Here is a 57373-nt window from a genome sequence, read left to right as displayed (position 1 = left end):
CTCCTTCAGCTCCGGCACCAACGGACCGTTAGGGCCTTGCTCGAAACTGGTGGTGAGGATGGTCGGCAGGTTGAAGAACTTGGCCAAGTCAGCCAGGGCCAGCACGTTGTTCTTGAACTCGTTGGGGGAGAAGTCCTGCACCAGCGAGATCAGGCCGGTTTGGTGGTCGACCAGCAGAACTACGGCGTCGTCTTTGTTCAAGCGGTTGTAGGTTGGAGTGCTCATGGTTGAATCCTTTTTTTGTTTAGGTGGGTTGGGTGTTGCGTTCAACATGGGCACAGATTAATGGGTGGGTGGCGGGGGATAAATTGGGTGGGATGGGTAATACCGTCAACTCAGAGGGGACAATGGTTGGAGGGCCAGCAGTACCCGTCCCTTTCATTTGCAGGACGTTTCCTAGAGAATCCCAGCGGCTTGCGCCAGCAAAATCTCGCGACTAGGCTGCGGATCGTCACTGCCTATTCAGTGATCGGGTTTAGTCGCCCGGACTTCGCTAGGCGCACGCGCCATCCCAAAGCCAGGTGTCTCCTCACCTGCACTTTATGGTGGCTGTGCGCAGGGCACCTTCGGGTGCGCCGGTGCCTAGCGGCCGGTCGACTAACCTGCGTACAGCCGCCACCTCTGCTCGTTTAGTCGCGAAAGGACGGTGGTTTTCACTTTCCGCTAGAGGTTTTCTATGGATAACATTGTTTCGGATTTACCCTCATCGGCTGCGACTAAGCCATTTACTGTTAATGAAGAACTGAGCTTTGAAGATGCTTGGGTGAGGGTGGCCGAGTTGCTGCAGTGTGCGGTGGCTACATCGCAGGCGCTTGGTGAACCGCTGGGTGCGCCGCATCGGGCGGTGATGCATTTGGTGGAGATGGCGAAGATGGTGGCGGATCGGGCTGTGGGGTGTTTGCAGCCGAGGTGATACACCTTTGCTTATTTCAATTGTCCAACAGCTGTTTGGACAATTGATTTGTAATTCTCACGGACATTAAAAAGCCGGCTTGTGGCCGGCTTCTCGGGGACTGCCTCAGCTTGTTTTTGACAAGCCTCACCAGCCTTCAAATCGCTCAGCCAACATCACGTCTGGCTGAATAGTAGGGGCATCCGCGGGAACTCCTCCGCATCGCCCAGCAGGTTAGATAGCGCAAAGCCACCCCCTGCCAAATGTGCCGCGCATTCTACCCACATTCACCTCAAATGCCTACCTCCGGGTCCGATTTAGAGCCTTCCCAGCCCAGCAGGTGTTCGTCAAGCGGCACCGGTCGGCGGTTGTTCAGGGTCGACCACCAGAACACCCAGCCCACGATCTCGAAGTTCTGCTCAAAGCGTTGCTCGTGGGTGAGGTATTCGTCGGGGTGTTCGCTGGCGTTGTGGCTGCGCATGCGCAGGCCGCCGCCGGGGCGGTTGTAGAGGTATTTGATGCGCAGCATGCCGTCGTGTTCGACGGCGTAGATTTCGCCGTCGGTGATTTGGCTGCGGCCGCGGTCGATGGCGAGGGTGGCGCCTTGTTGGATGATGTCGATCATGCTGTTGTCGACCATGTAGGCGCCTACGGCGCGGTCGGGGTTTACGTTGAGGGCTTTGAGGGTGTGCAGGGAGACGCGGATGCGCTCGGTGGAGGTGAAGGTGGGGTGGAGGGCGATCTCCACGTCGAGTTTTTCCGGGAGGCAGGCGGGGCCTGTGAGGTATTTGCCGCTTTCTTCGCGGGTGCGCAGTCCTTTGCTTGTGGCGGGCCCTTCGAGTAGAAAGTTGGCCGGTGGGTGTTTGGGGCCTTCGCCGGTGCGTAGCCAACGGCTGGAGACGCAGAGCAGTTCTGCGATCTCGTTGAGTCGGCCCATGGGCACGCCGCGTTTGAACCAGTTGTTCACGTGTTGAGGCGTGACGCCGCGGTTCTTGGCGAAGTCGGAGGCGGAAAGATGAACTTCCCGCAGTAGTGCTTTTAGTCGATCACCTGATGTATTCATAAACAACGAGTTTACTGGCGGGGAAAACACATCAAATAAACCATGCGTTGAATTGCGTACGTAGGGATTTACTTAGTTGTAGGGCGATATTTCAATGTTTTTACTTTATTAAATATTGCGCGTTAAACATTGAACTTCGGGTTTAATTTTTTCCACAAAAAAAGCCCCGAGTAGTCGGGGCTTTTTTGATTGCCGGGGCAATGAGGAGCGGGTATCAGCCTTTGTAGGCAGCGACCGACTTCATGATCTCGGCGCGGGCGGCGTCTGCGTTGCCCCAACCGTCGATCTTCACCCATTTGCCTTTTTCGAGGTCTTTGTAGTTCTCGAAGAAGTGCTTGATCTGTTCCAGCAGCAGTGGCGGCAGGTCGGTGTATTCCTTCACGTCCACGTACAGCTGGGACAGCTTGTCGTGTGGCACGGCGATAACTTTGGCATCGCCGCCGCCGTCGTCGGTCATGTTCAGGATGCCGACTGGGCGCGCGCGGATGACCGAGCCTGGGGTAACCGGGTAAGGGGTTACGACCAGCACGTCGAGGGGGTCACCGTCGTCAGCCAGGGTGTTGGGGATGAAACCGTAGTTGGCCGGGTAGAACATCGGGGTGGCCATGAAACGGTCAACGAACAGGCAGTCGCTGTCTTTGTCGATTTCGTATTTGATCGGCGCGTGGTTGGCCGGAATTTCGATGGCGACGTAGATGTCGTTCGGCAGGTCTTTGCCAGCCGGAATCTTGCTGTAGCTCATTGGGCGATGCCCCCGTAGTTGGCCATGGAACATGGCCGGATTGGCCTAAAAGTGGCGGCGATTATAGGCATATTCTGACGCCGATGCCATGCGTCAGACGTCGTACGGCGCTTGGCGTTCCGTCTGATAGCGCGCATCGCTGGCTTGCAGTTGGTGCAAGCGGGCCAGGGGATCCTGGCGATAAAAGCGGCTCAGCTGCGCGTACACCTGTGGATAACTGTTGGCCAGTAAATCCGGGGCGCTGAAAAAATATTCGCTGGTGACGGCAAAGAACTCCGCCGGGTTTTCGGCGGCGTAAGGGTCGATTTCGGTGTCCACGTCGGGGTTGGCGTCCAGCTGGCGGTTGAGGTCGTCAAACGCGCTTTGCATCACGCTGGCCCATTCCTGCACGCGCATGTCGTGGTGCAGCGGCGGCAGGCCGTTGGCGTCACCGTTGAGCATGTCCAGCTTGTGTGCCAGTTCGTGGATGACCAGGTTGTAGCCTTCCCATTGGCCGCTGGCCAAGACGCCGGGCCAGGCGAGGATCACCGGGCCTTGTTGCCAGGCTTCGCCGCTGTGTTCGCCGTCCCACTCGTGCTCCACGCCGCTGGCATCGCGATGGCGCTGGGGGCTGATGAAGTCGTCGGGGTACAGCACGATTTCGTGGAAGCCCTGGTACCAGTCGAGGTCGCCAAGGTTCATCAGCGGCAGTTGCGCCTGGGCGGCGAGCAGCAGGCGTTGTTCCTGGTGCAGGTCGACGCCGGGCAGGGCGGTGAGGTGTTTTTCGGCGAGGAATACCACGCAGGCTTCGCGCAGCCACTGGTCTTGCTCGGCGCTGATGCCGTCGAGGAAGGTCAGGTGGTGGCGCACCCGTTGCCAGGTGTCATCGGCAATCGGGTGCTTGGCCAGCAGGCGCCGGCGACGCCAGGCGCTGAGGGACCACATCGCAGGTTACTGCGGTTTGGCTTCGGAGGAGTTGTTGCCAAAACGGCTGCGGACCACGCCGATGATCATCGGCACCAGCGACAGCAGGATGATAAACACCACCAGCAGCGACAGGTTTTTCTTGATAAACGGCACGTTGCCGAAGAAGTAGCCCAAGGTCACCAGGCCGCCGACCCAGATAATGGTGCCGAACACACTGAAACCGAAGAAACGCGGATACGGCATTTTGGCGATGCCGGCGACGAACGGTGCGAAGGTACGCAGGATTGGCAGGAAGCGCGCCAGTGTCACGGTTTTGCCGCCGTGTTTGTCGTAGAAGTCGTGGGTTTTTTGCAGGTAGTCGCGGCGGAAGATTTTCGAGTTCGGGTTGCTGAACAAGCGTTCTCCGGCTGTTCGCCCGATCACGTAGTTGGTGCTGTCGCCGAGGATCGCCGCCAGCATCAGCAGGCCGCCCAGTAACACCGGGTCCATGCCGCCGCCAGCAGCCACGGCGCCGGCGATAAACAGCAACGAATCACCCGGCAGGAAAGGCATGACCACCAGGCCGGTTTCGCAAAAAATCACTAGAAACAGAATGGCGTAGATCCACGGACCGTAATTGGTTACCAGCAGGTCGAGGTAGACGTCGAGATGCAGGATAAGGTCGAGCGGGTTGAAATCCATGGGTGGCACCTGTGTGAATGGCCCGACTCAGCAGGCCTGTGCGGAAGCTCGGGTAAGTAAGGCTACATAGGTATGCCGTATTTCTTACAACCCTGAAAGGTGCGCATTATACGTACTGAAAGGTGAAAAGCGTGTGGGTTTTGTAGCGGGGCGTGTCGTGATATTTCGATCTTCTGGTCATTGCTGATCTAAGTGTGGGAGCTGGCTTATTGTGGCAAGCCAGCTCGCCACAGGAGGCCTGCTGGCCACGGGAAGCTCACTTGCCACACTAGTAAGCAAAAGCGATTTGGCCTTATCAGTCCTCACTGATCGGCAACACGTAGTTCTTGAACTCCGTGTCTTCACGAAACCCAATCGACTCATAGGTCTTCTGCGCCACGTCGTTGTCACTGCTGGTCGACACTCGCAGGCGCACCGCGTGGGTCTCTTTGGCCATTTTCTTCGCCGTGCGCATCAGGTTGTCGGCCACCAGTTGTCGGCGGGCGTCTTCGGCCACGTAGATGTCATTGAGGATCCACACGCGTTTAAGCGACAGCGACGAATAGCTAGGGTACAGCTGGCAAAACCCCAGCAGTCGCTTGTCGTCATCATCGGCCAGGGCCAGGTAGATCACCGACTCCTTGCGGCGCAGGCGCTTTTCCAGGAAGGCTCGCGACGAGTCCGGAAACGGCAGCGCTCCGTAAAACTCGCGGTATTTGACGAACAGCGGGGTTAACAGGTCCAGGTGTTCCAGGGTCGCTTGAGTAATCCGCATGCCAGGCCTCAACTTCCAAATGGGTGATGACCACACAAGCGGCCGTGTCCGGATGCTGCCTAATGGCGCGAAAAAGCGCAATCGTGCGGCTAATAGGTTATTCCGGCGGGCTGAGCAGGAAATTGCCTTTCATCAGGTCAGGATCATCCGATTCGATGGTCTGCACCTGCGCCTCGTCCTTGAGATTGACCCCCGACAGCTGGCGACGACACGCCTCTTTCATCAAGTAAAGCAGGCGATGCGCGGCCATGCCGTAGCTCAGGCCTTCCAGGCGCACATTAGAAATGCAGTTGCGGTAGGCATCGGTAAGGCCGACCTTGGGGTTGTAGGTGAAATACAGCCCCAGGCTGTCCGGCGAGCTGAGCCCCGGCCGTTCGCCGATCAAAATCACCACCATCTTGGCGCCCAGCAACTGGCCGACTTCATCCGCCACCGCCACACGGCCCTGTTCCACCAGAATTACGGGCGACAACGACCACCCTTCGGCGTGAGTCTGTTCCTCCATGCGTGTAAGAAACGGCAACGTGTGTTTATGCACGGCCAGCGCCGACAGCCCATCGGCCACCACCACGGCCAGGTCCACACCGCCAGGGTTGGCGACAGCATAGTCGCGCAGGCTTTGCGCCGACTCATCACTCAAGCGCCGCCCCAGGTCTGGGCGTTGCAAATACATGTGCCGGTCCACGGCGGCGCTGTGCAACAACAAGCTGTCACGGCCGCGCTCGGCCATCTGGCTACTGAGGGCTGCGTGGTCGAAGGGCAGGTGCACGGCGTCGCGCGCCTGGGCGTGGGCGAATTGAAAGTCCAGCTGCGCGCTGGTGGGGATGCTGGTGCCGGTGCGGCCCAGGGCAATACGCGCCGGAGTCAAGCGGCGCAGTTCCAACCACGGGTTATCAGGCAGTTCTACTTGCACAGGCGGCTCCTTCATCCCAATTGCTTCAAGGCGTGGCGAAACGCCGGTGGCAGGCTGTTGCCGAAGTGCACCTTGCCGTCGGCTTGCGTGAAGATGCCCATTTTCGCCAGCCACTGTTCAAACTCCGGCGCCGGTTTTAAACCCAATGTTTGCCGGGCGTATAACGCGTCGTGGAACGAGGTGGTCTGGTAGTTGAGCATGATGTCGTCGGAGCCGGGGATGCCCATGATGAAGTTGATCCCGGCCACGCCCAGCAGGGTCAGCAGGGTGTCCATGTCGTCCTGGTCGGCTTCGGCGTGGTTGGTGTAGCAGATGTCGCACCCCATCGGCACGCCGAGCAGCTTGCCGCAGAAGTGGTCTTCGAGGCCGGCGCGGATAATCTGCTTGCCGTTGTACAGGTACTCGGGGCCGATAAAGCCTACGACGGTATTGACCAAAAACGGCTTGAAATGCCGCGCTACGGCGTAGGCGCGGGTTTCGCAGGTTTGCTGGTCGACGCCAAAGTGCGCGTTGGCCGACAAGGCGCTGCCCTGGCCGGTTTCGAAGTACATCAGGTTCTGGCCCAAGGTGCCGCGGTTCAGGCTCAAGCCCGCGTCATAACCTTCCTGCAGCACGCTCAGGCTGATGCCGAAACTGGCGTTGGCCGCCTCAGTGCCGGCAATCGACTGAAACACCAAGTCCAGCGGCACGCCACGGTTGATGGCCTCGATGGAGGTGGTGACGTGGGTCAGCACGCAGGCTTGGGTGGGGATTTCGTAGCGCTGGATGATTGCGTCGAGCATCTCCAGCATGGCGCAGATCGAAGCGATACTGTCGGTGGCCGGGTTGATGCCGATCATGGCGTCGCCGTTGCCGTAGAGCAGCCCGTCGAGGATGCTCGCGGCGATGCCCGCCGGTTCGTCTGTAGGGTGGTTGGGTTGCAGGCGGGTCGACAGGCGCCCGCGCAGGCCCAGGGTGCCGCGAAACTGGGTGACCACGCGGATCTTTTGCGCGACCAAGACCAAGTCCTGCACGCGCATGATTTTGGAGACGGCGGCGGCCATTTCCGGTGTCAGCCCGGGCGCCAGGGCGCGCAGGGAATGTTCGTCGGCCGCGTCGCTGAGCAGCCAGTCGCGCAGGCCGCCAACGGTGAGGTGGCTGACCACGCTAAACGCCTGTTTATCGTGGGTGTCGATGATCAGCCGTGTGACTTCGTCGCTTTCGTAGGGGATCAGCACTTCTTCGAGGAAGTGTTTCAACGGGATGTTCGCCAACGCCATCTGCGCTGCAACCCGTTCGCCGTCGTTCTGCGCGGCCACGCCGGCCAGGAAGTCCCCGGAACGCGCCGGGCTGGCCTTGGCCATCACGTCCTTGAGGCTGTCGAAGCGGTAGGTTTGTGCACCCACCGCGTGGGAAAAGCTTGCCATACAGTGTCTCCTTGGCGACGCGGGCAGGCTGTGAGTAAAGCGCCCGCGTCGAGGTTTACGGCAGTTAGTGCAAGGCGGCCTCTGCGGCCTGGATCGCCGCGAATTCTTCTTCGGGCGTGCCTGCTACCAAGTGATGCCGGCTGTAGAAAGCAAAGTAAGCAATTAATACTCCATAGATGATCGCGGCGCCAATCACTACCCGTGGATCCACCAGAAACCCCGCCACCACGGCCACGCAGGCCAGTACCAGGGCGACGCCGGAGGTGAAAATGCCGCCCGGCGTGCGGTATGGGCGGTCCATTTTGGGGCGGCGGATGCGCAGGGTGATGTGCGCGGCCATCATTAGCACGTAGGAAATGGTCGCGCCAAACACCGCCACCAAGATCAGCAAGTCGCCCTGGCCGGTCAGCGACAGGCCAAACCCGATAATGCCGGGGATCACCAGTGCCAGCACCGGCGCCTTGCTTTTGTTGGTCTGCGACAGTTTGCGTGGCAGGTAGCCGGCGCGGGATAAGGCGAAGATCTGCCGCGAATAGGCATAGATAATCGAGAAAAAGCTCGCGATCAGCCCCGCCAGGCCAACGAGGTTGACGAAGCTGCCCATCCAGGTCGAACCGCCGTAGGACAATGCCAATGCTTCAACCAGCGGGTTGCCCGACTTGATCAGCGCATAAGTGCCGGCGCCGCCCGGTGCGATCACCAGAATCAGCAGGGCAAAACTGGTCAGCACCACAATGGCGCCGATCAGGCCTCGAGGCAGGTCACGTTTGGGGTTCTTGGTTTCTTCGGCGGCCAACGGCACGCCTTCGACGGCGAGGAAAAACCAGATGGCATAAGGAATCGCCGCCCACACGCCGACGTAGCCGAACGGCAGGAAGGTGCTGGCGCCTTTGGCCTCGGTCACCGGGACATCCAGCAGGTTGGCGACGTTGAAGTGCGGCACCATCGATACCAGGAACACACCCAATGCAATCGCCGCGACAGCGGTGATCACAAACATCAGTTTCAAGGCTTCGCCCACACCAAAGATGTGGATGCCGATAAAGATGATGTAGAACGCCAGGTAAATCATCCAGCCGCCAATGCCGAACAGCGACTCGCAGTAGGCGCCGATAAACACCGCGATGGCGGCAGGGGCGATGGCGTATTCGATCAGGATGGCGGTGCCCGTGAGGAACCCACCCCAAGGGCCAAAGGCGCTGCGGGCAAAGCCGTAGCCGCCGCCAGCGGTGGGGATCATCGAGGACAGTTCGGCCAGGGAGAAACACATGCACAGGTACATGGTGGCCATGAGTAAGGTGGCGAGGAACATGCCGCCCCAGCCACCCTGGGCCAGGCCGAAGTTCCAGCCGGCGTAGTCGCCGGAGATCACATAGGCAACGCCAAGGCCAACCAAAAGCACCCAGCCGGCGGCGCCTTTTTTCAGTTCGCGTTGTTGGAAGTAGTCGGTGCCGACTTTTTCGAAGTCGACGGAAGAGCCGGTGGGTTCGCTAGGCATGGGGAAGTACCTTCCATTCTTATTGTTTTAGCTCGGCCTCTGTGTGCCGAATGCGCGTTGCAAGAACGTGCGACGATCTAATGGGGGAGCTGGCTTGCCTGCGATGCGGGCAACTCGGTGTATCTGGCTGACCGAGGTGATGCTTATCGCAGGCAAGCCTGCTCCCATACTTGATTGCATTTCAAGTTGAGAGCGGGTCGCCCGTTACAGGGTTAAGTTAGAAAAAGCCCAACGGATTAATGTCGTAGCTCACCAGCAAGTTCTTGGTCTGCTGGTAGTGATCCAACATCATCTTGTGCGTCTCACGGCCCACACCCGACTTCTTGTAACCGCCAAACGCGGCATGCGCCGGGTACAGGTGGTAGCAGTTGGTCCACACACGGCCCGCCTTGATCGCGCGGCCCATGCGGTAGGCGCGGTTGATGTCGCGGGTCCACACACCGGCGCCCAGGCCGAACTCGGTGTCGTTGGCAATTGCCAGGGCTTCGGCTTCGTCCTTGAAGGTGGTGATGCTCACGACCGGGCCGAAGATTTCTTCCTGGAACACGCGCATTTCGTTGGTGCCCTTGAGCAGGGTCGGCTGGATGTAATAACCGCCGGCCATGTCGCCGGTGAGCTTCTCGACTTTGCCGCCGGTCAGCAGTTGCGCGCCTTCGCCCTTGGCGATTTCCAGGTAGGACAGGATCTTGTCGAACTGTTGCTCGGAGGCTTGGGCGCCGACCATGGTGTCGGTGTCCAGCGGGTCGCCGCGTTTGATCTGCTCGACCTTTTTCATCACCACTTTCATGAAGTCGTCGTAGATCGACTCTTCCACCAGCGCACGCGATGGGCAGGTGCACACCTCGCCTTGGTTGAAGAACGCCAGCACCAGGCCTTCGGCGGCTTTCTCGATAAACGACGGTTCGGCTTTCATGATGTCGGCGAAGAAGATGTTCGGCGACTTGCCGCCCAGCTCAACCGTGGACGGAATAATGTTCTCGGCCGCCGCGTGCATGATGTGCGAGCCCACCGGAGTGGAACCGGTAAAGGCGATCTTGGCGATGCGCTTGCTGGTGGCCAGGGCTTCGCCGGCTTCTTTGCCGAAACCGTGCACCACGTTCAGCACGCCCGGTGGCAGCAGGTCGCCGATCAGTTCCATCAGCACGCTGATGCCCAGCGGAGTTTGCTCGGCGGGTTTGAGCACCACGCAGTTACCGGCGGCCAGGGCCGGCGCGAGTTTCCAGGCGGCCATCAGCAGCGGGAAGTTCCACGGGATGATCTGGCCGACCACGCCCAGCGGCTCATGGAAGTGATACGACGCGGTGTGTTCGTTGATTTCGGCGCTGGTGCCTTCCTGGGCGCGAATGCAACCGGCGAAGTAGCGGAAGTGGTCGGCCGCCAGTGGGATGTCGGCGTTGAGGGTTTCACGCACGGCCTTGCCGTTGTCCCACGTTTCGGTGACGGCCAGCAGTTCGAGGTTCTGTTCGATGCGGTCGGCGATTTTCAGCAGCACCAGTGAGCGGTCCTGGGCCGAGGTCTTGCCCCAGGCATCTGCGGCGGCATGGGCGGCGTCGAGGGCTTTGTCGATGTCTTTGGCCGTGGAGCGCGGGAATTCGGCGATGGGCTTGCCGTTGACTGGCGAGGTGTTGGTGAAATAGTTGCCATCTACCGGCGCGACGAATTCGCCGCCGATGAAGTTGCCGTATTTGGCCTTGAACGAAACGATCGCGCCGTCAGTACCGGGGTGTGCGTAACGCATGGGGGGCATCTCCTGCTTTTATGTTTATTGGAGTACAGCGGTGTTGCGCTTGATAAAGCCTAGAGCAAAGGTCGGGCCACTGCTTTGCAGGCCAGGTAAATCAAGGGGTTGGGCTTTGTTGCAAGGCGTTGCTGTGGCAGGTGTGGTACAGCTGGGGTGACAGTTTGTGCCACAAACGGTACAGCCTGTGACCGGTGGGTCTGCCCGGGATTGCAATGGCCGGATGGCTGGGGGATGCTGGCTGTTCTCAAGCAGTACGCAGGGAGAATAATAAGAACATGCACAACGATCAGTTCAGCCGCCACGCCCAGCAAGTCCTCACCGTCACACGCGGGCAAGAGATTGCCCAAGGCCCCGGCAGCGACCCGTCCATCGCCCGTTCCTGGCTGCGTTGCCTGGAGGACTACCACCTCGACCCCGCATTGAGCATCGCCCCCACCGTGCTCGAACACGGGCGCCTGCTGGAAAGTCGCGAACGCCTGCAACAGGTGCTGCACATCGCCGGCAGCGAGATGAACAGCCTGCACCAACAGCTCTCCGGCGCCGGCCATGCGGTACTGCTCACCGATGCGCGCGGGGTGATCCTCAACTGCGTCACCGCGCCTTCCGAGCGCAAGATTTTCGAGCGCGCCGGGCTGTGGCTGGGCGCCGACTGGAGTGAAGCGTGCGAAGGCACCAACGGCATCGGCACCTGCTTGGTGGAGCGCCAGTCCCTGACCATTCACCGCGATGAGCATTTTCGCGGGCGCCACACCGGCCTGACCTGTTCGGCGAGCCCGGTGTTCGACCCCCAAGGCGAATTGCTGGCGGTGCTGGACGTGTCGTCGGCGCGCGAAGCCGTGTCGCGTCAAAGCCAGTTCCACACCATGGCGCTGGTGAACCTGTCGGCAAAGATGATCGAGAGTTGTTACTTCCTGCGTCATTTTGAAAACCAGTGGCTGCTGCGTTTTCACCTGCAGGCCGAATCCGTTGGGTTATTCAGCGAGGGGCTGCTGGCGTTCGATGGCGAAGGGCGGATCTGTGCGGTTAACCAGAGCGCGCTGAACCTGCTGGGGCAGCTTCGCGGCGGCCTGCTGGGGCAGCCGGTGGAGGCGTTTTTCGAGTGTTCGCTGGACCAGTTGCTCGGTCGCGCCAGGGTTAACGCCACGGCCAGTTGGCCGCTGCGTACGCGCGATGGCCGGCATTTATTCGCCGCGTTACGTGGCCAAGCGCGAAGCACTGCGGCGCAGATGGCGAAGCCTGAGGCTCCACGCCTGCCGGGGATCTGCCTGGGCGACCCGGCGTTGCAGAATGATTTTCGCAAGGCTGTTAAGGTTTTCGAACGCGACGTGCCGCTGCTGATCAACGGCGAAACCGGCAGCGGTAAAGAAGCGTTTGCCAAGGCCGTGCACCAGGCCAGTCAGCGTGCCGACAAGGCGTTTATCGCCCTCAACTGCGGCGCCATTCCGGAAAGCCTGATCGAAAGTGAATTGTTCGGCTATCGCGGCGGCAGCTTCACGGGGGCCCGTAAGGAAGGCATGCAAGGCAAGCTGCAACAGGCGGATGGCGGCACGCTGTTCCTCGATGAAATCGGCGATATGCCCCTTGCCCTGCAGACCCGTCTATTAAGAGTGCTGGAAGATCGAATGGTGGTGCCCATCGGTGGTGAGCCCCAGGCTGTGAACGTCAGAATTATCAGCGCCACCCATCGCAACCTGCAGGAGCGCGTGCAGCACGGTGATTTTCGCGAAGACTTGTATTACCGGCTCAACGGCCTGGAAGTCGCTCTGCCGCCCTTGCGTGAGCGCAGTGACAAGGAGCAATTACTGGATTTCCTGCTGATACAGGAAGCAGGTGAGCAACCGGTGGTACTCGATGGTGCTGCTCGGCAGGCATTGTTGACGTTCGCCTGGCCGGGCAACGTGCGGCAGTTACGCACCGTACTGCGCACACTGGCTGCCCTCTGTGAGGGCGGGAAGGTCTGCGTCGCGGATCTGCCGATGATCATCCGGCAGGCACAACCTGAGCGGGTGATTGAAGCGAGTACGACGTTTGCCTTGGGTGATGCAGAGCGTCTAACGCTGCTTAATGCACTGGAGCGCCAATGTTGGCACATGACTAACACGGCGGTCTATTTGGGCGTGAGCCGAAACACACTTTACAGAAAGTTGCGGAAGTATGGAATCGCTCGAAGGACTGTAACTTAACTTACAGTCTGTCGGTCTTTTTCCATTGGATGTTTAAGTATTAAAGAAAGTGGCGACACTTTCAGCAACTCGGCAGCACTTTGTTACGGTTGTAGGAGAGGCTTGAGGTCAGCGGCCTACAGATGAAAGGATGCTGCTGGCTGAGATTCTTTGGTACATGTTTGTGCGCGTGCGCCGTGTAATTTGTAGGCAATGCAACCACTCAGTGTACGAACGGTAAGTGACCGTTTTACAGTGAGATGGCCAAATGACTTTTATAAAAAGTGCTGTTGGGTTTGGGGATAATTTTTATAGAGCTGAATACGCTAAAGCCGCAGCGGTAAGTGCAGAGAAGAAAAAACCATCGTTGAGCGAAAATCCTTCCGGCCAAATGAGTGGAAAACCTACGTTGGTCGGGCAAGAAGTGGGCATCAGTAAAGCGTCAGTACGTTCAGGTTTTCGTTACAAGGATGGCGATGGCGGTCGCAAGAAGCGCAGTGCCGATCAGCCTGACACTCTAAGCTCCCGTGCAGTTGCAGACGCTGGTGTGGCGAAAGCCTATGCACATGCAGCGGCGCACTACGTCTTCCAAGTGTACCCACCTGACGTTCCAGTCGCTCCAGAGTCCACACTGGGGCGTTGGCGCACGCAACTGGATCATGCATTCAAAAGCCCCGGTTTCTTAGAGTGGGCAAAGGAACAGGGGCTTGATACAACTGGCCTGGCGTTAAACCCTTCAACCGGGGAGCTAACAGGCACTGTCGGCGATAAGAAACAGACCTTTTCTTTAATGGACACCTCGGGATGGTCCGATGTCTCCAATACACTGTTGTCTATCGCCAAGGTTATTGCCCCTGGGCGCGACCAAACGCTTAATTACCCCTGGCCTGAGGGCAAGGTGCCGATGTTCGAAGTGAGCCGGTTTTACAATCAGCCGGTCCTGCACACAGTACTGGAGGCCACTGCGCAACTTAAAAAGTTGGAAGAGCACGCGAGCTTCGCTTTCGAGCATATGACTTATGCCTCGCAACGATCTCCAGACGCATTGCAAGAGCAAAAAATAGCGTTAGGTGATGAGGCTAACACTCACGCACTCATTACGGCGCTGGAGCGACAGATTAACGATGTCGCTGGCAAGATCAATTTAAGCCGGGTCAACGTCCCAATCCACCCCGACTCAACGTATTTCAATGAGAGTGAAGAGCCGCTCGGCGAGGTGAGTGTGGCCGACCTGCTGGATGCGTATGGCTATCATGAGCCAAAGAACGAAGAGGCCGCACGTAACTTGGCAAAAACGCTGTCTTTTGATCTTGAGCACAGAGCGCCCACTGTGGACAAAGGTTATGCGCCGGTATTGGTCAGGTCATCGGGCGCTGCAGTGTTGGGCGCTGATTCGCAGACGCAGATTCGGCAAATAGTGGCGCAGTGGAAAGCTCAATCAACACCCGTGCCACCAACCTCTCAAGCTGGGCAAGGTGCGGACAGTTTGATGGGGCGGTTGGTGCGCAAACTTCCCGACAGCACAAGGCAGGCGATAAAAGATAGTCCGGCTGCGGCGTTGGATGCACTCATCCGGTTACCAGACGCGATGGCGTTGGGCAAAAAAATACAAGAGGAACTTGGCGGGATTGAAACGCCCACCAGCGCCATTGAGTATCTAAGTGCAGCGCTTGCACTGGATCTGGATCCGGCTGCCGGTAGATCACGCCATAATCTGGCGGGTTACAATGTGTATGGTCGAGACAGTATCGGTGCTACCCCTTCTGAGATTACGAAGCGCTTCGCTCGTCATCTTGAGGGGACGGTCGGCGTTGAGAGGGCGCCTCTTGCGGCGCGTATATTGTTATCCGTCTCAGCACCTGAGTTCTTGGCAAATCAGCTGCCGCCTAATATCGTTTATGGCTCGCATCTATGGCTCAACTATTCTGTTGAGGCCTTGCGCATTGAAAAACAAGTGCCGGGTGCCCTGGCCAATATGACGTACAGCCAGGTCATGCTTTTTGGGCAAACAAAACCGGTTTCAGCGCAGGGGTTTGATCAGCTCATAGAGGTGCGGAGTGCCCCGATGACTGATTGGGCTGTTGCGAATGATTTTATCAGCGCGAGGGCGGATAACGTTTATTCAGCGACAGACTATCAACTGGCGCTGAAGGCACTGCAGAAGCAGCAACAAGAGTTGGGGTGGGCGTCTGAAGTCTTGGCGGGATCGGCGCCTATCCGAAAAGAACTTGCGCTGTCGGCGTTTAAGAAGGTTTTTGAGAAGCAGTATGGTAAGCGTATAGATTTTGAGAAGAAGGTCATTCAGGACAGTCAAGAACTTTGGCCGTTTAACGTCGCTTACTCGCTGGCGGATATTTATATGTCGGGCGAGCTATTTACAAACGTGTGGGTATCGAATGACGAACAGGCGGTGCCGTACAGTGAGATACGTAAGCAGTTTCATGAGCTGAACCCGGATATCAACAGGGCATTTGACACAGCGTTTGCCAAATATAAAGCGCGAAAACAAGTTGCTTGGAATACGCTGTTCAGGTATCACACTTCCTTGCTGCCTGTCGCCGATCGGGAGATTCTGAATAATTCGGATATCAGCTTCTATGCCGTGCGTAAAACGTACGATGGCGAAAATTATGTCAAGACGGATAATCATGAGCGCTTCGTGCCTAATAGCGAGCCGAGCCCCCAAGAGGCTGCGGCGTTGACGGGGCGTCATGGTGTACTGATACAAGCGGATCGCGGTAATGGGGTGTTTGACTATTACAGCTATTTCCCACTCTTGGCAAAGATAGTCAAAGAGCCGCGGCTGTCGAAAGCGCTTGTAAGCACGCCGCAGAAACCCTGGGCGGGGCCTTTGCGCAATGACCGAGGCGAGGTGCTTCGCATTGACGATAATCCTTATCATGGCGCCCCGCCAAAGGAGCATGCCAGGTCAAGGGTTCTGGTTGAGCGGTTGGCGTCACCCAATACAGACCGTTCTGGATCGCAAGTGCCATCTCACCGAGCAGAGGGGCTAAAGGGTGGTTATTTTTCCAGAAGGTACCGTGACTTAGGCTCAACCGTCAGTCATCATTTTTTACCCGGTTTTGAGCACGAGAAGAGAGCGGCAAAGGGCGTAACCGATAGAGAGCAGGAAAGAAAAACTAATCGAAAGCTGGACGAATTTTTTCTTAGTTTGGCTCCCTTCCATGATGGGATTAAGGCGGTCATTAAAGGAAATGTCTCCGGCGCTGTCTTGGATCTGGGCTTCGATATCTTCGGCTTTCTTATTCCCGGTGCTGGTCAGGCGCGAAAAGCCCTCAAAGCCGGCCGGGGATTACTTAAGGCACTCGCCTCTGGGGCAGTAAAAGGCGTGGCCTCATCGTTCTCATTTGATGATTTGTTATCCGCGCCAAAAAATGCACGAACTGGAATAAAAGCCGCAGGGCGAGAATTAAATAATCTGGCCTCCACGTTACCCGGGGTGTTCTCTCGAACCGTCAGAGATTTTGATGCGCGAACCGTGTACAAACATAATGATGTCGTCAGGAACTTTTATCACAAAGTAACGGGCCATTCCGGTGATGTTAAGCCTATTACAGCGATTTTTCTCAACGGTGGTTGGTATGGTTATAACCTCATAACCAAAACTCCGTATGGCTTGCAGTTGGTGCAGGACAGTCTTGTTGATGCGGTGGGTGGGTGAGTGCTCTAAAACATCAATAATTAAGTAAGTTGGCAGTTGGTTTTTCTGGCTTTTGCTGGAACGCTTTGAGTGGACTTACCACTCATGTTGTGGAGGAAATGGATGGCTTCCTAATGTAAATCAATCATTAGGTGAATCATATGAACGTTGTAAACTCTACCGTGTGGCCGTTGTCTTTCGCTCAGCAGCAGTCGGCCCCTGAGCCTGCGAGTAAGCCAGCACCACAGAACGTATTACCTTCAGCGTTAGATGTTGCCCATGACAGCGCTGAAAAAAGTGTTGGCCGGGATATCGCTGCTATAGAGTATGAGATGTTTGCTGATGAAGGTGATCGTTTCAGTCGAGAGGGACGTGGGAGGCTAAGCAAGGTAAATTTTATTAAAAAGAAAAAACCGCTGGCCCCAGACGGTAATAAGAATCCGGATGTTGGAAAATTACCAGACGCTGACGCAAATAAGCCTGGAAGTTCCGGGGCGGGTGCATTTGATAAAGACATTGCCGCGGAGCAAGCTGGGTTTAAAGTCGAGAGCGACCAACTCGGAAAGTTTGAGTATGAGAAGATCACCATCGTCGAACCCGCCTCTGTACATTTGTCTGTGCCCAACGCAAACGTGAATGGCAAAGCCATCTCGCCGTTTTCCTCGGACACGTTGAAGAAAGCAAAAAAAGAGTTTGAAGAAGCCACCGCTACCCCTGACGCAAACAAGGCAGAAAAGACCGCGTCGGAAGACGTCAAAGCTGACGCCGATGAAAGTGTGACACCCGAAAAGAAGCTCTCGGATACTAAAAAGCTCATCATCGTGCTAGGCGTCCAGTCGGCAGTAACAACGGCGGTTGCCGCCATCACTAAGACGATCGAAAAGCATTTGGGTGACGATATCTCCGCTAAGTTTAAAACTACGCTTGCCGACACAAAAATTATCGATCAACTTCAGGTCGATGTTTTTGACGCCGTGAATATACTGGCTGGTCTTCAGAAGGGTGGTAAGGAGATGAAGCCAGACTTTCAGTGGGCGCTTAAATCCGACGCAGAGCGTATGACGTCGCTTGAGTCTATAACTATCCACCTTGAGCGTGGTTTTGTAGAGATGGCCAAAAAGGTTGGCGTTGACTTCTCGTGGGGCGATTCGCGTATCGAAGAACCCTCCGTCGAGGGGCGCGCAAAAAATATTGAAGGCAGGCTGGCGGTTATGGCCGATCTTACTGCTGAAGTCACCAGAAAGCTCAACGCTCTAGCGTAGTAAGGCATGCGCCTGAGCTTTTTTAACGCCTGACCTGCCTCTTTGCAGTCAGCGGCGTAAAGCTGTTCCCAAAATGCTGTTGTATTCGAAGAGGTCGTGTGCACGCGACGCCTTTGGATGCAATGGCATTTTTTTTTGGGCTACGAGTGGCGGTACTTAATTAAGAGGGCGTTTGAATATTGCTGTGGGCATTAGCACCGCTCAGTGATCAGGTGAATGATTTTCGGGGGTTAACATAGAAGTGTCACACACGGTGTGTTTGCGTGTTCGCGAGGAACTGCTTCATCGCAGGTGCCCACTTAAAAAGAGTGCATTATCTTATCTGCGAGGTGTTAAATGACGAGTGTTTCGGGTTTTAACTCAAGACCGATCTTTCCACTTCATGTTTCAGCGTCGGTTGAAACGGTCGCCCTACCTGCCGTGAAGACCGCCCCGGCGGACACCGATAGCAATGCAGTTCGAAGTGAGCGCAATGCAGGGCTGGCTGATAGCCCTGACCGTCGCGCACGTGCTGATGCTCAAGTGGCGAAGTCCTTCGCACGAGCATTGGCTACACGTTCCTATCAGACCTCAATAGCGCCGCCCAATGTTGAGGTTCCTCTACAGTCCACACTTGGGCGTTGGCGCACACAACTCGACAGCGCGTTCAAAGGCCCAGGGTTCTTGGCGTGGGCGAAAGAACAGGGGCTTGATACAAGGCACTTGAAACTGCATCCCGCCCGTGGGGAGCTCTCCGGTATTGTAGATGGCAAGGAACAAACCTTTTCCTTAAAGGACGATTCGGGCTGGTCAGATATTTCTCGAACACTGTTGTCAATTGCCAAAGCGATCGCACCCGAATACGGGCAAGCGTTTAGTTACCCCTGGCCGGACGGCGAGGTGCCCCTGTACACAGTGGGGCGATTTTACAATAAGCCTATAGACCTCTCGCCTGCGCAGGCCGTTGAGCACCGCAAGCGTTTAGCGGAAAAAGCGCTGTTTGAATTCGCGCCTGTGGCCCATGCGTCGCTGCGATCTGCAGAGGCGATAGCGCAGCAGCAGAAGTCGTTGGGAGAGGATGCTAATCGTCATGCACTGATTACTGCGCTGAAGTCTCAGGTAGACGATGCAAATGGGAAAATCGACCTGGATAAAGTCAACGTCCTCATTGACTCACGCTCTGGCCGGTTTGCCCGCGAGCAGCGCCGGGAAATGAGCGTCGCGCAAATCCTCAAGTTGGAGGGGAATAATGTCCCCATCAACAGCAAGCAGGCACAGGGCATGGCGCTGGCCCTATCCTTTGATCTTGCCCATCGGGCGCCACAGTTGGATTCTGGTGGGGTAAGGCCGGTGGTCGGATTGTTAGGCGCTACTTCACTGCGCAAGATGCGAGCAGTGGTCGATGAATGGAAGACGCGACAAGTGCCCCGGGTTTCAAATCCTCAATCAGAGGCAGCAACGGGCAGTTTATTGCGTATGTTGATTAGCGCGATCCCTGCGCCTACCCGGCAGGCGATGGCCCAAAACCCCGCGTTAGCACGGGAGCAGCTCATTCGGTCACCTGAGGCGCAGGCGCTGGGTCAAAATATACAAAAAAGGCTCAAGATACTGGAGACGCCAACCAGTGCGATTGAGAGTGTGAATGCCGCGCTTATACAAGAACTGGACCCGGATGTAGGCAAGTCGCGCTTCAACGTGGCCGGCTATAATCTGTATGACAAAAACAATGCGGGTGCCTCACCTGCCGAAATTGTTAAACGCTTTACAATTCATCTTGAAAGCAGGGTTGGCGTCGAAGCAGCACCTGTTGCCGCGCAGCTATTATTATCGGCTGCTGCCCCTGAGTTCCTAGTAAGAGACATCCCCGCTAATATTATTTATGGCTCTCATACGTGGGCAAATTTCTGCATCGAGGCTTTACGTATCGAGCAACAACTGCCTGGGGCGTCAGCCAACATGACGTTCAGCCAAATCATGGCTTATGGTGGGGCTCCACTCATCTCCTTGGAGAGCGAAGATCAGCTAAGTGCCGCATCGGGCAACCCTATTATTGCCTGGGGCCTGGCTAATGACGTGATCGACAGTAAGCCCAACCACGTATACGCGTACGCGGACATCAAACGTTCACAAGACGCGTTAAATAAGCAGCAAGAAGAGCTGGAGTGGGCGCGTGCAGCGTTATTGTTGCCGGCAACGACTCGAAAAGAGTTGGCGCTGGCTGAGTTGAAACGGGTTTTTCCAGACGTGGACCCGACAAAGAACGTGTTGCAGTCTCCCGGGGTAAAACACGACCCGGTCTCTCTGCTTGATATTTATATGAGTGGGCCGATTGAGCCGGATAAATGGATGTCGCTGAATAATAAGGACCTTCCTTGGAATGCGTTAAAGTCGCGCTTGTCTGAACTTATTCCCGATATCAATAAACCCTTTGATGAAAAGTTTCAGGAATACAAAAAAACCCATGAAAGTGCGTGGGCTATTCAGTTCAAGTACCAGCTTTCGCTGTTACCGTTGGCTGACAGAGAGCGCATAAGGCAGTCGAATATCAGTGTTATGGAAGTGTCTCGACCCTTTCTCGGTACACAGCTTGAACCGTCACATTCTCTGTTTCCCCGACGTATCCCTCGCCTCCCGACTGCGCCGGAGTTGGCGGCGTTAAAAGGGAAGCATGGTTTGCTCATGAAGGTGCAGAGCCAGGACGGATCGGTTGACTACTATAGTTACTTTCCAGCCCTAGGGAAACTCATCAAGGAACAAGGTTTTCCCGGCGATCAAAACAACGCTAACGACAGTGCCTATTTTGGCGGGAGCTCCAAAGGTCGGGTTGCCGGCACGTATAATGTATATAAGCAATATGGTGAAGTTGATAACGTACAGGATCAACCACGTGTAGACGGTAAAGTGCCAGGCGCTTATTTTTCCGGGCGAAATGGCTCGCTGGGGCTAGGGGTGGGTAAGTTTTTTACGAAAGATTATGAGGCGCTCAAGTCAGTGGCGGCCGAGGTCACCGCGCTTGAAAAAGGGCGCGCCTATGATGAAAAATTAAAGGGTTTTTTTCTTGGGCTTATTCCCTTTTATGATGGCATTCAAGATGCGATCAAGGGGAATGTCTCAGGGGCTGTCTTTAATATCGGTTTCGATATTTTGGGGTTCATCCTTCCTGGGCTCAATACTGCGCGTAAAGCGTACAGGGCGGGTAAGTCGGCGCCTCATGTCATCAAAAGTTTTGTTTTTGCCGGTGTCGGTGCCTCTGTGGGGTATACGGATGCGGTTGATATCGCGAAAAACTTGAACCGTGGGGCAAGTGCTGGTTATAAAGACATTAAATATCTGCTTAATCATGGCGACGAGGTGCTGTCTCGATTGAAAGGCCATTATCAGCGCTATGATGTGACAAGGGTTTACAAGGAAGGTGATATTGTTAAAGGGTTTTATCGGTCGGAGACTAATAATTTATTTATCCCCGTGGTGGCTGTTTTCAAAAAGAGCGCATGGTATTCGTACAGTATAATCACGAATGCACCCTTTGGGCCTCAGTTAGCACAATTTGGTGTAGTGAGCGCGCTGGAATCTCTGAAGGGAAAGTCTTAGGTCTCGTATAAAGCAGCCTAGCGTGCGATCCCCCTGTAACGGTTCGTATCGCAATAAGAAAGCGCTTGTTAACTGGCCGAGTATACACCCGCTTTGGGTGTGTTTTTGGTAGGTGTGACGCGTCTTTATTATTGCTTAATTATGTGTCTGGTCAGGGGGCTGTCGGTGAGAGTGAAATATATTGTTGTTGAGTGTTTTGGAACGGGTTGAGTCTTTTATATCACGTAGTCTATGAAGGAAATGGATGACTTTCTAATGTCAAACAACCATTAGGTAAATCATTATGATATTTTCAAATGCATCCGTAAGGGCCGTCGCATTCTCGAAAATTGGGGACTTTATGAGTGGGGGGTGGACCCGGCGCGTCGAGTCACCTCCCGCTGTTAAGTCCGTTGATACTGCGAAGATAGGAGATGCATCAGGACCTAAGCCGGGCACTAGCAATGAGCATTTTGATCAGAACTTCGTTGACTCAAAAGTTGGCAGCTTCGCAGGGCCTGGGCACGCAAGTGGCACCCGACAGCCTGGAGACGTTGTCGATGGCAATGCCCACGAATCCCCAGGTTTGGATCAATATAAAGAGGCGCAACAACAAAAGTGGCAAATTCAAAAAGATGCTGAAGCTCGAGATAAATTATTTGCTCAGCCGGCGCCAGGTCAAGTGAATGGCAGGGAGGTTGAACCTTTTTCTTCGCATGCCCTGGAAGAGAACGCAAAGACCTTATCGAAGGCCAGCGGTGCGAAAGCCGACCGGGCGCTTTCACTCCAGCGTAAGGATATTGCAAAGGTCGCTGGAATTACGGCATCGATCACAGTGCCCCTCACGATTGTCGGGACATTTGGCGCCAACATTGTTCTCGAAGTCCTCAAGCCGCTCATTAATCCGCCAGCGACGCCTGCCACAGAGCAACGTGTTATGGAAGGACGGGTGGTTGATCATAGTCAGAAGAGCGTTTTCCTATTACTACACTCTTTGGCTGTACTTCGTTCAGAAGAGTTTCATGGACCAAGCGTGGAATGGATATCAAAAACAAATGATGAACGTATGGACTACCTTGAGGAAATGCTTGACTACCTTGAGCCGGAGTTCGCTAAAGAAGCTCAGAAGCGGGATATTGCGTTTCAGGCAGCTTCAACGGGTGGGCAACAGGACGACATCAAAAGCCGAGCAGCGAGCTTGGAGCCCAGAATGGCAGCCCTCAACGCGACCATAGCCGCCATTAATAAGGCGAACGTGAAGAGTGAAACCGTATCGGTATAGGTCAATGTCGGTTTTTAATGCCTAAAGGGTGACTCAGGCAATAGGTATCCGTCCAAAAGCGCTGTTGTGTCGATGTGCGCACGCTCATATCGTACGCGGCAGCGCTTTCGATAAGGCTGACAAGGCTCGCAATTACGCCCTACGTATGAACGCCCCCACCTAAAGAGTGCGATTTCCTACTCCCTGCGCTAACCTGCCTCGATGTTTAAGAGGTCAACTATGCACATTCATATTCTCGGTATCTGTGGCACTTTCATGGGCTCGATGGCGGTTCTGGCCAAAGAGCTGGGCCACCACGTCACCGGCTCCGACGCCAACGTTTACCCGCCCATGAGCACGCAACTGCAGGCCCAGGGTATCGAGTTGACCCAAGGCTACGATCCTGCGCAATTCGACCCGGTCCCGGACCTGGTGGTGATCGGCAACGCCATGGTGCGTGGCAACCCAGCGGTCGAATACGTACTCAATAAAGGGTTGCCGTATGTCTCCGGCCCCCAGTGGCTGGCAGACCATGTGCTGCAAGGTCGCTGGGTGCTCGCGGTGGCCGGCACTCACGGCAAAACCACCACCAGCAGCATGCTGGCTTGGGTGCTGGAGCACGCGGGCATGAGCCCGGGCTTCCTGATCGGCGGCGTGCCGCAAAACTTCTCGGTGTCGGCGCGTTTGGGCGACACACCGTTCTTTGTGATCGAGGCGGACGAATACGACAGTGCGTTCTTCGACAAGCGCTCCAAGTTCGTCCATTACCGCCCGCGCACGGCGATCCTGAATAACCTTGAGTTCGATCACGCGGACATTTTTCCCGATCTGCCGGCCATCGAGCGCCAGTTCCATCACTTGGTGCGCACCATCCCAAGCGAAGGCCTGGTCATCCATCCGACCACCGAGCCTGCATTGCAGCGGGTGATCGAGATGGGCTGCTGGACCCCGGTACAAACCACCGGCGCGGGCGGGCAGTGGCAGGTCAAGTTGCTCAGCGAGGACGGCTCTAAATTTGAAGTGCTGTTTGAAGGGCAAGTCCAAGGCATCGTCGATTGGGGCATGACCGGCCAGCACAATGTCGCCAACGCCCTGGTCACCCTGGCGGCCGCGCGGCATGTGGGCGTGGTGCCGTCGATGGGTATCGCCGCGTTGAGCGCGTTTAAAAGCGTGAAGCGCCGTATGGAAAAGGTCGCTGACGTGAATGGGATTACCATCTACGACGACTTTGCCCACCACCCGACGGCGATTGCCACCACGCTGGATGGCCTGCGCAAGCAGGTCGGTGACGCGAATATCATTGCGATAGTCGAGCCGCGTTCCAACTCCATGAAGCTGGGTGCCCACCGCGATGGCCTGCCGGAAAGCGTCAACGATGCCGACCAGGTGGTCTGGTATGCACCGACCAATCTTGGCTGGGACTTGCCGGCCATCGCCGCGCTGTGCACGGTGCCATCAACCGTCTGCGACTCTATCGAGGGCATCATTGAACACGTCAAGCACCAGGCCAAGCCCGGCACCCATGTGGTGGTGATGAGCAACGGCGGCTTCGGCGGCCTGCACGGCAAACTGGCCGAGGCGTTGAAGTGAGCGGCCCGGAACGCATTACCCTGGCGATGACCGGTGCCTCCGGCGCGCCGTACGGCTTGCGCCTGCTCGATTGCCTGGTGCGCGAAGACCGCGAGGTGCATTTTTTGATCTCTAAGGCCGCGCAACTGGTGCTGGCCACCGAGACGGATGTCACGTTGCCGCCCAAGGTGCAGATGATGCAAGCTTTCCTCACCGAATACACCGGTGCGGCGGCGGGGCAGATCAAGGTGTACGGCAAAGAAGATTGGATGTCGCCCGTGGCCTCCGGCTCCGGAGCGCCGGCGGCGATGGTGGTGGTGCCGTGTTCCACCGGCACCTTGTCGGCGATTGCCACGGGCGCCTGCAACAACTTGATCGAGCGTGCGGCGGACGTGACGTTGAAGGAGCGTCGCCAGTTGATCCTGGTGCCGCGCGAGGCGCCGTATTCGAGCATTCACCTGGAGCACATGCTCAAGCTGTCGAACATGGGCGTGACCATCTTGCCGGCATCGCCCGGCTTCTATCACCAGCCGCAGACCATCGATGACCTGGTGGATTTTGTGGTGGCGCGGATTCTCAACCTGCTCAATATTCCTCAGGACATGCTGCCGCGTTGGGGCGAGCACCATTTGAGCAGCGATGAATAAGGCGCTGCTGGTGGTCTTGGTGCTGCAACTGACCGGCTGCGCCACGGCGCGCACGCTGGATGCCGCACAGCCCGGCGCGCCGGTGGTGTATGCCGGCACGCGGCTGGATTTGTATGCGATTAACGGCGGCTGCTGCGCCAAGGACCGGTTTGGCGCTGAGGCGCCGAGTTATCCACATGTAGACCTGCCGGCCAGTGCGCTGCTGGATACGCTGCTGTTGCCGCTGTCGTTGTTGACGGTGCTGGGTGTTGGGTTTAACGCCACGGGCGGCCTGTAGGTCAGCGGTGCCGCTGCCGGCCTCATCGCAGCGATGCGGCGACCCAATAAGCCAGCTTCCACATTTAGAATGCATTCCCCTGTGGGAGCAGGCTTGCCTGCGACTAGGCCCTTCCAATCAATGCAAAATCACTTCCCCAGCTTGCGTAGCTCATCCGACTCCACCACCCGCACCCCATCCTGCTCTTCCAGCGCCAGGCGCCACATGGCGCGGGCCAGTTCGCAGACTTCAATGCCGCGGTACTTGCCTGGAATCAGTCGCGACAACGGCCCGGCCAGTTGCTCGGCCAAGCGCGGCTCCAAGCGTTCCCCCAGCAGCAGCGAAGGCCGCACGATGGTCAGTTGCGGCCAGTCCTGGGCCTTCAGCGCCTGTTCCATTTCGCCTTTGACCCGGTTGTAGAAGATCGAGGATTTCGGGTCGGCGCCAATCGCGCTGATCACGATCAGATGCCGTGCGCCCATTTCCCGTGCGCGCTTGGCGAAGGCCACGACCATGTCTAAGTCGACGGCGCGGAAGGCTGCTTCGGAACCCGCTTGCTTGATGGTGGTGCCCAGGCAGCAAAAGGCGATATCGACCTGGCCGCTCAGTTGCGGCAGGAACACCGCCGGGTCGCCTACTGGGTTTTCCAGGTGCGGGTGTTTGGCCAGCGGCTTGCGGCTGGGCGCCAGTACGCGGGTCACGGTCGGTTCGTTGAGCAGGCGGTCGAGCAGGTGTTCGCCGGTCAGGCCGGAGGCGCCAGCGAGCAGGATATGTTGAGGTGTCAGGTACATGGTGTTTCCCCCTTGTTACACGTTACAGCTTAGTTGCCTTTGGCTTCCTTGCTATTCATTGAGACGCTTTCGAGCGCCTTTCGTGCCTGCTGTTTACGTAATAACTGCCAATGGGCGATCACGCCTTTGGGGGCCCAGATCTGCGGTTCGGACGCTTCGAAGTTATCCGCCTGTTCGCGTTCGGCGACATGCAGCTGGGCCAATTTGAAGGCTTGTTGCAAATCGTCAGTCTGGTTGAAGGCTTGTGCGAAAAGAGCGTCGCCGAAGTAGGTGAAGTCCGCTTCCTCGGAGCAGCCGAAGGACACGCGATCAGCGCGCGAGGCAGTCATGATCAGCGTGCGCTCATCTTTCAGCGCTGGGATAAACCCGCCGGAGTAGCAGGCCGAAATCACGATGATCTTGTCGCGGTTTTTCAACGGGGCGAGTACCGCCGCCAGCTCATCGGCGGGCAGGTCGGCCAGCTCCATGCGCGGTTGGTCGAGCACCAGTTCGTGTTCGTGGGTGCCGTGGCTGGTCATGTAGATAAACACCAGGTCTTGCGGCCCCGTGCGCTCGGCCAGGGTTTGCACGGCACGGCGCAGGCTTTCGCGGGTGGCCAGAGGGCGGTCGGCGATATGGTCGCGGTGGTTGACCAGGCGGATTTGCCCGCGCGCACCAAAGCGGGTGGCGAGCATGTTGCTGACGTAATCGGCTTCGCGCAGGAACACGCTTTGCTTGCCATCACCGGCCACCGCCAGGGTGTACAGCTCGACGGCGGGCGTGGAGGCGGGCACCGCGGCGAGGGCGGCATCCAGCAAGCGGCCTTGGGCCAGTACGCCGATCTCCAGCGGGTCGGGCAGTAGCTTGCCGTCGGCGTCGCGCACACGCATGCCATTGACCCAGGTGCCGGCCTCTACGGTGCCATCGGTCAGTACGAGGGTGCCTTTGCCTTGATAGCTGTCGCTGTCGAAGCCGCCGATGTAGAAGCTGCCATCGGTGAGGTTCAGGCGGCCTTCGCCCGTGAAGCGCCATTCGCTGAACTGGCCGACATAGTGGCTGCCGTCGACGCCGATCAGCTCGCCTTTGCCGCTGAGCGCGCCCTCCTTGAATTGACCGATCCACACGTCGCCGTCGGCGTTTTCATAGCGGCCTTTGCCGTTGAGCTGGTTTTGTTTGAACTGGCCGACATAGATATCGCCGTCGGCGCTGTTGAAGGTGCCGTTGCCTTCGAGTTGGCCATCGACAAAGTGGCCGCTGAACTGGTTGCCGCTGTCGTCGTTGCGCTGGCCTTCGCCATTCGGCTTGCCGTGGGCGAATTGGCCCTGGTATTGGCTGCCGTCGGCTAACTCGAGGCGGCCGAGGCCGGAATACTGGTCGTCCTTGAATTCGCCGCGATAGGTCATCTGCCCCTCTTTGAGGGTGCCTTCGCCGTTGCGCCGACCGTTTTTGAAGCCGCCGACGTAGCTGCTGCCCGGGGTAGTCAGGCTGCCTTGGCCGTCGAACAGGCCTTGCTGGAACTGGCCTTTATAGACCTCGCCGTTGCTGCCGTGCCATTCGCCCTGGCCGTGCCACTGGCCTTTGTCGAACTGGCCGGCGTACCAACTGCCGTTGGGGTAGTCCACTCGGCCCTGGCCTTGCAGCAAACCATTGACCACATCGCCCCGGTAACGGCCGCCATCGGGCAGGCGCGCATCGGGCGGCAACAGCGATTCGCCGTCTCCGCAAGCGGTGAGCAACAGGGCAAGGGCAAGGGGAGCGAGTGGGCGCATAGCGGGATCCGGATAATTGAGCGCCGAGTATGCCGCAGCCGCAGGATTCATACATAAATTTACATACACTGTGGCAAGGTTTATCACCTCGCCACAGGCAAGGCCTTACACGAAGCAGAGTGACAGCGACTCGGCGATGTAAGCGGGTTTTTCCTGGCCTTCGATTTCCAGGGTGGCGGTGGCCTTAAATAGCCATTGGCCAGGTTTCTTCTCGGTGACGTCGGTCAGGGTCACGTTCAGGCGGACCTTGGAGTCGACTTTGACCGGCTGGATGAAGCGCACGCTGTCCAGGCCGTAGTTGACCGCCATCTTCAGGCCCTCGGGCATGATCAGGATGTCTTCCATCAGCTTGGGCATCAGCGACAGCGACAAGAAACCATGGGCGATGGTGCTGCCGAACGGCGTCTTGGCGGCCTTGACCGGGTCGACGTGGATGAACTGATGATCGCCGGTTGCCTCTGCGAACAGGTTAATACGCGCCTGGTCGATGGTGAGCCATTCGGAACGTCCCAGTTCCTTGCCGACATAATCTTTGAGCTGCGCTACAGGTACATAGGGCATTGCGACTCTCCTTGGTTCATCGTTTTTATAGGTGTGCGAAGTCCATGGTAGATCATCATGGGCAACTCACCCGGTCAACCCACCATGCTTTTGGCGAATGCCGAAGCATAGAGCCGGCGTGCTTATAATGCGGGCGAGTTTTGAGGGGGGATAAGGGATGCTGTTACGTGGCCTGACATGGCTGGTGCTGTTTCAATTGATCGGTACCGCGATCAACCATTTGCTGTTGCCGGTGCTGCCGGGGCCGATCATCGGCTTGCTGCTGATGCTGGGCTTCCTGATCTGGCGCGGCGAAGTCGGCGAGCCCCTGAGCCTGGCCGCCAGCAGCCTGTTGCGCTATTTGCCGTTGCTGCTAGTGCCGCCGGCCGTGGGCGTGATGGTGTATGCCAAGGACATTGCCGCAGACTTCTGGGCCATCGTCGGCGCACTCGTGTTGTCGCTGGTGATCGCCATGGGCTTTGTTGGCGTGCTGATGCAGCAGATGGTCAAGCGCAAGGAGAAGGACCAATGACCTTCGACTGGCAGGGCGCATGGACAGCCGTCATTCATCACCCCCTGTTTGGCATCGGCATTACCCTCGGCGCCTATCAGCTGGTGCTGGCGGCATTCGAGAAAACCCGCTGGATCTTCCTACAACCGGTGCTGGTGTCCATGCTGCTGGTGATCGGTGTGTTGCTCAGCTGCGGCCTGACCTACGCCGAGTACCGCAAGAGCACCGAGATCATGGGCATCTTGCTCGGCCCCGCGACCGTGGCCCTGGCTGTGCCGCTGTTCCTGAATTTGCGGCGGATTCGCCAATTGTTCTGGCCGATTTTTACTACGCTGGTGATAGGTGGCGTGTTGGCAACCGGCCTGTGTGTGCTGCTGGGCTGGTGGTTTGGTGCCGAACACATGATGCTGATGACCATGGCGCCCAAGTCGGTAACCTCGCCGATTGCCATGCTGGTGGCCGAGCAGATCGGTGGCGTGGCGGCCCTGGCGGCGGTGTTTGTGTTGATCACCGGCGTGGTCGGCGCGATGATCGGCCCGGCGTATTTGTCACGCCTTGGCGTGCACAGCCCCGCGGCGCGCGGCATGGCGCTGGGCATGACCGCCCACGCCGTCGGCACCTCGGTGGCGCTGCAGGAAAGTGAAGAGTGCGGCGCCTTTGCGGCGCTGGCCATGAGTCTGATGGGCGTGGCCACGGCGGTGTTCCTGCCGCTGGCCGTGTCGGTGATTGTTTAAACCGGGTTTAAGGAAACCTTTATGAGTCTGGCGCTGTTCCCGCTCAATACCGTGCTGTTCCCTGGCTGCACCCTCGATTTGCAACTGTTCGAGGCGCGCTACCTGGACATGATCAGCCGCTGCATGAAAAAGGGCGAAAGCTTCGGCGTGGTGTGCATTCTCGATGGCAGGGAAGTGGGCATGGCCCCCGACGGCTACGCACTGGTCGGCTGTGAAGCGCTGATTCGCGACTTCAAACAGCAGGACAACGGCCTGCTGGGGATTCGCGTTGAAGGCGGGCGGCGCTTTCGCGTGCGTGACGCCGGGGTGCAAAAGGACCAACTGCTGGTGGCTGAAGTGCAGTGGCTCGAAGAGCTGCCGGACCAACCGCTGGAAGAAGAGGACGCCGACCTGCTGGCGTTGCTCCAGGCCTTGGCCGAACACCCGATGGTTGCCTCGCTTGATATGGACGCCCACGCCGAGGGCCAGCAAGCCTTGGGCAATCAGCTGGCGTATCTGCTGCCGTTCACCGAGGCCGACAAGATCGACCTGCTGCAACTCGATGACCCGCAGCAACGCCTGGATGCGATCCAGATGTTGCTCGACGAATTGCAGGGCGAACTCTTCACTCAGTAGGCGTAGCGCAGCAGCGCGTGGGGTGTGCCGGTGAGGGCGATAAAGCTCAACACCGCCACCAACGCCGGCAGCAGCAGCCACCAGGTTTTCTGCGCCATGGCCGGCAGCGGGCTACGGTACTGGATGACGGTCAGGCTGAACGCGCACACCGTCATCGCCAGCAGCGTGCCGGCCAGGATGTCCGTCGGCCAATGCGCGCCGAGGTAAACCCGCGACAGTGCAATAAAGGCCGCTGGAATACAGCCCATCAGCATCCAGGTCAGGCGCAACCGAGTGGGTTGCCCGCGACCGGCCAGCACGGCCAGCGCCAGGAAGAACGCAAATGCGCCGGAGGCGTGGCCGCTGGGCATGCTGAAACTGGTCAGCGGGTCTGTGAGGATTTCGGGGCGGCCACGCGCGAAAAACAGCTTGGTGCCGGTGTTGATCACCGCCGCCCCGGCCAGCGTGGCGCCGACGAATACCGCGTGGCGCCACTGCCGCGCCAGCAGCAACAGGCCGGTGAAGATAGCGCTGGCCACAAACATCTTCTTGAACTCGCCCAACTGGGTGATCCGCACCATCACCTCGTCCAGCCACGGGCTGCGGTGTTCCTGCACCAGTGCGCTCAGGCCCTGATCGAAGTCATTGAGGTGCGGGTAGCCGATAAACAGCGCGATCAACAGCGTCAGGCTGGCGCAGCCGATCCACAAGGTGGCGCGACGATGGCCGCGCAGGCTGCTGTTCAAACTCAGCCCCAGCAATATCGCCAAACAGGCTGCGACAATGCCGGCTTCCGGCCAAAAACCTTCTGGCAGCGGCAGGCGGAACGCAGCGCCGGCCGCCCAGCCTGGCAGCAGATAGGCCACCGACCAACCGGCTGCCGCCAGGATGCTCACGGCGGCAAAGCGTGGGAAGGGCATGTCGCACATGCCGGCGACCATCGGCAGCATGGGGCGCAACGGGCCGATGAAGCGTCCTACCAGCAGGCTGGCGATGCCGTACTTATGGAAGTAGGTTTCTGCGCCATTCATCCATTCAGGGTGGTGGCGCAAGCCGGGCAGGCGCCGGATGTTCTGATGGAAATGCCGTCCCAGGTAGTAGGAAACTCCGTCACCCAACAGGCCACCGAGGAAACCCAGCAGCAGGGTTTCACTCAAGGGCAGCGCCCCGCTGCCGGCCAGTGCGGCAATGGCAAACAGCAACACCGTGCCTGGCACGATCAACCCGGCGATGGCCAGGCACTCCACGCACGCGACAATGAAGACCGCGACGGCCAGCCATTCGGGGTTCAGGGTCAGCCAGCCGGTAATGCTATCGAGCCATTGGCCCATACAATCCACTCCATGTATGTAATACGAAACCTGAGACAGTGAAGATCAACTGTGGGAGCAGGCAAGCCAGCTCCCACATTGGAATTGCTGGGCTGCAGGTTTCAATTATCAGTCTGTTCAAATCAAAAAATAATCGCGGCCTTCGACCTGGCCCCGGCGCAGCGGGTTCCTGGTGCAATAAGGCGCATAGCCCGCATCGACGAAGCGGTACATCAAATGTTCATCGCGACCGCTGGGAATGCCTAGGCGGGTAGTCTGGATGATCTGCGTCGGCGTCTGACCCACGTCTTCAACGTAGAGCAATTCCTGATCAAAGCGCTTGGCGTCCCACATCGGCACTTTCAGCCCGAGGGCTTTACACAGCAGTGTCTGGCCCGCGCAGAGTTTTTGCGAGGGGCGCGGGTGGCCGTTGGCGTCCGGATTGTTCAACAGCATCTGCGCCAGACTGTCCGGGCCGGAGGTTTCATCGACCCAGGGATAGGCTGATTTGATCAACACGGCATTACCCGGGCCTTGCGCGCTGAAGTTCAGCGAATCGCCGCCACGGGCGTAGTACATATAGATATGCCCACCATCCAGAAACAAAGCCTTACGCTTTTCTGTGTAGCCGAGTGAGGCATGGCTGCCTTTTTCGGCCACGTAATAGGCTTCGGTTTCAATAATTCGCGCTGAAAGCCAGGTATTGCCGACACGATGGCGTATGACTTTCCCGAGTAATTCCCGCGCAAGAACTTGCGCGTCGCGGTCGAAGAAGCGGTCGGGCAGGGCGCTGGCGGTAAGCTGGGGGGCAAAACTGGACATGGCGATCTGGGTTAATACGGCTAAATGTGACCGAATAATAACAACTCCCGCCTTAATTACCGCTGAACCCCAAGTTTTTACAGTTCATTTCGACCATCCGCCCCACACCGCTGTCAGTCGGGCGGCGTCACAGCTATAATCTGCCGCTTTCCTCTTTGCCAAGACTCCCCGACCATGACTGAGTCCGTTCTTGATTACATGACCCGCCTGGGTCGCGCTGCCCGTCAGGCCTCGCGGTTGATCGCCCGCGCGAGCACTGCGCAGAAGAACCGTGCCCTGCTGGCGGCCGCTGATGCTCTGGATGCTTCGCGCTCCGAGCTGGCCGCTGCCAATGAACTGGACTTGGCCAGCGGTCGCGCCAATGGCCTGGAACCGGCTCTGCTGGACCGCTTGGCGCTGACCCCGGCACGTATCGACGACATGATCGAAGGCCTGCGTCAGGTGGCCAAGCTGCCTGACCCCATCGGTGAAATCCGCGATATGCGTTACCTGCCGTCCGGCATCCAGGTTGGCAAGATGCGCGTGCCCCTGGGCGTGATCGGTATCATTTATGAGTCGCGCCCGAACGTGACCATCGACGCTGCGAGCCTGTGCCTCAAGTCTGGCAACGCCACCATCCTGCGTGGCGGTTCCGAGGCGATTAATTCCAACCGCGCGATTGCCGCCTGCATTCAGCAAGGCCTGGCCGTGGCCGAGTTGCCGGCTGAAGTGGTGCAAGTGGTGGAAACCACCGACCGCGCCGCCGTTGGCGCGCTGATCACCATGCCGGAATTTGTCGACGTGATCGTGCCGCGCGGTGGTAAGAGCCTGATCGAGCGCGTCAGCCGCGATGCCAAGGTGCCGGTGATCAAGCACCTGGACGGCGTGTGCCACGTGTTCATCGACGTCGCCGCCGACATCGACAAAGCAATCCGCATCGCCGATAACGCCAAGACCCACCGCTACGCCCCGTGCAACACCATGGAAACCCTGCTGGTGCACGTCGGCATTGCCGATCGCGTGCTGCCGCCGCTGGCTGCCATCTACCGTGACAAGGGCGTGGAGCTGCGCGGTTGCGAACGCACCCGTGCGCTGCTGGGCGCGGACGTGATCGAGGCGACTGAAGAAGACTGGTACACCGAGTACACGGCGCCGATCCTGTCGATCCGCATCGTCGACGACCTGGACCAGGCCATCGAACACATCAACAAGTACGGCTCCAAGCACACCGACGCCATTGTTTCCGAGCATTTCAGCGATGCCCGGCGTTTCCTCAACGAAGTGGATTCCGCTTCGGTGATGGTCAACGCCTCGACGCGCTTTGCCGACGGCTTTGAGTATGGCCTGGGGGCGGAGATCGGCATCTCCACCGACAAGCTCCACGCACGCGGCCCGGTTGGCCTTGAAGGCCTGACCAGCGAGAAGTACGTGGTGTTCGGCGACGGTCATGTGCGCACTTGATGGCTAAACGCATCGGGCTGCTCGGCGGCACCTTCGACCCCGTGCACATCGGCCATTTGCGCAGTGCCCTGGAAGTGGCGGATGCTCTCGCGCTGGATGAGCTGCGTGTGATGCCCAACGCGCGGCCGCCGCATCGCGACACGCCGCAGGTGTCAGCGCAGCAACGCCTGGAAATGGTGCGCCTGGCGGTGGACGGCATCGCGCCGCTGGTGGTGGACGACCACGAACTCAAGCGTGATAAACCGTCCTACACTGTCGATACCCTGGAAGTGATGCGCGCTGAAATGGCCGCGGACGACCAATTGTTTCTGCTTTTGGGCTGGGACGCATTTTGCGGCCTGCCCTCTTGGCATCGCTGGGAGGAACTCCTCCAGCACTGCCACATCCTGGTTTTGCAACGCCCGGATGCCGACAGCGAACCGCCGGATGCCTTGCGCAACCTGCTGGCCGCGCGGTCGGTAAGTGACCCCTTGGCCCTGACCGGGCCGAACGGGAATATTGCATTCGTCTGGCAGACCCCGCTTGCGGTGTCTGCCACCCAGATCCGTCAACTGCTGGCCAGCGGGAAGTCGGTACGTTTCCTGGTGCCTGACGCGGTCCTGGCCTACATCGATGCGCACGGGCTTTACCGTGCGTCGAACTAAAAGGCGCGCTTGTCGCTACGCACAGTCGTGCAGCGAGCGCCCCGAACATACGAGCAAAACGAGTTTTATATGACCAACAAAGACGTAAGTAAAGTTAAGCGCAAAGGCACTTTCAAAAGCGCCCCGCTGCCAGTTGTAGCGCACACCGGCCCTGAGCTGGCTGGCGAAGAGCTGGTAAAAGTCGCCGTGGCTGCCCTGGAAGACGTTAAGGCCCAGGACATCCAAGTGCTGGACGTGCGCGACAAGCAAAGCATCACCGACTTCATGATCATCGCCACCGGTACCTCCAACCGCCAGATCGGCGCGATGCTGGACAAGGTTCGCGAAGCCGTCAAAGCCCAAGGCGTGAAGCCATTGGGTGAAGAAGGCAAGGGCGACAGCGACTGGGTGCTGCTGGACATGGACGACGTGATCGTTCACATGATGACCTCCAACGCTCGTCAGTTCTACGACCTGGAGCGTCTGTGGAAAGGCGCCGAGCAGAGCCGTGCTGCTGATGGCAAGCACCACAGCCCTGAAGTGGGCCACGCGCACTTCGACAAGCTCAACAAAGACCAGGAATAAGGAACGGCTGTGCGCCTGCGTCTGATCGCTGTCGGTTCACGCATGCCCAAGTGGGTGGAAGAAGGCTGGCACGAGTATGCCAAGCGTCTGCCCGCTGAGCTGTCGCTGGAATTGGTGGAAATACCGCTCAACACCCGGGGCAAGAACGCCGACGTGGCGCGCTTTATCCGGCAGGAAGGCGAAGCCATGCTGGCCAAGGTCGGCCCCAACGAGCGCATCGTCACCCTTGAGGTGCACGGCAAACCCTGGAGCACCGAGCAGTTGGCGGTGGAACTGGATCGCTGGCGCCTGGATTCGCGTACGGTCAACTTCATGGTCGGCGGCCCCGAAGGGCTGGCGCCGGAAGTTTGTGCGCGGGCGGACCAGCGCTGGTCATTGTCGGCGCTGACGCTGCCGCACCCGTTGGTAAGGATTCTGATCGGTGAACAGCTGTATCGCGCCTGGACAGTTCTGTCCGGGCACCCTTACCACAAATAATCTGCGCCCCTCCCGATGACCCAGCCGATCCGCATCAAGGACCACGAGAAAGACGCACGTCTGGTGCGCTCGCGGGTCATTTTTGGCGCTTTTCTGGTGGTGGGGTTGATTGCGGTGCTGATTGCGCGCCTGTATTTCCTGCAGGTGATCCAGTACGACTATCACTCCACGTTGTCGGAAAATAACCGGGTGCATGTGCAGCCGATTCCGCCGACCCGTGGGCTGATTTTCGACCGCAATGGCGTGGTCGTCGCGGATAACCGGCCCAGCTTCAGCTTGAGCATGACCCGCGAGCGTTCCGGCGACTTGCAGCAGATCCTCGATGTGATCGTCGAAGTGCTGCAGTTGACGCCGGAAGACCGGGTGATCTTCGAAAAGCGCATGAAGCAGGGGCGCCGGCCATTTGAGCCGGTGCCGATCCTGTTTGAGCTGACCGAAGAGCAGATCGCCCGAATCGCGGTGAACCAGTTCCGTTTGCCGGGTGTGGAAGTGGTGGCGCAGTTGGTGCGGCATTACCCGCAAGGGCCGCACTTTGCCCACTCCGTCGGCTACATGGGGCGGATCAACGAGAAAGAGCTGAAAAGCCTCGATCCGGTGAATTACAGCGGCACCCACCACATTGGCAAAACCGGCATCGAGCGTTTCTACGAGCCCGAGCTGCACGGCCAGGTGGGTTACGAGGAAGTCGAGACCAACGCCCGAGGCCGCGTGCTGCGGGTGCTCAAGCGCACCGACCCGGTGCCGGGCAAGGACATCGTGCTGAGCCTGGACATCAAACTGCAGGAGGCGGCTGAAATGGCCCTCGGCGGTCGGCGTGGCGCCGTGGTAGCGCTGGACCCGAAAACCGGCGAAGTGCTGGCGATGGTCAGCCAGCCGAGTTTCGACCCCAACCTGTTCGTGACCGGGATCAGCTTCAAGGCCTACGCTGAGCTGCGTGATTCCATCGACCGGCCGCTGTTTAACCGCGTGCTGCGCGGGCTGTACCCGCCGGGTTCGACCATCAAGCCGGCGGTGGCGATTGCCGGTTTGGATTCGGGTGTGGTCACCGCATCGAGCCGTGTGTTCGACCCGGGCTACTACATGCTGCCCAACTACGATCACAAATACCGTAACTGGAACCGCACCGGTGACGGCTATGTCGACCTGGACACCGCGATCATGCGCTCCAACGACACCTATTTTTATGACCTGGCTCACAAGCTGGGGATCGACCGGCTGTCTGCCTACATGGGCAAGTTCGGCCTCGGTCAGAAAGTCTCCCTGGACATGTTCGAAGAATCCCCTGGCTTGATGCCATCGCGGGAGTGGAAGCGCGCGACCCGCCGCCAGGCGTGGTTCCCGGGCGAAACCCTGATCCTCGGCATTGGCCAGGGCTATATGCAGGCCACGCCGCTGCAACTGGCCCAGGCCACGGCGCTGGTGGCCAACAAAGGCATCTGGAACCGTCCGCACCTGGCCAAGACCGTCGAAGGCGAGCGGCCAGTGGATGAAAACCCGATCCCCGACATCGTACTGCGCGACCCGTCCGACTGGACCAAGGTTAACCACGGCATGCAGCAAGTGATGCACGGCGCCCGCGGCACCGCGCGTAAAGCGGCGGCCGGTGCGCAATACCGCATTGCCGGCAAAAGCGGCACCGCCCAAGTGGTTGCGATCAAACAGGGCGAAAAATACGACCGTTCCAAGGTTCAGGAGCGCCACCGCGACCACGCCTTGTTTGTCGGTTTTGCCCCGGCAGACGATCCGAAAATCGTCGTGGCAGTGATGGTCGAGAACGGTGAGTCCGGCTCCGGCGTCGCTGCACCTGTGGTGCGCCAGATCATGGACGCCTGGCTGTTGGCCGACGACGGCAGGCTTAAATCCGAATATGGTGGCCCCCCTTCAAGCACCGAGGTTACGGCCCGTGAAGAGTAATTTTGACCGCATCCTCTCCAGTGAGGATGTGATGCGTCGACGTGCGACGTTGTTGCAGCGCATACACATTGATGGCCCATTGCTGATCCTGCTGCTGACCTTGGCCGCCGGCAGCCTGTTCGTGCTGTATTCGGCCAGCGGCAAGAACTGGGACCTGCTGATCAAGCAAGCCTCGTCGTTCGGCCTGGGCCTGTTGTCGATGGTGGTGATCGCCCAACTCGAGCCGCGCTTCATGGCGCGCTGGGTGCCGCTGGGGTATGTCGCCGGCGTATTGCTGCTGGTGGTGGTGGACGTGATGGGCCACAACGCCATGGGCGCGACCCGCTGGATCAACATCCCGGGGGTGATTCGCTTCCAACCGTCGGAATTCATGAAGATCCTGATGCCGGCGACCATCGCCTGGTATTTGTCCAAGCGCACCTTGCCGCCGCAACTCAAGCACGTGGGCATTAGCCTGATCCTGATCGGCGTGCCGTTTATCCTGATCGTACGCCAGCCGGACCTCGGCACTTCGCTGCTGATCCTCGCAGGCGGTGCGTTCGTGCTGTTTATGGGTGGCTTGCGCTGGCGCTGGATCCTCAGCGTGCTGGCCGCTGCCATTCCCGTGGCCGTGGCCATGTGGTTCTTCTTTATGCACGACTACCAGAAGCAGCGGATCCTGACGTTCCTCGACCCGGAGAGTGACCCATTGGGCACCGGCTGGAACATCATTCAGTCCAAAGCGGCCATCGGTTCCGGCGGAGTATTTGGTAAGGGTTGGTTACTGGGCACCCAGTCGCACCTCGACTTTTTACCCGAGAGCCACACCGACTTCATTATTGCGGTAATGGGCGAAGAGTTCGGCCTGGTGGGCATTTGCGCGCTGTTGCTGATTTATTTGCTATTGATTGGTCGCGGGCTGGTGATCACCGCGCAGGCGCAGACGCTGTTCGGCAAATTGCTCGCCGGCAGCCTGACCATGACTTTTTTTGTTTACGTTTTCGTCAACATCGGTATGGTCAGTGGCCTGTTGCCGGTAGTTGGGGTGCCGTTGCCGTTCATTAGCTACGGCGGAACTTCGCTGGTGACATTGATGTCAGCGTTTGGGGTTTTGATGTCGATTCACACGCATCGCAAGTGGATCGCGCAGGTTTGAATAAGGTGAAGATGTCAATGCAAGTAATGCGCGGCTGGGCGACTCGGCATGCGTCCTGGATGAGCCTGATTGGGCTGCTGGGCGCGACGCAAGAGGCGCAGGCCGGTGACTATGATGGCTCACCCCAGGTCGCCGAATTTGTCGGTGAAATGACCCGCGACTATGGTTTCGCCGGTGAACAGCTAATGGGCGTGTTCCGCGAAGCCAAGCGCAAGCAGGCGATCCTCGACGCGATCTCGCGTCCCGCCGAGCGCGTTAAACAGTGGAAAGACTACGGCCCGATGTTCCTCACCGACGCCCGTGTGGCCCGGGGTGTGGACTTCTGGCGCCAGCACGAAGCCGTGCTGGCTCGCGCCGAGCAGGAATACGGCGTGCCGGCCCAAGTTATCGTGGCGATCATCGGCATTGAAACCTTTTACGGGCGCAATACCGGCAGTTACCGGGTGATCGACGCCTTGTCGACCCTGGGCTTCGATTACCCGCCGCGCGCCGAGTTCTTCCGCAAGGAGCTGCGCGAATTCCTGTTGCTGGCCCGCGAAGAGCAGGTCGACCCGCTGACCCTCAAAGGCTCCTACGCCGGTGCGATGGGCTTGCCGCAGTTCATGCCGAGCAGCTTTCGCGCTTACGCGGTGGATTTCGACGGCGACGGCCACATCAATATCTGGAGCAACCCCGACGACGCCATCGGCAGCGCGGCCAGCTACTTCAAACGCCATGGCTGGGTAGCCGGTGAACCGGTGGTAATCCGTGCCGACGTGACGGGGGATCGCGCCGATGAAGGCCTGACCCAGGGAATCGAGCCGGTCAAGACCGTCGGGGAGTTGCGAGCGCTGGGCTGGTCGAGTCAGAATGCGCCACGCGATGATATGCCGGTGACGGCGTTCCGCCTGGAAGGCGAAAATGGCCCGGAATACTGGATGGGCCTGAAGAATTTTTACGCAATCACGCGTTATAACCGCAGTGTGATGTACGCCATGGCCGTGCATCAGCTGTCAGACATGCTGGTACAAGCACGGGGCAACAAGTAATGCGGGCATCGCCGTTCAATAAACCGCTCAAGCTGGTGGCGTTTGCCGCATTGTCCTTGTTGGTTGTCAGTTGTTCCTCCACCACCAGCCGTGCGCCTGCGCAAAAGTCGGGTGGCGGTACCGTCCGTGCCCAGCCGGGCCTGGACATCAACCGCGCGCACAAAGACGGCGCGCCGTGGTGGGATGTCGACGTGTCGAAAATCCCGGATGCCACGCCGACCCTGCACACCGGGCCGTACAAGGCCAACCCGTACACCGTGCTGGGCAAGAATTACTTCCCGCTGCAGGAATCCAAGACCTACGTGCAGTCGGGTACCGCGTCCTGGTACGGCACCAAATTTCATGGCCAGAACACCGCCAACGGCGAAGTGTATGACCTGTACGGCATGAGCGCGGCCCACAAGACCCTGCCACTGCCCAGCTACGTACGGGTGACCAACCTGGACAACAACCGCACGGTGATCCTGCGGGTCAACGACCGTGGGCCGTTCTATTCGGACCGGATCATCGACCTGTCCTACGCCGCCGCAAAGAAACTCGGTTATGCCGAAACGGGCACCGCGCGCGTGAAAGTTGAAGGCATCGACCCGGCGCAGTACTGGGCCCAGCGTGGCAAACCGGCGCCGTTGATGCTCAATGAACCGCAAACTCCGCAGCCACAAGTGACCGCCTCAACCGGCAAGATCGAGCAGTGGACACCACCGCCGGCGCAGCACGCCCCGGACACGGTGGTCGTGCCTCACGCAGCACCGGGCGCCTCTACCGTGGGCGGTCAGTACCTGCAAGTGGGTGCATTCGCCAACCCGGATGCGGCAGAACTGTTAAGGTCCAAGCTGAGCAGCATGGTCAATGCGCCGGTGTTCATCAGCTCCATCGTGCGTAACCAGCAGACCCTGCACCGTGTGCGCATGGGGCCGATCGGAACGCCTGGTGAAGTGGCGCAAGTACAGAACAGCGTGCGCCTGGCCAACCTAGGGCAGCCCAGCGTGGTTACCGCCGAATAAGAAAGATTGATGGCTCAGGTTCGTACGCGGTCCTGGGCCCTGGTTGTTGGCTCGTTGAAGAATAAAAACCCAGGGGCAAGGGGTGAGCGGGCAACCGAACACGTGACAGTCTGGCAGCGGGCTGTCTGAATAGTTTTGCCCGCGAGGGCAAGTTTCCATAAGCAATTTCGAGAGACGGATGAACATCACCACTTTAGCCAAACGCACGTGCCTGCTTCTTTCGCTGATCATCACCCCGGCCGCCTGGGCGGTTGAAATGGTGCCGGCTTCCCCGCAACTGGCCGCCAAGGCCTGGGTCCTCATGGATGCCGCCAGCGGTAATGTGCTGGTCGAGAACAATGGTGACCAGCGCCTGCCCCCAGCCAGCTTGACCAAGCTGATGACGGCCTATATCGCGACCCTGGAAATCCGTCGCGGCCAGATCGGCGAAAACGACCCGGTCACCGTCAGCGAAAACGCCTGGCGCACCGGCGGTTCGCGGATGTTCATCAAGGTGGGTTCGCAGGTCACTGTCAGCGACCTGCTGCACGGCATCATCATCCAGTCCGGTAACGACGCCAGCGTGGCCCTGTCCGAGCACATCGCCGGCAGCGAAGATGCGTTCGCCGATTTGATGAACAAGACCGCCACCGACCTGGGTTTGACCAACAGCCACTTCATGAACCCGACCGGCCTGCCGAACCCGGAGCACTACTCGTCGGCTCACGACATGGCCGTGCTGGCTCGCGCGATCATCCGCGTCGACCCGGTGCACTACGCGATCTACTCCCAGAAGGAATTCTTCTGGAACAACATCAAGCAGCCTAACCGCAACCTGCTGCTGTGGCGCGACAAGACCGTTGATGGTCTGAAAACCGGCCACACCGACGAAGCAGGCTACTGCATGGTGTCGTCCGCTGTACGTGACGGCCAGCGTTTGATTGCCGTGGTCTTCGGCACTAACAGCGAGCAGGCCCGTGCGGCCGAGACGCAAAAACTGCTGACCTACGGTTTCCGCTTCTTCGAAACCCAGACCTTCTACCAGAAGGGTGCAGAGCTTGCGACCGCGCCGGTATGGAAAGGCGCTACCCACCAAGTCAAGGCCGGCCTGGCTGACGACCTGACCCTGACCATGCCTAAAGGCCAGCTGAAAAAGCTCGCTGCCAGCATGACCATGAACCCACAATTGGTTGCGCCAATTGCCAAGGGTGACGTTATCGGTAAAGTCGAAGTGAAACTGGACGACAAAGTGGTGCACAGCGCCGACCTGATCGCTCTGGAATCCGTCGACGAAGGTGGTATCTTCCGCCGCGTGTGGGATAGCATCCGTCTATTCTTCTACGGCTTGTTCAACTGATTGTGTGCACCTGCAAAGCCCTGCGTTGATCCGACGCGGGGCTTTGCCCGTCGCCACGGCTTACCGCTTACGAGGCCGTTCTGCCATGACCGATAAAGAAGTAGAAGTAAAGGCGCCAAAGATCGAATTCCCGGTGACCGATTATCCTATCAAGGTGATCAGCGACACGGGTGTGGGCCGCAAAGACAGGATTATCGAGATCGTGCGTGTACACGCGACGATCAACGACAACCGAGTGGACGAGCGTTTGAGCTCCAACGGTAAATACACCACGATCCAGTTGCACATCGTTGCGACCGGTCAAGACCAGCTCTACGACATCAACAGCGAACTGCGGGCTACCGGCTTCGTGCACATGGTGTTGTGATGTCACAGGTTCTGGGCTTTCGCGAGCTCGGCCAGGTGGCCTACGAGCCGGTCTGGCACGCCATGCAGCGCTTCACCAATGAACGCGGCAGCTCGGCCCCGGATGAAATCTGGCTGGTGGAACACCCGCCGGTGTTTACCCAGGGCCAGGCCGGCAAGGCCGAGCATCTGCTGCTGCCGGGGGATATTCCGGTGGTGCAGGTCGACCGAGGGGGTCAAGTGACTTACCATGGGCCGGGTCAGCTTGTAGCGTATCTATTGCTGGACGTACGCAAGCTTGGGTTTGGCGTACGTGACCTGGTAAGCCGCATGGAAGCTTGCCTGATCGAGCTGTTGGCCAGTTACGGCGTAAGCGCCGCGGCCAAGCCCGATGCACCCGGAGTGTACGTGGACGGCGCGAAAATCGCGTCCCTTGGTTTGCGGATTCGCCACGGTTGTTCCTTTCATGGCCTTGCCTTGAACGTGGACATGGACCTGGCGCCGTTCGGGCGCATCAACCCTTGCGGTTACGCAGGGTTGGCGATGACCCAACTGAGCGACCACGCCACACCGATTAAATTTGCCGAGGTAAGTGCCCGGCTGCGTGCGCAGCTCGTCAAACACCTCGACTATGCTGAGCAGACGACCCTTACGGGCGGAATCGACTGATTATGACTACTGATGCAGTGCAAACCATGATCCCGACGCTGGACATCACCGAGCGTCCGGCCCCGGCCCCGCGTGCCAAGGTGGAAGCCGGCGTCAAGCTGCGCGGCGCCGAGAAGGTTGCACGCATCCCGGTCAAGATCATCCCGACCACCGAACTGCCGAAAAAACCTGACTGGATCCGCGTGCGTATCCCGGTTTCGCCGGAAGTCGACCGTATCAAGGCCCTGCTGCGCAAACACAAGCTGCACAGCGTGTGCGAGGAAGCGTCCTGCCCGAACCTGGGTGAATGCTTCTCCGGCGGCACAGCCACCTTCATGATCATGGGTGACATCTGCACCCGTCGTTGCCCGTTCTGCGACGTCGGCCACGGTCGGCCGAAGCCATTGGACGTCAACGAGCCGCAAAGCCTGGCCATCGCCATCGCTGACCTGAAACTTAAATACGTAGTGATCACCTCGGTAGACCGCGACGACCTGCGTGACGGCGGTGCCCAGCACTTTGCCGACTGCATCCGCGAGATCCGTAAGCTGTCGCCAAACGTGATGCTCGAAACCCTGGTGCCCGATTACCGTGGCCGCATGGACGTCGCGCTGGAAATCACCGCCGCCGAGCCACCGGATGTGTTCAACCACAACTTGGAAACCGTGCCACGCCTGTACAAGGCCGCGCGCCCAGGTTCGGACTACCAGTGGTCGCTGACCCTGCTGCAACGATTCAAGCAGATGATGCCGCACATCCCGACCAAATCCGGCCTGATGCTGGGCTTGGGCGAAACCGACGAAGAAGTCATCGAAGTCATGAAGCGCATGCGCGAACACGACATCGACATGCTGACCCTGGGCCAATACCTGCAACCGTCGCGCAGCCACTTGCCGGTGCAGCGTTTCGTGCACCCGGACATCTTCGCCTGGTTCGCCGAGGAAGGTTACAAGATGGGCTTCAAAAACGTGGCTTCCGGCCCGTTGGTGCGCTCCTCGTACCATGCTGACGAGCAAGCCAAGCTGGTCAAGGCAAGCCTGGTTTCGTAATAACGGGTTGCGCAACACCGCTATCCAATGTGGGAGCGGGCTTGTGTGGGAGCTGGCTTGCCTGCGATTGCATCACCTCGGTTTGGCTGATAAACCGAGGCGTGTGCATCGCAGGTAAGCCAGCGCCCACTGGCCCAGCTCCCACATTTCGTTGCGCGTTAATTAGGGAGAATCGTGGATGACCGTCGCCGTACCTGCTCTACGCCCCGAAGGCATAATCGGCCTGATCGCCCCCGCCGGCCCCGCTGCCCTCGACGTTGAAAAAGCCGGGCAATGGATGCGCGCCCGTGGCCATGAGCTGCGGGTTTTTCCAGGTGTATACGAACGTGACGGTTACCTCGCCGGCAGCGATGACGTGCGCCTGCGCGACTTGCACGCCGCCTTCGCCGACCCCGAAATCGATGCGATCTTCTGCCTGCGTGGCGGCTACGGCACACCGCGTCTACTGGATCGGCTCGATTTCGACTTGATTCGGGCAAACCCCAAACCATTCGTGGGTTATAGCGACATCACCGCATTGCACCTTGCCATCAACCGTTACGCAGGCTTTGTGACCTTTCACGGGCCGATGCTCAATGCCGATTTGCTTGGCGATAAGCAGCAGCCGACTGAGTCATCGTTATTCAGCCTGCTGCGCGGTCAACTGGGCGCCGGCAGCGTGCTCGCGCACCCGGTGGCCTACCCGTTGACCACCATTGAACCTGGCATCGCCTGTGGGCGCTTGCTGGGTGGCAACTTGTCGATGATCGCGGCAGTGATGGGCACGGCTTATGAGATCGACGCTGACGGCATCATTCTGCTGATCGAAGACGTCAACGAGCCCATCTACCGCATCGACCGCCTGCTGACGCATCTGCGCCTGGCGGGCAAGCTTGCGCAGGTCGCCGGCGTGCTGGTGGGGGATGTGTCGGGTGTGGATAAGGCTGCGTTGGAACGGCTGCTCAAGCAGACCTTCGAACCGCTGTGCATTCCGGTCTTGTCCGGCTGGCGCAGTGGGCACTGTGACCCGAACCTGACGCTGCCGATGGGCGCGTTGGTGCGGTTGGATGCGGGGGAGCAGCGGTTGGTGTTGGAGCAGGATGTAGTGTTGAAATAGCTGGTTGATCGTTCCCACGCTCTGCGTGGGAATGCATCCTGTGACGCTCCGCGTCGCGACCTCAAGAGCAGACGCAGAGCGTCCAGGGCGACATTCCCACGCTGAGCGTGGGAACGATCGTGCTCTCAGCGGCCCTGCAACGATTCCAACAGCTTCACCGTCGGATACCCATCCGCCGGCCAGCCCAACGACTGCTGCGCCGCGCGAATCGCTTTGCGCGTATTGGCGCCGATAATCCCGTCCGGGTTGCCAGCGTCATAACCCTTGGCGCTGAGCACTGTCTGCAAATCAATGCGCTGGGAACGACTCAGCGGCAGTTCATCTTTAGGCCAACTGCCACGAATCACTCCACCGCCACCAAACTGCTCCGACAGCAGGTTAACGGCCAGGGCGTAGGACGAGGAGTTGTTGTACCTGAGGACCGCACGAAAGTTGTCCAGCACCAGAAACGCCGGGCCACGGTAGCCGGCCGGCAGCAGCAGGGCGGCGGACAGTTGGTCGACATTGGCCGGCAAGCTTGCGCCAGGTGGTAGTTGGATACCGAGTTTCAGCCAGTCGGCGACGGTCTTGCGCACGCCACCGTCTGCCAGGGCGTAATCGAAGTTCGCCGGCAGCTGCTTCACCTCGAAGCCCCACGGCTGACCCTTCTGCCATCCCGAGCTCTGCAGGTAGTGAGCGGTGGAAGCGAGGGCGTCGGCTGGGCTGTTCCAGATATCGCGGCGACCGTCGCCGTCGAAGTCAACGGCGTGGGTGTTGTAGACGGTCGGGATGAACTGAGTCTGGCCCATCGCGCCGGCCCAGGAACCTTTCATCTGGTCGGCTTGAATATCGCCATGCTGGATGATCTGTAACGCTGCCAGCAATTGCGCCTGTGCAAATGCCCGGCGGCGACCTTCATAAGCCAGGGTCGCCAGAGAGCCGATCACCGAATTACTGCCCTGGAACTGGCCAAAGTTGCTTTCCATGCCCCACACCGCGACCAGCGCCCGGCGATCAACACCATAGCGGTCCTCGATGCGCTGCAGGATATCGGCGTACTTGACCAGCGCAGCCCGCCCATTACGCACGCGCACCGGCGACAGGGCACTGTCGAGGTATTCCCAAACCGGGCGGGAGAATTCCGGCTGGCTGCGGTCGGCGCGAATCACCGATTCATTGGGGGTGACACCAGCAAAGGCGTTGTCGAAGACGGCGGGTGTGATCCCGGCTTTCAAGGCTTCGACGCGAAAGCCAGCCATCCATTCGGCAAACGTCTGGGGCGGCTGGGTATCAAGATTGTCTGCTGCCAATGGGGCAACCACGGCGGGCGCGACGGCCGGTGCGGCCTGGAGTTTCGGCAGGGGTTGGGCGTCTGCGGCGGTGGGTTTTTCCGCGCAGGCGACAAGCAGAATAAGGCTGGAGGCAGCGATCAATTGGCGAAGGTGCCAACGACGGGAAAGATTAGAGGGCATGCACAGGTCCAGGGATTACAAATCAGGTGCAGACCTTATCATGCCGGAGGGGCGCTTGCCTTCAGGCTGCCAGAAAGTAAGAAGCCTCCCAGCTATTAGACTGGAAGGCTTCGCGGCGGTAGCTGCCTTTGCCCTTGCCGGCGCGTTCCTGACGGCTGCGGAACAGTGGCTGGGCGATGATGGATTTGGCCTTGTTGGGGCCATGCTTGGATGGCTTTTTGCTCATGGTCAGTACGCTCTGGAGATGGGATGAAGCGGTGCAAATAATCTGCCGAAGTGGCGCGGCTGTAAAGCCCGGCGCTGTGTAGGCGGTTTCACACTATCAAGTGGGCGCGGTTAATGTGGGAGCAGGCAAGCCTGCGATATCGGTGTATCAATGCCAGAAATGCAAGCTGACTCACCGCCATCGCAGGCAAGCCAGCTCCCACAGGAAAACATCGGGTGTTTGGAGGGGGTTATTCAGCCGGCAATGACAGGCGTTGGCCAGACATCAAAAGTGACAAACGACTCAGGCTCATCCACGGCGAGCCCGCCGCCTGGCCTTTGATTTGCGCGTCGATGCGCTGCGCTTCCAGCAACAGTTGCGCCCAGCGTTGCGCTGAGTGGCGCTGCAGGGCTTTGCTCATCAGCGGTTTGCGTTTGTCCCACACCGGTGGCCGGGCCTGGCTGAAGCATTTGTCCAGCGCAGTGCCCTGGCTGTATTGCAGGGAAATATTGGCCAGCACCCGCAGTTCCCGGGCCAGGGCCCACAGAATCACTGGTGGCTCCACGCCTTCGCCGCGCAGCCCTTCGAGCATGCGCAGGGCGTGGGCGGGTTCGCCGTTAAGAATCGCATCCACCAGCCCGAACACGTCAAAGCGCGCGCTGTCGGCCACCGCGCCTTGCACGGTTTCGACGGTGATTTGCCCGTCTTCGGCCATCAGCTTGAGCTTTTCGATCTCCTGGGCGGCGGCAAGCAAGTTGCCTTCGACCCGGGCGGCGATCAACTCCACAGCGTCTTGCGTCGCCGACAGCCCCGATTGGGACAGGCGCTGACGAATCCACTGCGGCAACTGGTTGCTGTCCACTGGCCAGATCTGGATGAAGTGGGTTTGTGGGCCTTCTACCAGCGCCTTGCCCCACTTGGTTTTCTGCGCGCTGCCGTCAAGCTTGGGCAGGCTGATCAGCAACACCGTGTCTTCGGCGGGCCGCGAGCAGTATTCCATCAAGGCCGCCGCGCCCTTGTCCCCAGGCTTGCCCGAAGGCAGGCGCAGTTCCAAGAGGCGTTTTTCGGCGAACAGCGACATGCTCGCGCCGGCTTGCAGCAGCGTGCCCCAGTCGAAACTGGCGTCGGCGCTGAATACCTGGCGTTCGTCGAAGCCTTGCTGGCGTGCGGCGGTGCGAATGGCGTCTGCGGCTTCCTGGCACAGCAGCGGGTCATCACCGCTGACGATATAGACAGGCGCGAGGCCACCTTGCAGGTGTTTGGCGAGTTGGGCAGGGGCGAGTTTCATAGGCGGGCGGAACGGGGCGCCAGGGGCGCCCCGTCAGGCTTACTCGACAGGGACTTCAACAGGCGATTGTTTCGGCGTGTTGTCTTCGTACTCTTTCGCAGCTTTCAGGGCGTCGGCGTCAGCCCTGGCCTTGTTGTCGGCGGTGAGTTGCAAGGCGGCCAGTTTTTCCGGGGTCAGCTGTTGCAGGCGCACCATCATGCGCTGGATCAGCTCACGACGCATTTCCTTGCGAACCTGGATAATTTCCGAGTCCGAACCTACCAGGTTGTTGCCATCGTGGCTGACGACCTTTTGCACTTCGATCTTGTCGCCCATCAGCGGCAGATGGTCGCGGCCCTGTACTTCGAAGTTGAGCGCGGTGCTCAGCTCGATGTCCGACGCACGACCGGCGCTCGCGTAGCTGAGGTTACGCTGTGTTTCGCGCTCGTCTACCAGGTTCAGTTTATAGGTCGCGCCGGTGTAGACACGCACGCCGCTGTTTTCCAGGGTCTGGCGCAGCTGAGTCACGGTGTCGCCATAGGCGTTGCGGGCGCTGAGGTCCAGTTCCTTGAGCGACAGTTCATTGGTGCCGGTGCCGCGCAGCTGGAAGCCGCAAGCGCTCAGCAGCACAGCGAGGCCCATCACCAGCAAATTGCGTTTGATCATTTTGTTGCTCCCCTTGAAACCATGTGGGCCTTATCGAGGCCTTAAAGGTTTAGTTCGGCGCAGGGCTCAAGCCCTGCGCCCGATCCGATTAGCTAGCGACGATGTTGACCAGTTTGCCGGGCACTACGATCACTTTGCGGATCGTCAGGCCTTCGGTAAAGCGCAGCACGTTCTCGTTGACGCGGGCGGCCGCTTCAACGTCTTCGCGGCTGGCGCTGGCTGGCATATCAATCTGGCCACGCAGTTTACCGTTGACCTGGATGACCAGTTGCAGCGTGTCCTGTACCAGGGCGCTGTCATCCTGAACCGGCCAGCGCGCATCGATCACCGCGCCGCTGTGGCCCAAACGGCTCCACAGTTCGTGGCTGATGTGCGGCGTGATCGGGGCCAGCAGCAGAACTACCGCTTCCAGGCCTTCCTGTAACAGCGCGCGGTCTTGTTCCGTAGTGTGCGGTGCTTTTTCCAGCACGTTCATCAGCGTCATCACCTGGGCGATGGCGGTGTTGAACTTGTGGTTTTGACCCACGTCCTGGCTGGCTTGGCGGATAGCCAAGTGAGTGCTGCGGCGAATGGCTTTTTGTTCATCGCTCAAGGACGCCACGTCCAGTTTGCCCGGCAAGCCCTGGCTGACATGGGCGTGCGCCAGGCGCCAGACGCGCTTGAGGAAACGGTGCGAGCCTTCGACGCCGGAGTCGGACCATTCGGCGCTCATGTCGGGCGGCGAAGCGAACATCATGAACAGGCGGCAGGTGTCGGCGCCGAACTGATCGATCATCGACTGCGGGTCGACGCCGTTGTTCTTCGACTTGGCCATCTTCTCAGTGCCGCCGATTTCCACCGGCAGGCCGTCGGATTTCAACGTGGCGCTGATCACCTTGGCTTTGCTGTCACGCTCAAGCTCGACGTCTGCCGGGTTGAACCAGGTGTAGGCGCCATTGGCTTCGCGGCGATAGTAAGTGTCGGCGATCACCATGCCCTGAGTCAGCAGGTTCTTGAACGGCTCATCAGAGCTGACCAACCCTTCGTCACGCATCAGCTTGTGGAAGAAGCGCGCGTAGAGCAGGTGCAGAATGGCGTGTTCGATACCGCCGATGTACTGATCCACCGGCAACCAATGGTCGGCCGCGGATTTTTCTACCAGGCCACCTTCATAGTGCGGCGAGGCGTAGCGGGCGTAGTACCACGAGGACTCGACGAAGGTGTCCATGGTGTCGGTTTCACGCTTGGCCGGTGCACCGCATTTCGGGCAGGCGCACTCGTAGAACTCGGGCATGCGCGCCAATGGTGAACCGGCGCCATCCGGCACCACGTCTTCGGGCAGCACCACCGGCAGTTGGTCTTCCGGCACTGGCACGTCACCGCAGGTTTGGCAGTGGATGATCGGAATCGGGCAGCCCCAGTAGCGCTGGCGGCTGATACCCCAGTCGCGCAGGCGGAACTGGGTGCGCGAGGCACCGAGGTTTTTCTTGATCAGTGCCACTTCGATGGCGTCGAAAGCACCCTGGAAATCCAGGCCGTCGAACTCGCCGGAGTTGATCAGTTCGCCGTGCTCACCGTAGGCGTCTTGCCACGGGGCCGGGTTGGTATCACCCACGCTTGTACGCACGACGGACTTAATCGGCAGGCTGTACTGGGTGGCGAATTCGAAGTCGCGCTCGTCGTGGGCCGGCACAGCCATTACTGCGCCATCGCCGTAGTGCATCAGCACGTAGTTGGCGACCCATACCGGCAGCTTCTCACCGGTCAGCGGGTGCTCGACGAACAGCCCGGTTGGCAGGCCTTTTTTCGCTTGGGTGGCGACGTCGGCTTCGGCCACGCTGCCGCCTTTGCATTCGGCGATGAAGGCCTGCAGCTCAGGGTTGTTCTGTGCGGCTTGGGTGGCCAGCGGGTGTTCAGCGGCCACGGCGACGTAGGTCGCGCCCATCAATGTGTCCGGGCGGGTGGTGAAGACTTTGAGTGCGCCCGCCGCGCCGATGGAATCGACGTTGTACGGGAATTGCACTTCCATGCCCTTGGATTTGCCGATCCAGTTGCGCTGCATGGTCTTGACCTGTTCAGGCCAGCCCGGCAGGTCGTCGAGGCTCGACAAGAGTTCATCGGCGTAGGCCGTGATCTTGAAGTAGTACATTGGGATTTCGCGCTTTTCGATCAGCGCGCCGGAGCGCCAGCCGCGACCGTCGATGACCTGTTCGTTGGCCAGTACGGTCTGGTCGATCGGGTCCCAGTTCACGGTGCCGCTTTTTTTGTAGATCACCCCTTTTTCGAACAGGCGCGTGAACAGCCATTGTTCCCAGCGGTAGTAATCCGGCTTGCAGGTGGTCACCTCGCGGGACCAGTCCACCGCCAGGCCCAGGCTGCGCAGCTGGGTCTTCATGTAGGCGATGTTTTCGTAGGTCCACTTGGCGGGCGCCACGTTGTTTTTCATCGCGGCGTTTTCCGCCGGCATGCCGAAGGCGTCCCAGCCCATAGGCTGCAGGACGTTCTTGCCGAGCATGCGCTGGTAGCGCGAAATCACGTCACCGATGGTGTAGTTGCGCACGTGCCCCATGTGTAGCTTGCCGCTGGGGTAAGGGAACATCGATAGGCAGTAGAAAGTCTCCTTGCCTGGCTGTTCACTGACTTCAAAGGACTTTTGCTCGTCCCAGAAGGTTTGGGCGGCATTTTCTATTTCACGGGGCTGATATTGTTCGTGCATGGCTACTTTTGAACTGAATAGGGGTGGCCTAATCCTCTTCGGTGCAACGTTCAGGTTGATCGACACCAAAAAGCGGCGCGTCCGTGCCCAAACCCTGCGGGAAGTGGAGTTACAGGAAGCGCCGTAGCATACATGACCCCACTCTATCGAGGGAAACCCTGATTGCGCGGGCGAGGCCGTCTGTCGCGGCGCCAGGCAGGCGCAGCCATGGGGACTACGCTGTTTATTGGGGAGTGAGTCTTATCTTCAATGAGGTGAGGGGATGGTTGAATCGCAGCGAACTTTAACGAAACCGCAATTGTATGAAGGACTGATCGACCGTTTAGGTCGGGCATTGGATGCCGCGAGAACCGCAGGCCGATTGCGTGATGAGCAGCCTTTGGAGCTGGAGTTGCGAGGCTTGAGCCAGGCAGAACTTGAACTGATCAAGGGCTACTTGGAATTGAATCACCACCGTGCCTCCAAAGAGCAGGCTTCCCCGCCTGCCCAGGAGCCCTCGCGTTCGGCCAAGGTGATCTGGCTGAAGGATGTGGCTGCCGGTCGCGGTCCCGAAAAGCGCCGGGCCGTGCGGTGCAAGTGAAACACCGCGTTATTCAGTAGCCTTCTCGAAATGTGCTGGTAAGGATTGTCGCTAAACCCCGTTGCATCTAGGCTTCGGGCATCTTTGGAGATGCCCGATGCCTTTTCGTTATTTCATTAAACAATTGCTGTTGCCGCCCGGCATTTTTTTGCTGTTGCTTGCGGTTGCCTGGTGGTTTCGCAAAAGCCGCCCTCGGTTGGCCGGGCTGTGTTTTGCCCTGGGGTTGGGCGGGATGTGGTTGATCAGCCTGCCGGTGATGGTGCAATGGGGCGCGCATGCGCTGGAGACCGAGCCACCGTTGGCCCGTGAAGAGTGGGCAACACTGGCCCAGCGGGCAGACGCGATCGTGGTGCTGGGCTCCGGGCGTGAACGGGGTGACCCGGCGTGGGGCTCCGATCAGCCCACCGGCACTGGCCTTGAGCGCCAGCGGTATGCCGCGCGGCTGGCCAAGGCGTCCGGGTTGCCGGTGTAGACCAGCGGCGGCCTGCATTACGGCACGCCGCCGAGTGAGGCCGAACTGATGGCGGTGTCGATGCAGGATGACTTCGGCGTGGCGGTGCGCTGGAAGGAAGAGCGCAGCCGTACCACCTGGGAAAACGCACAGATGAGCGCCGAGATACTGCTGCCTCAAGGCATCAAGCGTGTGGTGGTGGTGACCCAGGCCTGGCACATGCCGCGTGCGGTCTGGAGCTTTGAGAAGGCCGGCTTCAGCGTGGTGCCGGGGCCGGTGGGCTTTTTGGGCGTGGACAATGCCCGGCCATTGGGTGGCTGGATGCCCGAGTTTGTGTCGGTGTGGCGCAGCGGGCAGTTGATCAATGAGGCGGTGGGGCAGGTGGGGTATCGGGTGTTTTACCGATAAGTCGAAACACAGCAGATTAAGTGTGGGCGCTGGCTTGCCTGCGATGGCGTCGTGTCAGTTGGCCGGTTTTTAGCTGGCCCACCGCTATCGCAGGCAAGCCAGCTCCCACATTATTTTGTGTTTAGCCTTTAGACCGTTTTGGACATCCGCCCCGCCAGCAGCGCCCAGCCGAACAACCCCAGGCACACAATGATCAACGGCCACGAACGCCATTGCAGGTACGGCGTGAGGTTGTGCATCGGCACCACCTCGCCGTACAGAATGCCGCGCTCGAACTGCGGGATCTGCGCAGTAATCTGCCCAAACGGGTTGATCAGGCCAGTCACACCATTGTTAGTGGCACGGATCATCCAGCGGCCGGCCTCCAGCGCACGCATTTGCGCCATTTGCAGGTGCTGCAGCGGGCCAATCGAGCGGCCAAACCAAGTGTCATTGCTGATGGTCAGCAACAAATCGCTTTGGGCCGACAGGCCGGCGGCGAATTCTGGGTACACCACTTCATAGCAAATGAACGGCGCAATCTGATAGCCCTTGGCCTGCAGCATCGCCTGGTCAGACGGGCCACGGGCGAAGTCCGACATTGGCAAATCAAAGAAGGCAATTAGCCCGCGCAGCATGTCTTGCAGCGGCACGTATTCGCCAAAGGGCACCAGCTTCTGCTTCAGATAAGTGCCTTCGCCCTCGCCGACCACGGTGATGCCGTTGAAGTAGCGCTTCTGGTGGTGCACTTCCTGGCGGATCGGCACGCCGGTAATCAGCGCAGTGTGCCGGTCGGCGGCAAACTTGCCCATCATCCCGAGGTAGCCTTCGACAGACTCCTTGAGCACTGGCACAGCCGTTTCCGGCCACACCAGCAGGTCGACGGGCTTGGAGCTGAAGCTCATGTCACGGTACAACGCCAACTGCGCATTAAGCTGCTCGGGGTCCCACTTCATGCTTTGTTCGACGTTGCCCTGGATCGCTGCCACCGTCAGTGGGTCGCCCGAAGGCGAGGTCCAAGCGTGATGTTTGAGTGCCAAGCCTATGGCCCACGGCGCTACCAGCAGCACCAAGCCCGCGCCGATAAAACCGTTGCGCTTGCTCGCCAGCAGGCGCGGCAGGTTGCACAGCACCGCTGCGGTCAGCGCCAGGGCGAAGGAAATCAGCCACATCCCACCCAGCGGCGCGAGGCCGGTGAGTGGGCCGTCGAGTTGGCTGTAACCGGAGTACAGCCAGGGGAAACCGGTGAGGAACCAGCCGCGAAACGCTTCCTGGCCGACCCATAGCGCAGCAAACGTCAGCGCGTCGGCCAGCGGTGCTTCATTACGGCGCAACCAACGCGCCCATAGCCAGGCGGGCAGGGCGAAGAACCAGGCAATGGCAGCGGTAAACAGCAGCATCAAGAAGCCAGCCAGCAGCACCGAAGCGCCGCCGAAGTGGTGGATGCTGTAGTAGATCCAGCTGGTGCCGGCGCCAAACAGGCCGAAACCAAAACACCAGCCACGGCCCAAGGCCTGACGTGGCGTCAGCTCGCGCAGGCCGATATAGAAAAATCCGACCGCAACCAGTGCAAACGGCCACAAATCGAACGGCGCCAGCGCCAGGGTGGTGATGGCGCCGGCCACCACGGCCAGCAAGTTACCGGGCCAGCCGGGGCGGGTTAGGCGCTGCATGTCATTCCTTAGCGGGCAATAGGTGTCAGGCGAATCAGGTGAATACGGCGGCTGTCGGCATTCAGAATGCGGAAGCGATAGGCGCCGATCTCGGTGGTCTCGTTACGTTTAGGCAGATGCCCGAACGCACTCATTACCAAGCCGCCAACGGTGTCGAATTCATCGTCGGAGAATTCGCTGTCGAAAAACTCGTTGAAGTTCTCGATCGGCGTGAGTGCCTTGACCAGGAAGTCACCGCTGGGCAGCGGCTTGATGTAGCTGTCTTCTTCGACGTCGTGCTCGTCTTCGATGTCGCCGACGATCTGTTCCAGCACGTCTTCGATGGTCACAAGACCCGCCACACCGCCGTATTCGTCGATCACAATGGCCATGTGATTGTGGTTGGCGCGGAACTCGCGCAGCAGCACATTCAGGCGCTTGGATTCAGGTACGAAGGTGGCCGGACGCAGCAGGTCCTTGATGTTGAAGTTGTCGCCGTTCTCCTTGAGGATCAACGGCAGCAAGTCCTTGGCCAGCAGGACACCCATGACGTCGTCATGGCTTTCACCGATCACCGGGTAGCGCGAGTGCGCCGAGTCGATCACGGCCGGGAGGAATTCCCGTGGGGTCTGGGTCGCCTTGATGCTGATCATCTGCGAACGCGGGACCATAATGTCCCGAACTTGCAGGTCAGCCACCTGGATGGCGCCTTCGACGATGGCCAGCGCTTCGCTGTCCAGCAACTTGTTCTGATGGGCCTCGCGCAGCAGCTCAAGCAGCTCCTGGCGGTTTTTCGGCTCGTGGGCAAAAGCCTGGGTCAGTTTACCCAGCCATGACTTCTGCCCGTTGCTCGATCGGTCTTCGCTCATAGCGATTACTCTAAATCCTTTGTTGTGTCAGTAAGGTGTCGTTTCAGTTTTCGTCGTCTGCATACGGGTCGCGGTGACCCAATTCTGCAAGCAACGTTTGTTCCAGTGTTTCCATTTCCAAGGCTTCGTCATCGTCTATATGGTCGTAACCCAAGAGATGCAAGCAGCCGTGGATGACTAGATGGGCCCAGTGGGCCTCAAGTTCCTTGCCTTGTTCCTTTGCTTCGCGTTCTACCACTTCGACACAGATGACCAGATCGCCCAGCAAGGGGATATCCAGTAATTCATCCGGTACGTCGGCGGGGAAGGACAGCACGTTGGTCGCGTAATCCTTTTGGCGCCAGGTGTGATTCAGTTCACGGCCTTCGGGCTCGTCCACCAGACGGATGGTCAGCTCCGAGTCGGCGGTGCGCTGGCGCAGGGCCAGTGTGCACCATTGGCGGAACTGCGCTTCGCTGGGGGCGGGCGCTTCGGTAGCCAGCTGCAGGTCAAGCTCAAGCATCGCGGCGAACGTCCTTGGCCGGTGCGTCATCCTTGTGTTCGAAGCGCTCGTAGGCCTCGACAATGCGCTGTACCAGCGGGTGGCGGACCACGTCCTTGGGCATGAAGTGCGTGAAGCTGATGCCCGGCACGTCCTTGAGCACCTCGATCACCTGCGCCAGCCCCGATTTGGTGCCCTTGGGCAGGTCGACCTGGGTGACGTCACCGGTGATCACGGCAGTGGAGCCGAAACCGATACGGGTGAGGAACATCTTCATCTGCTCGACGGTGGTGTTCTGGCTTTCGTCGAGGATGATGAAGCTGTTGTTCAAGGTGCGGCCACGCATGTAGGCCAGCGGGGCGATCTCGATCACCTGACGCTCGATCAGCTTAGCCACGTATTCAAAGCCAAGCATCTCGTACAGCGCGTCGTAGAGCGGGCGCAGGTACGGGTCGATCTTCTGGGCCAGGTCGCCGGGCAGGAAGCCAAGCTTCTCGCCGGCCTCGACCGCCGGGCGCACCAGCAGGATGCGGCGTACTTGCTCGCGCTCCAGGGCGTCCACCGCACAGGCCACGGCCAGGTAGGTCTTGCCGGTACCGGCGGGGCCGATGCCGAAGTTGATATCGTTGCCGAGGATTTCTTTGACGTAGCGCTGCTGATTCAAGCCGCGGGGGCGAATCATGCCTTTTTTGGTGCGCAGGGCCACGCTGGCTTCGGCCACTGGGTTGTTGGCCAAATCTTCTACGGCAGATTCCTGCAGGTACAGGTGCACGGTCTCCGGCGACAGCTCACTACCCTTGGTTTCGCGGTAGAGGCGGCGGAGCAGGTTTTCTGCAGACGTGGTGTGTTGAGGTTCACCAATAAGCTCGAACTGATTGCCGCGGTTGCGGATCTCGATGCTCAGGCGTTGTTCGATCAGGCGCAGGTGCTCGTCGAACTGTCCGCACAGGTTGGCGAAACGGCGAGCCTCAAAGGGCTCGAGGAGAAAACGATGGGGTTCTATGGGTGCGTTCAAGGTCGCTTTTAGCCGCCCTTTGGCTGTTGAGATGAAAGAGAGGATAACGCCAGCCGCCGGTGGGCGAAAGCACTTAAATGGACTGGCCTCGATCTCAAGAACCCTGAAGAACCACTGTGGGAGCTGGCTCGCCTGCGATAGCGGTGTATCAGTGCCCGTTGTATCAGTTGGCCCACCGTTATCGCAGGCAAGCCAGCGACCACATTTTGATCTTCATCGGGTCACCGCGATCAGTTGATCAACGACCCACGCAACGAGTGCGGTTGCGCCGCATCAATGTGCACATCGGCGAACTGGCCGATCAGGGTTGGGTTGTCGCAGCGGAAGTTGACGATCCGGTTGTTCTCGGTACGCCCTTGCAACTCGCCCGGGTCCTTTTTCGAGTAGTCGGTGACCAGGATGCGTTGGATCGAACCGACCATTTGTCGGCTGATTTCGAAGCCTTGCTGGTTCAGGCGGTGCTGCAGCGCATTCAAACGTTCTTTTTTCAGCGCTTCCGGGGTGTCATCCGCCAAGTCGGCGGCCGGGGTGCCCGGGCGTTGGCTGTAGACGAACGAGTAGGAGAAGTCGAAACCGACGTCTTCGATCAGCTTCATGGTCTGCTCGAAATCTTTCTCGGTCTCCCCAGGGAAGCCGACGATAAAGTCCGAGCTGATGCAAATACCCGGCACCGCGGCGCGCAATTTGCGCAGTTTGGATTTGTACTCCAGGGCCGTGTGGTTGCGTTTCATCGCCGACAGAATGCGGTCCGAGCCCGACTGCACCGGCAGGTGCAGGTGTTTGACCAGCTCCGGCACTTCGGCGTGGGCCTGGATCAGGCTGTCGGAGAACTCCAGCGGGTGCGAGGTGGTGTAGCGAATGCGCTCGATGCCATCAACGGCGGCAACCACGCGGATCAGCTCCGCCAGGTCGGCCAGGCGCCCGTCGTGGGTCTGGCCGCGATAGCCGTTGACGTTCTGGC

At 59.2% G+C, this 57373-nt stretch carries 51 protein-coding genes and 1 pseudogene (2 of these 52 only partly in view); 27 read left to right on the top strand and 25 right to left on the bottom strand.

What is annotated here, in order from left to right; all coding sequences use genetic code 11:
• Nucleotides 1-225: the 5' end (the start) of an isochorismate family cysteine hydrolase YcaC gene (ycaC, locus tag K0P33_RS28625; RefSeq protein WP_242152906.1), read on the bottom strand. It extends 408 nt beyond the left edge of the window; 225 of the gene's 633 nt are visible here — the first part of the coding sequence; its start codon is at nt 223-225; its stop codon lies beyond the left edge, outside the window.
• Between the two features lie 451 nt (nt 226-676).
• Between ycaC and K0P33_RS28620 the strand changes: the two genes are divergently transcribed.
• Nucleotides 677-913 (top strand): hypothetical protein, encoded by a 237-nt coding sequence (locus K0P33_RS28620; protein ID WP_094952333.1) that lies wholly within the window; start codon nt 677-679, stop codon nt 911-913.
• Between the two features lie 271 nt (nt 914-1184).
• Here the strand turns inward: K0P33_RS28620 and K0P33_RS28615 are convergent, their stop codons facing one another.
• From K0P33_RS28615 to K0P33_RS28575, 9 genes are all read right to left on the bottom strand, one after another.
• Nucleotides 1185-1955: a S24 family peptidase gene (locus K0P33_RS28615; RefSeq protein WP_242152904.1), complete on the bottom strand. Its 771-nt coding sequence runs from the start codon at nt 1953-1955 to the stop codon at nt 1185-1187.
• A gap of 214 nt (nt 1956-2169) precedes the next feature.
• A complete protein-coding gene (ppa, locus tag K0P33_RS28610) occupies nt 2170-2697 on the bottom strand; it encodes an inorganic diphosphatase (protein ID WP_003176323.1) in 528 nt (175 codons plus the stop codon).
• Nucleotides 2698-2790: 93 nt separating this feature from the next.
• Complete coding sequence (locus tag K0P33_RS28605; RefSeq protein WP_242152901.1) at nt 2791-3621, bottom strand: M90 family metallopeptidase; 831 nt, start codon at nt 3619-3621, stop codon at nt 2791-2793.
• Nucleotides 3622-3627: 6 nt separating this feature from the next.
• Nucleotides 3628-4284, bottom strand: a complete 657-nt coding sequence (locus tag K0P33_RS28600; protein ID WP_242152898.1) for a DedA family protein — start codon at nt 4282-4284, stop codon at nt 3628-3630.
• Between the two features lie 295 nt (nt 4285-4579).
• Nucleotides 4580-5038: a GNAT family N-acetyltransferase gene (locus tag K0P33_RS28595; RefSeq protein WP_094953341.1), complete on the bottom strand. Its 459-nt coding sequence runs from the start codon at nt 5036-5038 to the stop codon at nt 4580-4582.
• 97 nt (nt 5039-5135) lie between these two features.
• Nucleotides 5136-5966, bottom strand: a complete 831-nt coding sequence (gene eutC, locus K0P33_RS28590; protein ID WP_242152895.1) for an ethanolamine ammonia-lyase subunit EutC — start codon at nt 5964-5966, stop codon at nt 5136-5138.
• Entirely contained in the window at nt 5963-7357 is a 1395-nt protein-coding gene (locus K0P33_RS28585) for an ethanolamine ammonia-lyase subunit EutB (RefSeq protein WP_083356586.1), read from the bottom strand. Before K0P33_RS28585 ends, eutC begins: the two co-directional genes overlap by 4 nt.
• A gap of 64 nt (nt 7358-7421) precedes the next feature.
• On the bottom strand, nt 7422-8855 hold the full coding sequence (gene eat / locus K0P33_RS28580; protein ID WP_083356587.1) for an ethanolamine permease: 1434 nt from the start codon (nt 8853-8855) through the stop codon (nt 7422-7424).
• Nucleotides 8856-9072: 217 nt separating this feature from the next.
• The gene (locus K0P33_RS28575; protein ID WP_094953344.1) at nt 9073-10593 is read right to left on the bottom strand and encodes an aldehyde dehydrogenase family protein; all 1521 of its coding nucleotides are present in this window, start codon (nt 10591-10593) and stop codon (nt 9073-9075) included.
• 278 nt (nt 10594-10871) lie between these two features.
• On the opposite strand from K0P33_RS28575, the gene K0P33_RS28570 reads away from it, so the two are divergent.
• The 8 genes from K0P33_RS28570 to K0P33_RS28535 all read left to right on the top strand — a co-directional run bounded on the left by K0P33_RS28570 (nt 10872) and on the right by K0P33_RS28535 (nt 24984).
• The gene (locus K0P33_RS28570) at nt 10872-12779 is read left to right on the top strand and encodes a sigma-54-dependent Fis family transcriptional regulator (RefSeq protein WP_242152892.1); all 1908 of its coding nucleotides are present in this window, start codon (nt 10872-10874) and stop codon (nt 12777-12779) included.
• Between the two features lie 247 nt (nt 12780-13026).
• Nucleotides 13027-16440: a hypothetical protein gene (locus tag K0P33_RS28565; protein ID WP_242152890.1), complete on the top strand. Its 3414-nt coding sequence runs from the start codon at nt 13027-13029 to the stop codon at nt 16438-16440.
• A gap of 140 nt (nt 16441-16580) precedes the next feature.
• Nucleotides 16581-17681 carry a hypothetical protein gene (locus tag K0P33_RS28560; RefSeq protein WP_242152887.1) on the top strand — a complete coding sequence of 367 codons (1101 nt, stop codon included), beginning with the start codon at nt 16581-16583 and terminating at the stop codon, nt 17679-17681.
• A gap of 336 nt (nt 17682-18017) precedes the next feature.
• Complete coding sequence (locus K0P33_RS28555) at nt 18018-21251, top strand: hypothetical protein (protein ID WP_242152883.1); 3234 nt, start codon at nt 18018-18020, stop codon at nt 21249-21251.
• A 565-nt stretch (nt 21252-21816) separates the two neighbouring features.
• Nucleotides 21817-22512: a hypothetical protein gene (locus K0P33_RS28550; RefSeq protein WP_242152880.1), complete on the top strand. Its 696-nt coding sequence runs from the start codon at nt 21817-21819 to the stop codon at nt 22510-22512.
• A gap of 219 nt (nt 22513-22731) precedes the next feature.
• On the top strand, nt 22732-24081 hold the full coding sequence (gene mpl / locus K0P33_RS28545) for a UDP-N-acetylmuramate:L-alanyl-gamma-D-glutamyl-meso-diaminopimelate ligase (RefSeq protein WP_242152877.1): 1350 nt from the start codon (nt 22732-22734) through the stop codon (nt 24079-24081).
• Nucleotides 24078-24707: a flavin prenyltransferase UbiX gene (gene ubiX, locus K0P33_RS28540; RefSeq protein WP_094951235.1), complete on the top strand. Its 630-nt coding sequence runs from the start codon at nt 24078-24080 to the stop codon at nt 24705-24707. The genes mpl and ubiX overlap by 4 nt, the downstream gene beginning before the upstream one ends.
• The gene (locus K0P33_RS28535) at nt 24700-24984 is read left to right on the top strand and encodes a YceK/YidQ family lipoprotein (protein WP_094951236.1); all 285 of its coding nucleotides are present in this window, start codon (nt 24700-24702) and stop codon (nt 24982-24984) included. The genes ubiX and K0P33_RS28535 overlap by 8 nt, the downstream gene beginning before the upstream one ends.
• A 128-nt stretch (nt 24985-25112) precedes the next feature.
• On the opposite strand, the gene K0P33_RS28530 is transcribed toward K0P33_RS28535, so the two are convergent.
• The 3 genes from K0P33_RS28530 to K0P33_RS28520 form a co-directional block, all read right to left on the bottom strand.
• A complete protein-coding gene (locus K0P33_RS28530) occupies nt 25113-25754 on the bottom strand; it encodes an oxidoreductase (RefSeq protein WP_242152874.1) in 642 nt (213 codons plus the stop codon).
• Nucleotides 25755-25783: 29 nt separating this feature from the next.
• On the bottom strand, nt 25784-27502 hold the full coding sequence (locus K0P33_RS28525) for a C13 family peptidase (protein ID WP_242152872.1): 1719 nt from the start codon (nt 27500-27502) through the stop codon (nt 25784-25786).
• Nucleotides 27503-27607: 105 nt separating this feature from the next.
• Nucleotides 27608-28063 (bottom strand): MaoC family dehydratase, encoded by a 456-nt coding sequence (locus tag K0P33_RS28520; RefSeq protein ID WP_034117724.1) that lies wholly within the window; start codon nt 28061-28063, stop codon nt 27608-27610.
• A gap of 157 nt (nt 28064-28220) precedes the next feature.
• Between K0P33_RS28520 and K0P33_RS28515 the strand changes: the two genes are divergently transcribed.
• The 3 genes from K0P33_RS28515 to K0P33_RS28505 are packed head-to-tail and all read left to right on the top strand — an operon-like array spanning nt 28221 to nt 29902.
• Nucleotides 28221-28574 (top strand): CidA/LrgA family protein, encoded by a 354-nt coding sequence (locus K0P33_RS28515; RefSeq protein ID WP_094951239.1) that lies wholly within the window; start codon nt 28221-28223, stop codon nt 28572-28574.
• A complete protein-coding gene (locus K0P33_RS28510; protein WP_094951240.1) occupies nt 28571-29287 on the top strand; it encodes an LrgB family protein in 717 nt (238 codons plus the stop codon). The genes K0P33_RS28515 and K0P33_RS28510 overlap by 4 nt, the downstream gene beginning before the upstream one ends.
• 21 nt (nt 29288-29308) lie before the next feature.
• A complete protein-coding gene (locus K0P33_RS28505; RefSeq protein ID WP_094951241.1) occupies nt 29309-29902 on the top strand; it encodes an LON peptidase substrate-binding domain-containing protein in 594 nt (197 codons plus the stop codon).
• Here the strand turns inward: K0P33_RS28505 and K0P33_RS28500 are convergent.
• Together K0P33_RS28500 and K0P33_RS28495 are read right to left on the bottom strand one after the other, a co-directional pair.
• Nucleotides 29896-31212 (bottom strand): bifunctional DedA family/phosphatase PAP2 family protein, encoded by a 1317-nt coding sequence (locus tag K0P33_RS28500; protein ID WP_242152869.1) that lies wholly within the window; start codon nt 31210-31212, stop codon nt 29896-29898. The genes K0P33_RS28505 and K0P33_RS28500 overlap by 7 nt on opposite strands.
• Before the next feature lie 117 nt (nt 31213-31329).
• Complete coding sequence (locus tag K0P33_RS28495) at nt 31330-32013, bottom strand: DNA-3-methyladenine glycosylase (RefSeq protein ID WP_094951243.1); 684 nt, start codon at nt 32011-32013, stop codon at nt 31330-31332.
• Nucleotides 32014-32187: 174 nt separating this feature from the next.
• On the opposite strand from K0P33_RS28495, the gene K0P33_RS28490 reads away from it, so the two are divergent.
• From K0P33_RS28490 to K0P33_RS28430, 13 genes are all read left to right on the top strand, one after another.
• Complete coding sequence (locus K0P33_RS28490; RefSeq protein ID WP_094951244.1) at nt 32188-33453, top strand: glutamate-5-semialdehyde dehydrogenase; 1266 nt, start codon at nt 32188-32190, stop codon at nt 33451-33453.
• A complete protein-coding gene (gene nadD / locus K0P33_RS28485; protein ID WP_094951245.1) occupies nt 33453-34097 on the top strand; it encodes a nicotinate-nucleotide adenylyltransferase in 645 nt (214 codons plus the stop codon). The genes K0P33_RS28490 and nadD overlap by 1 nt, the downstream gene beginning before the upstream one ends.
• Before the next feature lie 69 nt (nt 34098-34166).
• Entirely contained in the window at nt 34167-34661 is a 495-nt protein-coding gene (rsfS, locus tag K0P33_RS28480) for a ribosome silencing factor (RefSeq protein WP_094951246.1), read from the top strand.
• Nucleotides 34662-34670: 9 nt separating this feature from the next.
• On the top strand, nt 34671-35138 hold the full coding sequence (rlmH, locus tag K0P33_RS28475; RefSeq protein WP_003176297.1) for a 23S rRNA (pseudouridine(1915)-N(3))-methyltransferase RlmH: 468 nt from the start codon (nt 34671-34673) through the stop codon (nt 35136-35138).
• A 15-nt stretch (nt 35139-35153) separates the two neighbouring features.
• Nucleotides 35154-37052: a penicillin-binding protein 2 gene (mrdA, locus tag K0P33_RS28470; RefSeq protein WP_242152866.1), complete on the top strand. Its 1899-nt coding sequence runs from the start codon at nt 35154-35156 to the stop codon at nt 37050-37052.
• A 31-nt stretch (nt 37053-37083) separates the two neighbouring features.
• Nucleotides 37084-38187, top strand: a complete 1104-nt coding sequence (gene rodA / locus K0P33_RS28465; RefSeq protein WP_176462941.1) for a rod shape-determining protein RodA — start codon at nt 37084-37086, stop codon at nt 38185-38187.
• A 17-nt stretch (nt 38188-38204) separates the two neighbouring features.
• Nucleotides 38205-39215, top strand: a complete 1011-nt coding sequence (gene mltB / locus K0P33_RS28460; protein WP_242156133.1) for a lytic murein transglycosylase B — start codon at nt 38205-38207, stop codon at nt 39213-39215.
• The gene (locus K0P33_RS28455; RefSeq protein ID WP_094951250.1) at nt 39215-40219 is read left to right on the top strand and encodes a septal ring lytic transglycosylase RlpA family protein; all 1005 of its coding nucleotides are present in this window, start codon (nt 39215-39217) and stop codon (nt 40217-40219) included. Before mltB ends, K0P33_RS28455 begins: the two co-directional genes overlap by 1 nt.
• Before the next feature lie 178 nt (nt 40220-40397).
• Nucleotides 40398-41555, top strand: a complete 1158-nt coding sequence (locus tag K0P33_RS28450) for a D-alanyl-D-alanine carboxypeptidase family protein (RefSeq protein WP_094951251.1) — start codon at nt 40398-40400, stop codon at nt 41553-41555.
• A gap of 85 nt (nt 41556-41640) precedes the next feature.
• Nucleotides 41641-41922 (top strand): DUF493 domain-containing protein, encoded by a 282-nt coding sequence (locus K0P33_RS28445; RefSeq protein ID WP_094951252.1) that lies wholly within the window; start codon nt 41641-41643, stop codon nt 41920-41922.
• The gene (lipB, locus tag K0P33_RS28440) at nt 41922-42569 is read left to right on the top strand and encodes a lipoyl(octanoyl) transferase LipB (RefSeq protein WP_094951253.1); all 648 of its coding nucleotides are present in this window, start codon (nt 41922-41924) and stop codon (nt 42567-42569) included. Before K0P33_RS28445 ends, lipB begins: the two co-directional genes overlap by 1 nt.
• 26 nt (nt 42570-42595) lie before the next feature.
• A complete protein-coding gene (gene lipA / locus K0P33_RS28435) occupies nt 42596-43597 on the top strand; it encodes a lipoyl synthase (RefSeq protein WP_176462942.1) in 1002 nt (333 codons plus the stop codon).
• Between the two features lie 178 nt (nt 43598-43775).
• Nucleotides 43776-44693, top strand: a complete 918-nt coding sequence (locus tag K0P33_RS28430; protein ID WP_094951255.1) for an LD-carboxypeptidase — start codon at nt 43776-43778, stop codon at nt 44691-44693.
• A gap of 125 nt (nt 44694-44818) precedes the next feature.
• Here K0P33_RS28430 and K0P33_RS28425 read toward each other — a convergent pair whose 3' ends face one another.
• The 5 genes from K0P33_RS28425 to leuS form a co-directional block, all read right to left on the bottom strand.
• Nucleotides 44819-46144: a lytic murein transglycosylase gene (locus K0P33_RS28425; RefSeq protein ID WP_094951256.1), complete on the bottom strand. Its 1326-nt coding sequence runs from the start codon at nt 46142-46144 to the stop codon at nt 44819-44821.
• Nucleotides 46145-46205: 61 nt separating this feature from the next.
• On the bottom strand, nt 46206-46370 hold the full coding sequence (arfA, locus tag K0P33_RS28420) for an alternative ribosome rescue factor ArfA (protein ID WP_003176285.1): 165 nt from the start codon (nt 46368-46370) through the stop codon (nt 46206-46208).
• 229 nt (nt 46371-46599) lie between these two features.
• Complete coding sequence (holA, locus tag K0P33_RS28415) at nt 46600-47637, bottom strand: DNA polymerase III subunit delta (RefSeq protein WP_094951257.1); 1038 nt, start codon at nt 47635-47637, stop codon at nt 46600-46602.
• A gap of 39 nt (nt 47638-47676) precedes the next feature.
• The gene (gene lptE, locus K0P33_RS28410; RefSeq protein ID WP_094951258.1) at nt 47677-48282 is read right to left on the bottom strand and encodes an LPS assembly lipoprotein LptE; all 606 of its coding nucleotides are present in this window, start codon (nt 48280-48282) and stop codon (nt 47677-47679) included.
• 88 nt (nt 48283-48370) lie between these two features.
• Nucleotides 48371-50977: a leucine--tRNA ligase gene (gene leuS, locus K0P33_RS28405; protein WP_242152863.1), complete on the bottom strand. Its 2607-nt coding sequence runs from the start codon at nt 50975-50977 to the stop codon at nt 48371-48373.
• A 262-nt stretch (nt 50978-51239) separates the two neighbouring features.
• Here leuS and K0P33_RS28400 point away from each other — a divergent pair, with 262 nt between their 5' ends.
• Both K0P33_RS28400 and K0P33_RS28395 read left to right on the top strand, forming a co-directional pair.
• Nucleotides 51240-51557 carry a hypothetical protein gene (locus K0P33_RS28400; protein ID WP_094951260.1) on the top strand — a complete coding sequence of 106 codons (318 nt, stop codon included), beginning with the start codon at nt 51240-51242 and terminating at the stop codon, nt 51555-51557.
• 97 nt (nt 51558-51654) lie between these two features.
• Nucleotides 51655-52416 (top strand): annotated as a pseudogene (locus K0P33_RS28395) (YdcF family protein).
• A gap of 128 nt (nt 52417-52544) precedes the next feature.
• On the opposite strand, the gene lnt reads toward K0P33_RS28395, so the two are convergent.
• The 5 genes from lnt to miaB form a co-directional block, all read right to left on the bottom strand.
• The gene (lnt, locus tag K0P33_RS28390; protein ID WP_242152860.1) at nt 52545-54068 is read right to left on the bottom strand and encodes an apolipoprotein N-acyltransferase; all 1524 of its coding nucleotides are present in this window, start codon (nt 54066-54068) and stop codon (nt 52545-52547) included.
• Nucleotides 54069-54076: 8 nt separating this feature from the next.
• The gene (locus K0P33_RS28385) at nt 54077-54916 is read right to left on the bottom strand and encodes an HlyC/CorC family transporter (protein ID WP_015373027.1); all 840 of its coding nucleotides are present in this window, start codon (nt 54914-54916) and stop codon (nt 54077-54079) included.
• A gap of 43 nt (nt 54917-54959) precedes the next feature.
• The gene (gene ybeY / locus K0P33_RS28380; protein WP_094951263.1) at nt 54960-55418 is read right to left on the bottom strand and encodes an rRNA maturation RNase YbeY; all 459 of its coding nucleotides are present in this window, start codon (nt 55416-55418) and stop codon (nt 54960-54962) included.
• On the bottom strand, nt 55411-56412 hold the full coding sequence (locus K0P33_RS28375; protein WP_094951264.1) for a PhoH family protein: 1002 nt from the start codon (nt 56410-56412) through the stop codon (nt 55411-55413). Before K0P33_RS28375 ends, ybeY begins: the two co-directional genes overlap by 8 nt.
• 230 nt (nt 56413-56642) lie before the next feature.
• Nucleotides 56643-57373: the 3' portion of a tRNA (N6-isopentenyl adenosine(37)-C2)-methylthiotransferase MiaB gene (gene miaB / locus K0P33_RS28370; RefSeq protein WP_242152856.1), read on the bottom strand. 598 nt of this gene lie beyond the right edge of the window; only the last 731 of its 1329 coding nucleotides appear in the window; its start codon lies off the right edge, out of view — the gene reads right to left on this strand; the stop codon is at nt 56643-56645.

This window comes from Pseudomonas sp. ArH3a (assembly GCF_022648765.1).
In the GTDB taxonomy this organism is placed as follows: domain Bacteria; phylum Pseudomonadota; class Gammaproteobacteria; order Pseudomonadales; family Pseudomonadaceae; genus Aquipseudomonas.
The sequence above is the reverse complement of the archived record's forward strand: the minus strand, read 5'-3'. Positions and strand labels throughout refer to the sequence as shown.

Excerpts from the sequence above, each read along its gene's own strand:
- K0P33_RS28620 (WP_094952333.1), top strand. The coding sequence starts at position 677 with ATGGATAACATTGTTTCGGATTTACCCTCATCGGCTGCGACTAAGCCA.
- K0P33_RS28615 (WP_242152904.1), bottom strand. The coding sequence starts at position 1,955 with ATGAATACATCAGGTGATCGACTAAAAGCACTACTGCGGGAAGTTCAT.
- ppa (WP_003176323.1), bottom strand. The coding sequence starts at position 2,697 with ATGAGCTACAGCAAGATTCCGGCTGGCAAAGACCTGCCGAACGACATC.
- K0P33_RS28605 (WP_242152901.1), bottom strand. The coding sequence starts at position 3,621 with ATGTGGTCCCTCAGCGCCTGGCGTCGCCGGCGCCTGCTGGCCAAGCAC.
- K0P33_RS28600 (WP_242152898.1), bottom strand. The coding sequence starts at position 4,284 with ATGGATTTCAACCCGCTCGACCTTATCCTGCATCTCGACGTCTACCTC.
- K0P33_RS28595 (WP_094953341.1), bottom strand. The coding sequence starts at position 5,038 with ATGCGGATTACTCAAGCGACCCTGGAACACCTGGACCTGTTAACCCCG.
- eutC (WP_242152895.1), bottom strand. The coding sequence starts at position 5,966 with ATGAAGGAGCCGCCTGTGCAAGTAGAACTGCCTGATAACCCGTGGTTG.
- K0P33_RS28585 (WP_083356586.1), bottom strand. The coding sequence starts at position 7,357 with ATGGCAAGCTTTTCCCACGCGGTGGGTGCACAAACCTACCGCTTCGAC.
- eat (WP_083356587.1), bottom strand. The coding sequence starts at position 8,855 with ATGCCTAGCGAACCCACCGGCTCTTCCGTCGACTTCGAAAAAGTCGGC.
- K0P33_RS28575 (WP_094953344.1), bottom strand. The coding sequence starts at position 10,593 with ATGCGTTACGCACACCCCGGTACTGACGGCGCGATCGTTTCGTTCAAG.
- K0P33_RS28570 (WP_242152892.1), top strand. The coding sequence starts at position 10,872 with ATGCACAACGATCAGTTCAGCCGCCACGCCCAGCAAGTCCTCACCGTC.
- K0P33_RS28565 (WP_242152890.1), top strand. The coding sequence starts at position 13,027 with ATGACTTTTATAAAAAGTGCTGTTGGGTTTGGGGATAATTTTTATAGA.
- K0P33_RS28560 (WP_242152887.1), top strand. The coding sequence starts at position 16,581 with ATGAACGTTGTAAACTCTACCGTGTGGCCGTTGTCTTTCGCTCAGCAG.
- K0P33_RS28555 (WP_242152883.1), top strand. The coding sequence starts at position 18,018 with ATGACGAGTGTTTCGGGTTTTAACTCAAGACCGATCTTTCCACTTCAT.
- mpl (WP_242152877.1), top strand. The coding sequence starts at position 22,732 with ATGCACATTCATATTCTCGGTATCTGTGGCACTTTCATGGGCTCGATG.
- K0P33_RS28535 (WP_094951236.1), top strand. The coding sequence starts at position 24,700 with ATGAATAAGGCGCTGCTGGTGGTCTTGGTGCTGCAACTGACCGGCTGC.
- K0P33_RS28530 (WP_242152874.1), bottom strand. The coding sequence starts at position 25,754 with ATGTACCTGACACCTCAACATATCCTGCTCGCTGGCGCCTCCGGCCTG.
- K0P33_RS28525 (WP_242152872.1), bottom strand. The coding sequence starts at position 27,502 with ATGCGCCCACTCGCTCCCCTTGCCCTTGCCCTGTTGCTCACCGCTTGC.
- K0P33_RS28520 (WP_034117724.1), bottom strand. The coding sequence starts at position 28,063 with ATGCCCTATGTACCTGTAGCGCAGCTCAAAGATTATGTCGGCAAGGAA.
- K0P33_RS28515 (WP_094951239.1), top strand. The coding sequence starts at position 28,221 with ATGCTGTTACGTGGCCTGACATGGCTGGTGCTGTTTCAATTGATCGGT.
- K0P33_RS28510 (WP_094951240.1), top strand. The coding sequence starts at position 28,571 with ATGACCTTCGACTGGCAGGGCGCATGGACAGCCGTCATTCATCACCCC.
- K0P33_RS28505 (WP_094951241.1), top strand. The coding sequence starts at position 29,309 with ATGAGTCTGGCGCTGTTCCCGCTCAATACCGTGCTGTTCCCTGGCTGC.
- K0P33_RS28500 (WP_242152869.1), bottom strand. The coding sequence starts at position 31,212 with ATGGGCCAATGGCTCGATAGCATTACCGGCTGGCTGACCCTGAACCCC.
- K0P33_RS28495 (WP_094951243.1), bottom strand. The coding sequence starts at position 32,013 with ATGTCCAGTTTTGCCCCCCAGCTTACCGCCAGCGCCCTGCCCGACCGC.
- K0P33_RS28490 (WP_094951244.1), top strand. The coding sequence starts at position 32,188 with ATGACTGAGTCCGTTCTTGATTACATGACCCGCCTGGGTCGCGCTGCC.
- nadD (WP_094951245.1), top strand. The coding sequence starts at position 33,453 with ATGGCTAAACGCATCGGGCTGCTCGGCGGCACCTTCGACCCCGTGCAC.
- rsfS (WP_094951246.1), top strand. The coding sequence starts at position 34,167 with ATGACCAACAAAGACGTAAGTAAAGTTAAGCGCAAAGGCACTTTCAAA.
- mrdA (WP_242152866.1), top strand. The coding sequence starts at position 35,154 with ATGACCCAGCCGATCCGCATCAAGGACCACGAGAAAGACGCACGTCTG.
- rodA (WP_176462941.1), top strand. The coding sequence starts at position 37,084 with ATGCGTCGACGTGCGACGTTGTTGCAGCGCATACACATTGATGGCCCA.
- mltB (WP_242156133.1), top strand. The coding sequence starts at position 38,205 with ATGCAAGTAATGCGCGGCTGGGCGACTCGGCATGCGTCCTGGATGAGC.
- K0P33_RS28455 (WP_094951250.1), top strand. The coding sequence starts at position 39,215 with ATGCGGGCATCGCCGTTCAATAAACCGCTCAAGCTGGTGGCGTTTGCC.
- K0P33_RS28450 (WP_094951251.1), top strand. The coding sequence starts at position 40,398 with ATGAACATCACCACTTTAGCCAAACGCACGTGCCTGCTTCTTTCGCTG.
- K0P33_RS28445 (WP_094951252.1), top strand. The coding sequence starts at position 41,641 with ATGACCGATAAAGAAGTAGAAGTAAAGGCGCCAAAGATCGAATTCCCG.
- lipB (WP_094951253.1), top strand. The coding sequence starts at position 41,922 with ATGTCACAGGTTCTGGGCTTTCGCGAGCTCGGCCAGGTGGCCTACGAG.
- lipA (WP_176462942.1), top strand. The coding sequence starts at position 42,596 with ATGATCCCGACGCTGGACATCACCGAGCGTCCGGCCCCGGCCCCGCGT.
- K0P33_RS28430 (WP_094951255.1), top strand. The coding sequence starts at position 43,776 with ATGACCGTCGCCGTACCTGCTCTACGCCCCGAAGGCATAATCGGCCTG.
- K0P33_RS28425 (WP_094951256.1), bottom strand. The coding sequence starts at position 46,144 with ATGCCCTCTAATCTTTCCCGTCGTTGGCACCTTCGCCAATTGATCGCT.
- arfA (WP_003176285.1), bottom strand. The coding sequence starts at position 46,370 with ATGAGCAAAAAGCCATCCAAGCATGGCCCCAACAAGGCCAAATCCATC.
- holA (WP_094951257.1), bottom strand. The coding sequence starts at position 47,637 with ATGAAACTCGCCCCTGCCCAACTCGCCAAACACCTGCAAGGTGGCCTC.
- lptE (WP_094951258.1), bottom strand. The coding sequence starts at position 48,282 with ATGATCAAACGCAATTTGCTGGTGATGGGCCTCGCTGTGCTGCTGAGC.
- leuS (WP_242152863.1), bottom strand. The coding sequence starts at position 50,977 with ATGCACGAACAATATCAGCCCCGTGAAATAGAAAATGCCGCCCAAACC.
- K0P33_RS28400 (WP_094951260.1), top strand. The coding sequence starts at position 51,240 with ATGGTTGAATCGCAGCGAACTTTAACGAAACCGCAATTGTATGAAGGA.
- lnt (WP_242152860.1), bottom strand. The coding sequence starts at position 54,068 with ATGCAGCGCCTAACCCGCCCCGGCTGGCCCGGTAACTTGCTGGCCGTG.
- K0P33_RS28385 (WP_015373027.1), bottom strand. The coding sequence starts at position 54,916 with ATGAGCGAAGACCGATCGAGCAACGGGCAGAAGTCATGGCTGGGTAAA.
- ybeY (WP_094951263.1), bottom strand. The coding sequence starts at position 55,418 with ATGCTTGAGCTTGACCTGCAGCTGGCTACCGAAGCGCCCGCCCCCAGC.